At 71.1% G+C, this 57,086-nt stretch carries 46 protein-coding genes; 26 read left to right on the top strand and 20 right to left on the bottom strand.

Annotated elements, in window-relative coordinates; all coding sequences use genetic code 11:
• Positions 1 to 58: 58 nt before the first annotated feature.
• Positions 59 to 2,578, top strand: a complete 2,520-nt coding sequence (locus RISW2_RS02650; RefSeq protein ID WP_084615220.1) for a mechanosensitive ion channel domain-containing protein — start codon at positions 59 to 61, stop codon at positions 2,576 to 2,578.
• A gap of 42 nt (positions 2,579 to 2,620) precedes the next feature.
• On the opposite strand, the gene RISW2_RS02645 is transcribed toward RISW2_RS02650, so the two are convergent.
• Positions 2,621 to 2,962 carry a DMT family transporter gene (locus RISW2_RS02645; RefSeq protein ID WP_043766221.1) on the bottom strand — a complete coding sequence of 114 codons (342 nt, stop codon included), beginning with the start codon at positions 2,960 to 2,962 and terminating at the stop codon, positions 2,621 to 2,623.
• 112 nt (positions 2,963 to 3,074) lie between these two features.
• Complete coding sequence (locus RISW2_RS02640; RefSeq protein ID WP_043766220.1) at positions 3,075 to 5,582, bottom strand: GcvT family protein; 2,508 nt, start codon at positions 5,580 to 5,582, stop codon at positions 3,075 to 3,077.
• Positions 5,583 to 5,872: 290 nt separating this feature from the next.
• Between RISW2_RS02640 and RISW2_RS02635 the strand changes: the two genes are divergently transcribed.
• The 9 genes from RISW2_RS02635 (at position 5,873) to rpe (ending at position 14,495) form a co-directional block, all read left to right on the top strand.
• Complete coding sequence (locus RISW2_RS02635; RefSeq protein WP_043766218.1) at positions 5,873 to 6,286, top strand: hypothetical protein; 414 nt, start codon at positions 5,873 to 5,875, stop codon at positions 6,284 to 6,286.
• Positions 6,283 to 6,888 carry a hypothetical protein gene (locus tag RISW2_RS02630; RefSeq protein ID WP_043766215.1) on the top strand — a complete coding sequence of 202 codons (606 nt, stop codon included), beginning with the start codon at positions 6,283 to 6,285 and terminating at the stop codon, positions 6,886 to 6,888. Before RISW2_RS02635 ends, RISW2_RS02630 begins: the two co-directional genes overlap by 4 nt.
• Positions 6,889 to 7,083: 195 nt before the next feature.
• Entirely contained in the window at positions 7,084 to 8,130 is a 1,047-nt protein-coding gene (locus tag RISW2_RS02625) for a rod shape-determining protein (RefSeq protein WP_043766213.1), read from the top strand.
• A 29-nt stretch (positions 8,131 to 8,159) separates the two neighbouring features.
• On the top strand, positions 8,160 to 9,098 hold the full coding sequence (gene mreC / locus RISW2_RS02620) for a rod shape-determining protein MreC (RefSeq protein ID WP_043766210.1): 939 nt from the start codon (positions 8,160 to 8,162) through the stop codon (positions 9,096 to 9,098).
• Complete coding sequence (locus tag RISW2_RS02615; protein ID WP_043766207.1) at positions 9,091 to 9,642, top strand: hypothetical protein; 552 nt, start codon at positions 9,091 to 9,093, stop codon at positions 9,640 to 9,642. Before mreC ends, RISW2_RS02615 begins: the two co-directional genes overlap by 8 nt.
• Positions 9,643 to 9,659: 17 nt before the next feature.
• Positions 9,660 to 11,603: a penicillin-binding protein 2 gene (gene mrdA / locus RISW2_RS02610; RefSeq protein ID WP_043766205.1), complete on the top strand. Its 1,944-nt coding sequence runs from the start codon at positions 9,660 to 9,662 to the stop codon at positions 11,601 to 11,603.
• A gap of 67 nt (positions 11,604 to 11,670) precedes the next feature.
• Positions 11,671 to 12,810, top strand: a complete 1,140-nt coding sequence (gene rodA, locus RISW2_RS02605; RefSeq protein WP_043766202.1) for a rod shape-determining protein RodA — start codon at positions 11,671 to 11,673, stop codon at positions 12,808 to 12,810.
• A 7-nt stretch (positions 12,811 to 12,817) separates the two neighbouring features.
• Positions 12,818 to 13,753, top strand: coding sequence for a 2-hydroxyacid dehydrogenase (locus RISW2_RS02600; RefSeq protein ID WP_043766200.1), 936 nt, complete (start codon positions 12,818 to 12,820; stop codon positions 13,751 to 13,753).
• 58 nt (positions 13,754 to 13,811) lie between these two features.
• The gene (gene rpe / locus RISW2_RS02595; protein WP_043766197.1) at positions 13,812 to 14,495 is read left to right on the top strand and encodes a ribulose-phosphate 3-epimerase; all 684 of its coding nucleotides are present in this window, start codon (positions 13,812 to 13,814) and stop codon (positions 14,493 to 14,495) included.
• 16 nt (positions 14,496 to 14,511) lie between these two features.
• On the opposite strand, the gene RISW2_RS02590 is transcribed toward rpe, so the two are convergent.
• Entirely contained in the window at positions 14,512 to 15,528 is a 1,017-nt protein-coding gene (locus RISW2_RS02590; RefSeq protein WP_043766194.1) for an NADP-dependent oxidoreductase, read from the bottom strand.
• 124 nt (positions 15,529 to 15,652) lie between these two features.
• On the opposite strand from RISW2_RS02590, the gene RISW2_RS02585 reads away from it, so the two are divergent.
• From RISW2_RS02585 to RISW2_RS02575, 3 genes are read left to right on the top strand one after another with little or no spacing between them, the layout of a single operon-like run.
• Positions 15,653 to 17,287: a long-chain-fatty-acid--CoA ligase gene (locus RISW2_RS02585; protein ID WP_043766192.1), complete on the top strand. Its 1,635-nt coding sequence runs from the start codon at positions 15,653 to 15,655 to the stop codon at positions 17,285 to 17,287.
• Positions 17,288 to 17,315: 28 nt separating this feature from the next.
• Positions 17,316 to 18,551, top strand: coding sequence for an acyl-CoA dehydrogenase family protein (locus RISW2_RS02580; protein WP_043766190.1), 1,236 nt, complete (start codon positions 17,316 to 17,318; stop codon positions 18,549 to 18,551).
• Complete coding sequence (locus RISW2_RS02575; RefSeq protein WP_043766188.1) at positions 18,544 to 19,578, top strand: phosphotransferase family protein; 1,035 nt, start codon at positions 18,544 to 18,546, stop codon at positions 19,576 to 19,578. The genes RISW2_RS02580 and RISW2_RS02575 overlap by 8 nt, the downstream gene beginning before the upstream one ends.
• Here the strand turns inward: RISW2_RS02575 and fmt are convergent.
• From fmt to RISW2_RS02535, 8 genes are all read right to left on the bottom strand, one after another.
• A complete protein-coding gene (gene fmt, locus RISW2_RS02570; protein WP_043766186.1) occupies positions 19,575 to 20,486 on the bottom strand; it encodes a methionyl-tRNA formyltransferase in 912 nt (303 codons plus the stop codon). The genes RISW2_RS02575 and fmt overlap by 4 nt on opposite strands.
• A gap of 63 nt (positions 20,487 to 20,549) precedes the next feature.
• A complete protein-coding gene (gene queG / locus RISW2_RS02565) occupies positions 20,550 to 21,602 on the bottom strand; it encodes a tRNA epoxyqueuosine(34) reductase QueG (protein WP_043766184.1) in 1,053 nt (350 codons plus the stop codon).
• Positions 21,603 to 21,748: 146 nt separating this feature from the next.
• Positions 21,749 to 22,414: an FtsZ-binding protein FzlA gene (gene fzlA / locus RISW2_RS02560; protein ID WP_043766182.1), complete on the bottom strand. Its 666-nt coding sequence runs from the start codon at positions 22,412 to 22,414 to the stop codon at positions 21,749 to 21,751.
• A 93-nt stretch (positions 22,415 to 22,507) separates the two neighbouring features.
• Complete coding sequence (gene mtgA, locus RISW2_RS02555) at positions 22,508 to 23,254, bottom strand: monofunctional biosynthetic peptidoglycan transglycosylase (protein WP_084615219.1); 747 nt, start codon at positions 23,252 to 23,254, stop codon at positions 22,508 to 22,510.
• Positions 23,255 to 23,414: 160 nt separating this feature from the next.
• Positions 23,415 to 27,956 (bottom strand): glutamate synthase large subunit, encoded by a 4,542-nt coding sequence (gene gltB, locus RISW2_RS02550; RefSeq protein ID WP_043766178.1) that lies wholly within the window; start codon positions 27,954 to 27,956, stop codon positions 23,415 to 23,417.
• 2 nt (positions 27,957 to 27,958) lie between these two features.
• Positions 27,959 to 28,393 (bottom strand): GFA family protein, encoded by a 435-nt coding sequence (locus RISW2_RS02545; protein ID WP_043766176.1) that lies wholly within the window; start codon positions 28,391 to 28,393, stop codon positions 27,959 to 27,961.
• Positions 28,390 to 29,133, bottom strand: coding sequence for an alpha/beta hydrolase family protein (locus RISW2_RS02540; protein ID WP_043766173.1), 744 nt, complete (start codon positions 29,131 to 29,133; stop codon positions 28,390 to 28,392). Before RISW2_RS02540 ends, RISW2_RS02545 begins: the two co-directional genes overlap by 4 nt.
• 139 nt (positions 29,134 to 29,272) lie before the next feature.
• On the bottom strand, positions 29,273 to 30,709 hold the full coding sequence (locus tag RISW2_RS02535; RefSeq protein WP_043766171.1) for an NAD(P)-dependent oxidoreductase: 1,437 nt from the start codon (positions 30,707 to 30,709) through the stop codon (positions 29,273 to 29,275).
• A 226-nt stretch (positions 30,710 to 30,935) separates the two neighbouring features.
• Here RISW2_RS02535 and RISW2_RS02530 point away from each other — a divergent pair, with 226 nt between their 5' ends.
• Entirely contained in the window at positions 30,936 to 31,739 is an 804-nt protein-coding gene (locus tag RISW2_RS02530) for an undecaprenyl-diphosphate phosphatase (protein ID WP_043766169.1), read from the top strand.
• Here the strand turns inward: RISW2_RS02530 and RISW2_RS02525 are convergent.
• Both RISW2_RS02525 and RISW2_RS02520 read right to left on the bottom strand, forming a co-directional pair.
• Complete coding sequence (locus tag RISW2_RS02525; RefSeq protein ID WP_043766167.1) at positions 31,730 to 32,086, bottom strand: antibiotic biosynthesis monooxygenase family protein; 357 nt, start codon at positions 32,084 to 32,086, stop codon at positions 31,730 to 31,732. The genes RISW2_RS02530 and RISW2_RS02525 overlap by 10 nt on opposite strands.
• Before the next feature lie 196 nt (positions 32,087 to 32,282).
• Entirely contained in the window at positions 32,283 to 35,189 is a 2,907-nt protein-coding gene (locus RISW2_RS02520; protein WP_043766165.1) for an error-prone DNA polymerase, read from the bottom strand.
• Positions 35,190 to 35,376: 187 nt separating this feature from the next.
• On the opposite strand from RISW2_RS02520, the gene RISW2_RS02515 reads away from it, so the two are divergent.
• The 6 genes from RISW2_RS02515 (at position 35,377) to RISW2_RS02490 (ending at position 41,424) form a co-directional block, all read left to right on the top strand.
• On the top strand, positions 35,377 to 36,078 hold the full coding sequence (locus RISW2_RS02515) for a glycosyltransferase family protein (RefSeq protein ID WP_051491758.1): 702 nt from the start codon (positions 35,377 to 35,379) through the stop codon (positions 36,076 to 36,078).
• A 76-nt stretch (positions 36,079 to 36,154) separates the two neighbouring features.
• A complete protein-coding gene (deoC, locus tag RISW2_RS02510; RefSeq protein WP_043766161.1) occupies positions 36,155 to 37,135 on the top strand; it encodes a deoxyribose-phosphate aldolase in 981 nt (326 codons plus the stop codon).
• A gap of 53 nt (positions 37,136 to 37,188) precedes the next feature.
• Positions 37,189 to 39,534 carry an aldehyde dehydrogenase family protein gene (locus tag RISW2_RS02505; protein WP_043766158.1) on the top strand — a complete coding sequence of 782 codons (2,346 nt, stop codon included), beginning with the start codon at positions 37,189 to 37,191 and terminating at the stop codon, positions 39,532 to 39,534.
• 155 nt (positions 39,535 to 39,689) lie between these two features.
• Complete coding sequence (gene rsfS / locus RISW2_RS02500; RefSeq protein WP_043766155.1) at positions 39,690 to 40,064, top strand: ribosome silencing factor; 375 nt, start codon at positions 39,690 to 39,692, stop codon at positions 40,062 to 40,064.
• On the top strand, positions 40,065 to 40,532 hold the full coding sequence (gene rlmH / locus RISW2_RS02495) for a 23S rRNA (pseudouridine(1915)-N(3))-methyltransferase RlmH (RefSeq protein ID WP_043766152.1): 468 nt from the start codon (positions 40,065 to 40,067) through the stop codon (positions 40,530 to 40,532).
• Between the two features lie 100 nt (positions 40,533 to 40,632).
• The gene (locus tag RISW2_RS02490; RefSeq protein WP_043766149.1) at positions 40,633 to 41,424 is read left to right on the top strand and encodes a calcium-binding protein; all 792 of its coding nucleotides are present in this window, start codon (positions 40,633 to 40,635) and stop codon (positions 41,422 to 41,424) included.
• A gap of 48 nt (positions 41,425 to 41,472) precedes the next feature.
• Here RISW2_RS02490 and RISW2_RS02485 read toward each other — a convergent pair whose 3' ends face one another.
• Entirely contained in the window at positions 41,473 to 41,892 is a 420-nt protein-coding gene (locus RISW2_RS02485) for a universal stress protein (RefSeq protein WP_043766147.1), read from the bottom strand.
• Positions 41,893 to 42,190: 298 nt separating this feature from the next.
• Here RISW2_RS02485 and RISW2_RS23855 point away from each other — a divergent pair, with 298 nt between their 5' ends.
• Positions 42,191 to 42,598, top strand: a complete 408-nt coding sequence (locus RISW2_RS23855; protein WP_084615218.1) for a GFA family protein — start codon at positions 42,191 to 42,193, stop codon at positions 42,596 to 42,598.
• Positions 42,599 to 42,730: 132 nt separating this feature from the next.
• Here RISW2_RS23855 and RISW2_RS02480 read toward each other — a convergent pair whose 3' ends face one another.
• The 3 genes from RISW2_RS02480 to dapA all read right to left on the bottom strand — a co-directional run bounded on the left by RISW2_RS02480 (position 42,731) and on the right by dapA (position 45,755).
• The gene (locus RISW2_RS02480) at positions 42,731 to 43,915 is read right to left on the bottom strand and encodes an amino acid aminotransferase (protein ID WP_043766145.1); all 1,185 of its coding nucleotides are present in this window, start codon (positions 43,913 to 43,915) and stop codon (positions 42,731 to 42,733) included.
• A 4-nt stretch (positions 43,916 to 43,919) separates the two neighbouring features.
• Positions 43,920 to 44,774 carry a 3-mercaptopyruvate sulfurtransferase gene (gene sseA / locus RISW2_RS02475; protein ID WP_043766142.1) on the bottom strand — a complete coding sequence of 285 codons (855 nt, stop codon included), beginning with the start codon at positions 44,772 to 44,774 and terminating at the stop codon, positions 43,920 to 43,922.
• A 105-nt stretch (positions 44,775 to 44,879) separates the two neighbouring features.
• On the bottom strand, positions 44,880 to 45,755 hold the full coding sequence (gene dapA, locus RISW2_RS02470) for a 4-hydroxy-tetrahydrodipicolinate synthase (protein WP_043766140.1): 876 nt from the start codon (positions 45,753 to 45,755) through the stop codon (positions 44,880 to 44,882).
• A 160-nt stretch (positions 45,756 to 45,915) separates the two neighbouring features.
• On the opposite strand from dapA, the gene RISW2_RS02465 reads away from it, so the two are divergent.
• A complete protein-coding gene (locus RISW2_RS02465; RefSeq protein ID WP_043766138.1) occupies positions 45,916 to 47,877 on the top strand; it encodes a lytic transglycosylase domain-containing protein in 1,962 nt (653 codons plus the stop codon).
• Positions 47,878 to 47,881: 4 nt separating this feature from the next.
• Here RISW2_RS02465 and RISW2_RS02460 read toward each other — a convergent pair whose 3' ends face one another.
• Entirely contained in the window at positions 47,882 to 48,760 is an 879-nt protein-coding gene (locus RISW2_RS02460; RefSeq protein WP_043766136.1) for a DMT family transporter, read from the bottom strand.
• Positions 48,757 to 49,425 carry a tRNA (5-methylaminomethyl-2-thiouridine)(34)-methyltransferase MnmC2 gene (gene mnmC2, locus RISW2_RS02455; protein WP_043766133.1) on the bottom strand — a complete coding sequence of 223 codons (669 nt, stop codon included), beginning with the start codon at positions 49,423 to 49,425 and terminating at the stop codon, positions 48,757 to 48,759. Before mnmC2 ends, RISW2_RS02460 begins: the two co-directional genes overlap by 4 nt.
• Before the next feature lie 49 nt (positions 49,426 to 49,474).
• Between mnmC2 and RISW2_RS02450 the strand changes: the two genes are divergently transcribed.
• Entirely contained in the window at positions 49,475 to 50,518 is a 1,044-nt protein-coding gene (locus tag RISW2_RS02450) for an NAD(P)/FAD-dependent oxidoreductase (protein ID WP_043766132.1), read from the top strand.
• Positions 50,519 to 50,531: 13 nt separating this feature from the next.
• Here RISW2_RS02450 and RISW2_RS02445 read toward each other — a convergent pair whose 3' ends face one another.
• Complete coding sequence (locus tag RISW2_RS02445; RefSeq protein ID WP_043766130.1) at positions 50,532 to 53,036, bottom strand: cation:proton antiporter; 2,505 nt, start codon at positions 53,034 to 53,036, stop codon at positions 50,532 to 50,534.
• A 113-nt stretch (positions 53,037 to 53,149) separates the two neighbouring features.
• Between RISW2_RS02445 and RISW2_RS02440 the strand changes: the two genes are divergently transcribed.
• The 3 genes from RISW2_RS02440 to purH all read left to right on the top strand — a co-directional run bounded on the left by RISW2_RS02440 (position 53,150) and on the right by purH (position 57,080).
• Positions 53,150 to 53,620 carry a hypothetical protein gene (locus tag RISW2_RS02440; protein ID WP_051491757.1) on the top strand — a complete coding sequence of 157 codons (471 nt, stop codon included), beginning with the start codon at positions 53,150 to 53,152 and terminating at the stop codon, positions 53,618 to 53,620.
• Positions 53,621 to 53,728: 108 nt separating this feature from the next.
• Positions 53,729 to 55,480, top strand: a complete 1,752-nt coding sequence (locus RISW2_RS02435) for a heparinase II/III family protein (RefSeq protein ID WP_043766127.1) — start codon at positions 53,729 to 53,731, stop codon at positions 55,478 to 55,480.
• A gap of 19 nt (positions 55,481 to 55,499) precedes the next feature.
• A complete protein-coding gene (gene purH, locus RISW2_RS02430; RefSeq protein WP_043766124.1) occupies positions 55,500 to 57,080 on the top strand; it encodes a bifunctional phosphoribosylaminoimidazolecarboxamide formyltransferase/IMP cyclohydrolase in 1,581 nt (526 codons plus the stop codon).
• Positions 57,081 to 57,086 lie beyond the last annotated feature (6 nt).

Here is a 57,086-nt window from a genome sequence, read left to right as displayed (position 1 = left end):
CGTCCCCGCTAGGTTGCGCGCCAACGGAAGATCCAGAAGAACAACTTAAGAGGTGCACATGTTTCGGCCCTTGTTCCGCGCCGGGCGCGCGGCCCTGACGGCACTGGCGATCGCGCTCCTGCTGCTGGCGTCCCTTGTCGCCGGCCCAGCGCCCCTCTCGGCGCAACAGGAGGCGGCGGCGACCGAGGCCGCCGAGGCCGCGGCCGGGACGCCCGAGGGGACGAGCGCCCTGCAGAGCCTCCTCACCGTCCTGCAGGACGACGCGGCGCGCGCGGAACTGATCTCCCAGCTCGAATCGGTCCTGTCCGGACAATCGGGCGGCGGCGAGGGAGAGGGCGAAGGCGAGGGCTCCGGGTCCTCCGAGGGCGAGGGCTTCCTCGCCTCGGCGCAGGAGGAATCGCTCGGCAGCCGCGTCGCGGAATTCACGCAATCCATCGCCGAGACCGCGCTGACAGAGTTCGCCAACTTCTTCTCGGCGGTGACCGGCCCCGACAGCGTCCTGCGCGGCATCGGTCCCGAGGAGGTGTCGGTCCTGATCGACGCCTTCACCAACCTCTTCGTCATCATCGCGATCACCGTCGCGGTTTTCGTCGGGCTGCGGCTCGCCCTCATGCCGGTCTTCCACCGCATGGGCAGCCGCGCGAGCGAGGCGAGCCTCCTGCGCACGGTGCTGATCTACATCGGGTCGGCGGTGCTCGACATCCTCGTGGTGGTGATCGCCTGGGCCATCGGCTACGCGGTCACGCTGCTCGTGATGGGCGATTACGGGCAGATGGAGTTCCGCCAGGCGCTCTACCTCAACGCCTTCCTCATCGTCGAGCTGGTCAAGGTCGCGATCCGCATGATCGTCTCCCCGGCGGCGGGCGGGCTGCGGCTCATGAACGTGTCGGACCACGGCGCGCGGCGGCTCTACCGCATCTGCAACGCGGTGGTCAGCGTGCTGGGCTACGGCCAGCTGCTGATCGTGCCCATCGTCAACCGCAACGTGTCCTTCGGGGCAGGGCTCGGGGTCTCGGCGCTCCTGTCGCTGCTCGTGCTGATCTACCTCGTCTGGGCGGTGATCCGCTACCGCGCGCCGGTCGCCGACTGGCTGGCCCGCCGTCTCGCCAGCGGAGCCTTCACCGACGAGACCGAGGTCGAGCGCAGCGAGGATGCGGATGCCGAGACGCACGGCGCGCCCGACGGCACCTCCGGCGCGCTGCCCGCGACGCCCGTGCCCGACCGCAAGAAGCCCACGGGCGTGCTCGGGTCGTTCATCCGGCTCTGGCACTGGTTCATGCTGGCCTACCTCGCGGCGATGTTCGTGGTCATCATGACCCGTCCCGCCGATGTCGTGTTCGACACGCTCATCGCGTCGGGCAAGGTGGCGCTGGCGATCCTCCTCGGCTCGGTGATCGTCGGGTTCTTCGGCCGCGCCTCGCGCGACGGCCTGCCGCTGCCAGACGGCATCACCCAGCGCCTGCCGCTCCTGCAGGCGCGGGTGAACGAGGTGGTGCCGAAGATCCTGCTGATCCTGCGGCTCCTCGTGGCGCTCGCGGTCATCATCTACTCGGTGAACGTGATCGGCGTGTTCGGCATCGCCGACTGGCTGGCCTCCCAGCGCGGCCTCGCGTTCTCGGGCGCGGCGGTGTCGGTGTCGCTGATCCTGATCGTCGCCGCCGGCATCTGGCTCGCGCTCAACGCATGGGTCGACTACCGGCTCGATCCCGACCACGGCAAGCCGCCCACCTCGCGCGAGACGACGCTGCTCACGCTCTTCCGCAACGCCGCAACCATCGCGCTGATCCTGCTCACGCTGATGTTCGCCCTGTCCGAGCTCGGGGTGAACATCGGCCCGCTCCTCGCCTCTGCCGGTGTGCTGGGCCTCGCCATCGGTTTCGGCGCGCAGAAGATGGTGCAGGACATCATCACCGGCGTGTTCATCCAGTTCGAGAACGCGATGAACGTGGGGGACGTTGTGACCGTGGGCGGCACCACCGGCACGATCGAGAAGCTCACGATCCGCTCGGTCAGCCTGCGCGACCTGCAGGGCGTGTTCCACATCATCCCCTTCTCGTCGGTGGACATGGTGTCGAACTACATGCGCGACTTCTCGTTCTGCGTGACCGACATGGGCATCGCCTACCGCGAAAACGTGGACGAGGCGCGCGAGGCCATGCTCGACGCCTTCGAAGAGCTGCGCGCGGGCGAGCAGGGCATCTCGATCCTCGAGGACCTCGAATGGTTCGGCGTCAACGCGCTCGGCGACAGCGCGGTGGTGCTGAGGGCACGGATCAAGACGCTGCCGGGCAAGCAGTGGGGCGTCGGGCGCGCCTACAACGAGATCCTCAAGAAGATCTTCGACGCCCGCGGCATCGAGATCCCGTTCCCGCACCAGACGCTGTATTTCGGCGAGGACAAGTCGGGCCGGACGCAGACCCTGCGCCTGCGCGACGAGGGGCGCGACGAGGAACGCGCCGAGGCCCGCGAACGCGAGGCGCAGGATCCGGCCGAGGACGCGCGCCGGCGCGGTGCGAAGCCGACCGAGGACGCGCCGCCCGATGCCGAACTGGGCGGCGACGTGCAGGACGAGACGTGACCCGGGCGGGCGCCCCGGCAGAGGCCGGGGCGCCCGTGGCGCTCAGTGCGAGATGCTCTTCGAGAAGACGTTCAGCACCACGACCCCCGACACGATCAGCGCGAGCCCGATCATCGCGGGGACATCCAGCTTCTCCCCGGCCCAGAGCCACGCGACGGCGGTGATCAGCACGATCCCGAGGCCCGACCAGATCGCGTAGACGATGCCCGTGGGCAGCACCCGGATCGGGTAGGACAGGCAGTAGAAGGCCAGCGCGTAGCCCACGACGGTGATGATCGTCGGCCCGAGGCGGGTGAAGTTCTCGCTCCGGGCGAGTGCGGTCGTCGCGACGACCTCCGCCATGATGGCCACACAGAGGAAGGCATAGGTCGCAAAGGGGGGCATGGCTCTCTCCGCTGGGGAACGGCCCTGCCCTACCGCCGCCGGGCGGCACTGTCGATGCGGAGCGCGCGCGCGGCCGGCCCGTCGTCCGGGGCCGGCCGCGCGGGGCCTTGGCTCAGCCGTCGACGCGGATGGTCTCGTTCTTCGGATCGTAGGGCGAATCCTCGGTCACCTCGGCATCCCACAGCGCGTCCATCATCCGCACCTTCAGCCGCGTGCCGGGCTTGGCGAGGCCCGGGCGCACGTAGCCCATGCCGATGGAGCGTCCGAAAGCGACCGAGTAGCCGCCCGAGGTCAGCCGCCCGACGCGCGTGCCGTCCTCCGCATAGAGCGCCTCGCGCCCCCAGGGGTCGCAGTCCGCAGGCCCGTCGATCAGCAGCGTGCAGCATTTCGACCGGATGCCGGTTTCGAGCATCGCGGGCTTGCCCGCATAGGGCCGGGTGCAGTCGACGAAACGGTCGAGCCCGGCCTCGAGCGGGGTCGCGTCGCGCCCGAGCTCGTGTCCGAACGCGCGGTAGGACTTCTCCAGCCGCAGCCAGTTCTGCGCCCGCGCGCCCACGAGCCGGAGCCCGTGCGCCTCGCCCGCCTCCATCAGCCGGTCCCAGAGATGCGAGGACATCTCGATCGGGTGGTGCAGTTCCCAGCCGAGCTCGCCCGTATAGGCCACGCGCAGGGCCATCACCGGCACCATGCCGAGCTCGATGTTGCGCATGGACAGCCACGGGAACCGCTTGTTGGACAGCACGGTCGCGGGATCGGCGTCCTTGACCAGCGCGTTCAGCACCGCGCGCGATTTCGGACCCGCGATGGCGAAGACGCCCCATTGCGTGGTGATGTCCTGCACGCTGACATGGGCGCCGCCCGCGGCCATGAAATCCTCGGCCGCCTTGCGCAGGAAATCCCCGTCATAGGCCGCCCAGGCGCCCGCCGAGACTAGGTAGAAGTCCCGCTCGCCCCGCCGCACGATCGTGTACTCGGTGCGCACGGTGCCCTTTTCGGTCAGCGCGTAGGTCAGGTTGATGCGGCCCACATTGGGCAGCTTGTTGCAGGTGAAGCCCGACAGGAACTCGGCCGATCCGGGGCCCGTCACCGCGTGCTTGGCAAAGGCCGTGGCATCGATCAGGCCGACGCCCTCGCGAATCGCCTTCGCCTCGTCGACGGCGTGCTGCCACCAGCCGCCGCGTCGGAACGACCGCGCGTCGTGGTCGAAGCTCTCGGGCGCGTCCTTGGACCCGTAATAGTTCGGGCGCTCCCAGCCGTTCACGCAGCCGAACTGCGCGCCCATGGCCTTCTGCTTGAGGTAGTTGGGGGCGGTCCTGAGCGGCCGGCAGGCCGGGCGCTCCTCGTCCGGGTGGTGCAGGATGAAGACGTGCTCGTAGGCTTCCTCGTTCTTGCGCGCGGCATATTCGGTCGTCATCCAGTCCTGCGCGAAGCGCTTGGGATCGAGCGACGCCATGTCGATCTCGGCCTCGCCTTCGACCATCATCTGCGCGAGGTAGTGCCCCGCGCCGCCCGCAGCGGTGATGCCGAACGAGAACCCCTCGGCCAGCCACATGTTGCGCAGGCCCGGCGCCGGGCCGATCAGAGGGTTGCCGTCGGGCGTGTAGCAGATCGGGCCGTTGAAATCGTCCTTCAGCCCCACCGTCTCGGACGAGGGCAGGCGATGGATCATCGACATGTACTCCTCCTCGATCCGCTCGAGGTCGAGCGGGAAGAGGTCGGCGCGGAAGCTGTCGGGGACGCTGTATTCGAAGCGCGCCGGCGCGTTCCGCTCGTAGGGGCCGAGGATCCAGCCGCCGCGCTCCTCGCGCACGTACCACTTGGCGTCCGCGTCGCGGATGACCGGGTGCTGGTCGTTCGTCTTGCGCCACTCGACGAGCGCCGGATCGGGCTCGGTCACGATGTACTGGTGCTCGACCGGGATGGCCGGCATCTTGATCCCCAGGAGCCGCGCGGTGCGCTGCGAGTGGTTTCCGGTGGCGGTCACCACGTGCTCGGCCCGGATCACCTGGGTCTCGTCGGAGGGCACGAGGTTGCCGCCCTTCTCGACCATCTTCGTCACGGTCACGTCCCAGTGGTCGCCCGCCCAGGCGTAGCCGTCCACCTGCCAGCGGCGCTCGATCAGCACGCCGCGCTGGCGCGCGCCCTTGGCCATGGCCATCGTCACGTCGGCCGGGTTGATGTAGCCGTCGGTCGGATGGAAGATCGCGCCCTTCAGGTCGTCGGTGCGGATCAGCGGCCAGCGCGCCTTGATCTGGTCGGGCGTCATCCACTCGAAGGGCACGTCGCAGGTCTCGGCCGTCGCGGCGTAGAGGCGGTACTCGTCCATCCGCGCCTCGGTCTGCGCCATGCGCAGGTTGCCCACCACGAAGAAGCCCGCGTTCAGGCCCGTCTCCTCCTCGAGCGTCTTGTAGAACTTGATCGAGTAGTCGTGGATGTGGGTCGTGGCATACGACATGTTGAAGTAGGGCAGGAGACCCGCCGCGTGCCACGTCGACCCGGAGGTCAACTCGTCGCGCTCGAGCAGCATCACGTCCTGCCAACCCGCCCTGGCGAGGTGGTAGGCGATGGAGGTGCCGACGGCACCGCCGCCGACGACGAGGGCTTTGACTTCGGTCTTCATGGGGCGGCACTCACTGCGCTCGGGGTGGATGTTGCGGCCCCGAATACCGGCAAGCGGCGCCGCGCAGACCGACCCGCCCGACTTGTCATGGCGGGAAAGCGACATCGCGTCACGGACTGCATTCCGCGCGGGCGGAAACCGTGCGCCGCGCCGGCCGGACGGCCCGCGCGACACATCGATCTTTGCGGCGAAAACCGCGTCTGGTAGGATTTTGCCATGGACGCACGGGACAGGCTTGCAGCGACCGGGGGCTTTGGATCCGCGCCGCCGCGGCGCTGCGGGTGCGCCCGGTGAACTGGACGGCCGTGACCGCGCTGGCCGCCGTCGCGGCGGTCGCCGTGGCCCTGCTCGACTGGGCGCTCCCGAACCCGTCCATCGGCCTTGTGCGACAGGACCAGCCGATCCGCGCCGATCCGCCGCTGCCCCCGGCACCGGACTTGCCGGAGCCCGTCCGCTACACCGAGTGGCGGCCGAAGGAGTCCGCGTTCGCCGCCACGCCCGCGCGCGTGCCCACCTGCTCCGACACGCCGGGGATCCGCGTGGAGAACGATCCGCAGACCCGCCGGGTGCGCATCGACGGCGAGGTCCGCATGCTGCCCTACGACCTCTCGGACACCTGCCGGCTGCAGGACGTCAGGCTCACGGCGCCGCTCGTCTGGAACAGCGGCGGGCGCCTCCACCTCGAATACAGGAGCGAGAAATGAAGCACCTCGTCGCCGCCCTCGCCCTGGCGCTCGCGCCGGGCACGGCGCTCGCCTGCAATCCCGAACGCGCGGCCCCCCTCATGGTGACGGACACGGAGTTCCAGGAGGCCGCGGCGCGCTTCGGGGACGCGGCCACCGACAGGTACGGCCGCCTCGCCGCCTACGAAACCATGCTGCGGGTCGAGGGCGCGGCCTTCGGCACCATCCTGCGCGACGGCTACCGCAGCGGCGACGACGACCTGATCGCCGCGGCGACCTATTGCGAGGTCATGCGCTCGAACGGCGCCACCGCCCGGGTGGCGGGCCCGCCGGACGATGCGGGCGACATGTCCCCGCAGCAGGAGGCACAGATCCTGACGCGCGCCTTCCCGTTGCGAAAATCGGGCGCGGACTGGGACCAGGGGTGCCTGTCGACGTCCGAACATCCCTCGGAAGGGTGCAATCCAAGCTATTTCATCAGCGTCCGCGACGGCACGGTCGCGTTCCGCGAGGACAATCACACCGGGACGTTTCGCTGGGTGGACGGGGAATTCGTCGGCCGCATCGACCTCTATTACGGCGGTCCGACCTACAGCGTGCCGGCCACGCTGTCGCTGTTCTGACCGGGTCCGGTCGAACGGGACCCGCCCCCGGGCGCGCCTGCGGCAAGGCATGGCGGACGCGTGATCGCCGTACAGCAGAATAACGCCTATTTGCGGCCCCCCTCCCCTTTCACCGCATGCGGTCCGGGCCTATAAGGGCCACCGGCCCGCCGCTCTGTCCAGAGTCGCGGGCCCTATTCCATCGGGGGAAGCGCAATGTTCGGCTTGGACAGACTCATGGGCATGTTTTCGGCAGACATGGCCATCGACCTCGGGACGGCGAACACGCTCGTCTACGTCAAGGGGCGCGGCGTGATCCTGTCCGAACCGTCCGTGGTCGCCTACCACGTCAAGGATGGCGTGAGAAAGGTCCTGGCCGTGGGCGAGGACGCCAAGCTCATGCTCGGCCGCACGCCCGGCTCCATCGAGGCGATCCGCCCGATGCGCGAGGGCGTCATCGCCGATTTCGACACCGCCGAGGCGATGATCAAGCATTTCATCCGCAAGGTTCACCGCCGCTCGACCTTCTACAAGCCCAAGATCATCGTCTGCGTGCCGCACGGCGCGACGCCGGTGGAAAAGCGCGCGATCCGCTCCTCGGTCCTGTCCGCGGGCGCCCGCAAGGCCGGGCTCATCGCCGAACCGATCGCCGCGGCCATCGGCGCCGGCATGCCGATCACCGACCCGACCGGGTCCATGGTCGTCGACATCGGCGGCGGCACCACCGAGGTGGCGGTCCTGTCGCTCGGCGACATCGTCTATGCCCGCTCGGTCCGCGTCGGCGGCGACCGCATGGACGAGGCGATCGTCAACTACCTGCGCCGCCAGCAGAACCTGCTGATCGGCGAATCGACCGCCGAGCGCATCAAGACCTCGATCGGCACCGCGCGCATGCCCGATGACGGGCGCGGCTCGTCCATGCAGATCCGCGGCCGCGACCTGCTGAACGGCGTGCCGAAGGAGACCGAGATCAGCCAGGCCCAGGTGGCCGAGGCGCTGTCGGAACCGGTCCAGACCATCTGCGAGGCGGTGATGACCGCGCTCGAGGCGACGCCCCCGGACCTCGCCGCCGACATCGTGGACCGCGGCGTGATGCTCACGGGCGGCGGCGCGCTGCTCGGTGATCTCGACCTCGCGCTGCGCGAGCAGACCGGTCTCGCCGTCTCCATCGCCGACGAGTCGCTCAATTGCGTCGCGCTCGGCACCGGGAAGGCGCTGGAATACGAGAAACAGCTGCGTCACGCCATCGACTACGACAGCTGACGCGGTATCCTCGGACACGAGGACGACGAGTGGCACGCGACCGTTCAGCCGAAGACTATTCCGGCCCGCTGAAGCGACTGCTTCTGGCGGTCCTGGTCGTGTGCCTGACCGGCCTCTTCCTGATCTGGCGAATCGACAGCCCGCGGGTGGAACGCTTCCGCGCGCAGGTGGTCGACGTGGTCGTGCCGCGGATGGACTGGGCGATGGCGCCCGTCACCGCGGCGGTCCGGATCTTCCGGGACTTCGAGAGCTACCGCAACATCTACGACCAGAACCGCGAACTGCGCCGCGAGCTGCGCCAGATGACCGCGTGGAAGGAAGCCGCGCTGCAGCTCGAACAGGAGAACGCGCGCCTGCGCGACCTCAACAACGTGCGGCTCGACCCCAAGCTCACCTACATCACCGGGGTGGTGCTGGCCGATTCGGGCTCGCCCTTCCGGCAGTCGGTGCTGATCAACGTGGGGTCGCGGGACGGCATCGTGGACGGCTGGGCCACCATGGACGGGATCGGCCTCGTGGGCCGCATCTCGGGCGTGGGCGCCAACACGAGCCGGGTGATCCTGCTGACCGACGCGACGAGCCGCATCCCCGCGCTGATCCAGCCCTCGGGGCAGCGCGCGCTCGTGACCGGGGACAATTCCTCGGCCCCGCCCATCGACTTCCTCGAGAATCCCGACCTCGTCCGCCCGGGCGACCGCATCGTGACCTCGGGCGACGGCGACGTGTTCCCGCCGGGCCTGCTGATCGGGCAGGTCGCGCAGGACCCCGGCGGCAGGCTGCGCGTGCGCCTCGCCGCCGACTACGAGCGGCTCGAATTCCTGCGCGTGCTGCGCGACCACGGCTCGCGCCGCGTCTCGACCCCCTCGGGGCTCATCCTGCCCGAGGAGCCGCCCTCGGCCCCGCAGGCCGAGGCCGCGCCCGAGAACGCCCCCTCCGACCAGCCCGTGCCCGAGGCCGTGGATGGCTGAGGCGGGTCCGGTCCGGCTGTGGTGGATGCGCGGGGTCTACCTCGCGCTCTGCCTCGCGGTCATGTTCTTCCACCTGCTGCCGCTCGACTTCACGCCGCGCGCGCTGGCCGGCCCGGACGTCATCCTCGCCTTCACCTTCGCGTGGGCGGTCCGGCGGCCCGATTACGTGCCCGCGCTGTCGGTGGCGCTCGCCATGCTGCTCGCGGACCTCGTGTTCCAGCGGCCGCCGGGGCTCTGGGCGGCGCTCGCGCTCGTGGTCGTCGAACGGTTCAAGACGCGCGAGCGGCGGAGCCGCGACACCGCCTTCGCGGTGGAATGGGCCTCGGTCGCGGCTGCGCTCATCGTGATGGCGCTCATCTATCAAATCGTCCTGTTGGTGCTTATAGTGCCGACAGCGAACGGGACGCTCCTGCTGTCTCAGACCGCCGCGACCATCCTCGTCTACCCGGTGGTCGCCGCGGTGACCCGCGTCGTCTTCGGACTGCGCCGCACCGGCCGGCCCGAGGGCGACCGGCTGGGGCTCGGGACCGGACGGGCAGGCTAGGGACAGGCATTTCGCAGATGAGACGCACACCGAAGGACAGCGCCGAAAGCTTCCGCAGGGTCTCGCGCCGGGCGATGATCCTCGGCGGCGGCCAGCTCGCGTTCGCGGGGCTGCTGGCGCTGCGCATGCGACACATGCAGGTGGACCAGGCCGACGAGTTCCGCCTCCTGGCCGAGGAGAACCGCATCAACATCCGGCTGATCCCGCCGGCGCGCGGCCAGATCTTCGACCGCAACGGCGTGGTGATCGCGGCCAACGAACCGGCCTACCGCATCACCGTGGTGCGCGAGGACGCCGGCGACCTCGAGGAGACGATCGCGCGGCTCGCCACGCTGGTCGAACTCGACCCCGCCGAGATCGAGCGTGCCATGGCCGAGATGAAGCGGTCTGCGCCCTTCCTGCCGGTGACCGTCGCCGACCGCGTGAGCTGGGAAGCGGTGAGCCGCGTCGCCGCGAACGCCCCCGCCCTGCCGGGCGTGAACCCCGAGGTCGGCCTGTCGCGGCATTACCCGCACGACCAGATTTTCGCGCACGTCGTGGGCTACGTGCAGCCCGTGTCCGAACGCGACCTCGCGCGCTACGAGGACCCCGACCCGGTGCTGCGCATCCCGCGCTTCCAGTTCGGCAAGATCGGGGTCGAGACCAAGTACGAGGACATGCTGCGCGGCCGCGCCGGGTCGAAGCGGGTCGAGGTGAACGCCGCCGGCCGCGTGATGCGCGAGCTCGACCGCCGCGAGGGCGAGGCCGGCGCCGACCTGCAGCTGACCGTGGACACGCGCCTGCAGGACTACATCCATGCCCGGCTCGGCGACGAGAGCGCATCGGTCGTGGTCATGGACCTCGAGAAGGGGGACCTTCTCGCCATCGCCTCAACGCCGGGCTTCGATCCGAACAAGTTCGTGCGCGGCATCTCCTACGCGGATTACGGCGCGCTGCAGGCCGACGAGCGCCATCCGCTCGTCTCGAAGACGGTGCAGGGCTTCTACCCGCCGGGCTCGACCTTCAAGATGATCACCGCGCTCGCGGCGCTCGAATCGGGGATCGTCGGACCCTCGAACACCGTCTGGTGCCCGGGTCACCTCAAGGTCGGCGCCCGCCGCTTCCACTGCTGGAAACGGGCGGGCCACGGCCACATGAACCTCGAGCAGGCGCTGATGCAGTCCTGCGACGTCTACTTCTACGAGCTCGCGCTCCGCGTCGGGATCGAGCGCATCGCCGAGATGGGCCGCAGGCTCGGCCTCGGCGTCGCCCACGACGTGCCGATGTCGGCCGTCGGCGAGGGCATCATGCCCGACAAGGAATGGAAACGCGCGCGCTGGGGCCAGGAATGGCGGATCGGCGACACCGTGAACTGCTCGATCGGCCAGGGCGACGTGCTGACCTCGCCGCTGCAGCTGGCGGTGATGACCGCGCGCCTCGCCACCGGCCGCGCGGTCGAGCCGCGGCTCGTCAAGTCGATCGACGGGGTCGAGACGCCGTCGCGCGGCGGCGGTCCGATCACCATGAACGAGAACCACCTGCGCTGGATCCGAAAGGCGATGTTCGAGGTCTCGAACAACCGCCGCGGCACCGCCTACCGCTCGCGCATCATCGCCGACACCATGCGCATGGCCGGCAAGACCGGCACGAGCCAGGTGCGCAACATCACCGCGGCCGAACGCGCCCGCGGCGTCGTGCGGAACGAGGACCTGCCGTGGAACCGCCGGGACCACGGGCTTTTCGTGAACTTCGCGCCCTACGAGGCGCCGCGCATCGCCGTGGCGGTGGTGGTGGAACATGGCGGCGGTGGCTCGACCGCGGCCGCGCCCATCGCGCGCGACGTGACCCTGCAGGCCCTCTACAACGGCGACCCGCCGCTCGACGCCTACCCGACCGCCGACCGCGGCGACATCGAGGCGCTGCAGGAACGCCTGAAGCAGCAGCGCCGCATGGCCACCGACCAGGACACGAGCCGCGCATGACGTCCCGGCCGTCCCATCCTGTCGCGCCGTCCGGCGCGCGCGCCGCGCATCCAAGCGGGGCCGGCGCATGAGCTACCTCGAGTACACGGTCAAGACCGTCCCCGCCGGCTGGCGCAAGGCGCTCTACCTCAACTGGCCGCTGATCCTGCTCCTGTCGGCGGTGGCGAGCGTCGGCTTCCTGATGCTCTACTCGGTCGCCGGCGGGTCCTTCGAACCCTGGGCCGAGCCGCAGATCAAGCGCTACGCGCTCGGGCTCGCGGCGATGTTCGTCGTGGCCATGGTGCCGATCTGGTTCTGGCGCAACATGTCCGTGCTGGCCTATCTCGTGTCGGTCGGCCTGCTCGTGATGGTCGAGTTCTTCGGTACCGTCGGCATGGGCGCCCAGCGCTGGATCGACCTGGGCTTCATGCGCCTCCAGCCGTCCGAGCTGATGAAGATCACGCTCGTGATGATCCTCGCCGCCTATTACGACTGGCTGCCCATGAAGAAGGCCTCGCGCCCGCTCTGGGTGCTCCTGCCGGTGGTGCTGATCCTCATCCCCACCGGGCTCGTCCTGACGCAGCCCGACCTCGGCACGGCGATCCTGCTGCTGACCGGCGGCGGGCTGATGATGTTCCTCGCGGGCGTGCACTGGGCCTATTTCGGCGCCGTCATCGCGGCCGGGTGCGGCTTCGTCGTCACCGTGTTCAAGAGCCGCGGCACCGACTGGCAGCTGCTCGAGGACTACCAGTTCCGCCGCATCGACACCTTCATCGACCCGTCCTCGGACCCGCTCGGCGCCGGCTACCACATCACGCAGGCCAAGATCGCCATGGGCTCGGGCGGCTGGACCGGCCGCGGCTTCATGCAGGGCACCCAGTCGCGGCTGAACTTCCTGCCGGAAAAGCACACCGACTTCGTCTTCAACACGCTGGCCGAGGAATTCGGCTTCCTCGGCGGCATCTCGCTGCTGATCCTCTATGTGCTCATCCTCGTCTTCTGCGTGGTGGCGGCGCTGCAGAACCGCGACCGGTTCTCCTCGCTCCTGACGCTCGGGATCGGGCTCACCTTCTTTCTCTACTTCGCCGTGAACATGTCGATGGTGATGGGCCTCGCGCCGGTGGTCGGCGTGCCGCTGCCGCTCGTCAGCTACGGCGGCTCGGCGATGCTCGTGCTCATGGTGGCGTTCGGCCTCGTGCAGAGCGCGCATATCCACAGGCCGAGATGAGGCATCCATGACCGTGAACATCCTTTTCGCCGCCTCCGGCGACAGCTGGGCCGCGTACCGCGAGCCCCTGACCCGCGCGCTGGCCGAGGCCGGCATCGACGCCCGCCTCGCCCCCGAGATGGCGCCGGACGAGGTCGACTACATCGTCTACTCGCCGAATGACGGCCCGGACGATTTCGGGCCGTTCACCCGGGCCAAGGCCGTGCTCAGCCTCTGGGCCGGGGTCGAGCGCATCGTCGGCAACAGCACCCTGACCCAGCCCCTCGTCCGCATGGTCGACGAGGAAGGGCTGACCCGCGGCATGACCGAGTGGGTCACCGGCCACGTGCTGCGCCACCATCTCGGAATGGACGCGCACATCGTCAATCCCGACCGCGTCTGGAACCACGCGCCGCCGCCGCTTGCGCAGGACCGCACCGTCGCGGTGCTGGGCCTCGGCGCGCTCGGCGCGGCCTGTGCCACGGCGCTCGCGCGCATCGGCTTCGACGTGCGGGGGTGGAGCAATTCGCCCAAGGACCTGCCCGACATCACCTGCCGCCACGGCGCCGAAGGGCTCGGCCCGACGCTCGACGGCGCCGAGATCGTCGTCCTGCTCCTGCCCGGCACGCCCGCGACCGAGAACGTGATCGACGCCGCGGCGCTCGACCGCATGGCCCCCGGCGCCTGCCTCCTCAATCCCGGCCGCGGCACGCTGATCGACGACGACGCGCTGCTCGCCGCGCTCGACGACGGCCGCGCGGGACACGCGACGCTCGACGTCTTCCGCACCGAACCGCTGCCCGCGGACCACCCCTACTGGGCGCATCCCCGCGTCACCGTCACGCCGCATGTCGCGGCCGAGACGCGACCCGCCACCGCCGCCCGCGTGATCGCCGAGAACGTCCGGCGCGGCGAGGCGGGCGAGCCGCTGTTGCACCTCGTGGACCGCGCCGCCGGCTATTGACGCCCGCGCCCCCGCGGCCTACCGCCTGCGGCCGAGAGCCCGTTGCCGAGGATCCGCCATGACCGCCTCCGTCAAGATCGCCCCCTCCATCCTCGCCGCCGACTTCGCGGCCTTCGGCGCCGAGATCGAGGCGGTCGAGGCGCAGGGGGCGGACTGGATCCACGTCGACGTGATGGACGGCCATTTCGTGCCGAACATCACCTTCGGCCCCGACACCTGCCGCGCGATCCGGCCGCACGTGCGCACGGTGATGGACGTGCACCTGATGATCGCGCCGGTCGATCCCTACATCGAGGCCTTCGCCAAGGCCGGCGCCGACATCCTGACCGCGCATGTCGAAGCCGGGCCGCACATCCACCGCACGCTGCAGGCGATCCGCGCCGCGGGCTGCCGGCCGGGCGTCGCGCTCAATCCCGGCACCCCGGTCGAGGCGGTGCGCCCGGTGCTGGACCTCGTTGACCTCGTCTGCGTGATGACGGTGAACCCGGGCTTCGGCGGGCAGAGCTTCCTGCCCGACACCCTGTCCAAGGTGCGCCAGCTGCGCGCCTGGGCGGGCTCCGGCCTGCACATCGAGATCGACGGCGGCGTCGCGCCCGCAACCGCCCGCGCCTGCGTCGAGGCGGGCGCGGACGTGCTTGTCGCCGGGTCGGCGGTGTTCAAGGGCGGCTCGGTCTCCGACCCCGCCCCCTACGGCGAGAACATCCGCGCGATCCGCACCGCCGCGACCAGCGTCACCGCCTGATCGCGCGCGGCGGGTCTCAGACCCGCACCACCTGCTTGCCGGTGTTGCCGCCCTTCAGCATGGCGATGAAGGCCTCGGGCGCGCGCTCGATCCCCTCGGCCACGTCCTCGCGCCAGGCGATCTCGCCCTTGGCCACCCGCGGGCCCACGTCGGACAGGAAATCCGGCATGCGGTCCCAGTGGTCCATGATGATGAAGCCCTGCACCTTCAGCCGCTTGACCAGAACCGACCGCCACGCGGCCGGCAGCCGGTCGCCGGTATCCTCGGCGCCGCCGTACCACGCGACCATGCCGCAGACCGGCATCCGTCCGTGGGTGTTCATGAGCGGCAGCACCGCCTCCAGCACCTTGCCGCCCACGTTCTCGAAATAGATGTCGACGCCGTCGGGCGCCGCCTCGGCCAGCGCCCCGCGGAGGGACTTCGCGTCGTCGTGCGCGCGGTGGTCGATCGCCGCGTCGAAGCCGTAGACGTCGCGCGCCATGGCGCATTTCTCGGCGCCGCCCGCCACCGCGACCGTGCGCAGGCCCGCGGCCTTGGCGAGCTGCCCGACCATCGAGCCGACCGGGCCCGTGGCCGCCGCCACGACCAGCGTCTCGCCCCGTTGCGGCTGGCCGATCTCGTGCAGCCCGTACCAGCCGGTCAGGCCCGGCATGCCGAGGACGCCCAGCACCGCGGTCGGTTCCACCCCGTCGGGAACCGGCGTGAGGTCGGTGGCGGGCAGCACCGCGTGGCTCGCCCAGCCGGTCATGCCGGTCACCAGCGTGCCCTCGGTCAGACCCTCCGCGCGCGAGGCCAGCACGCGGCCCACGCCCTGCGCGGTCATGGTGGCGCCGATCGCCACCGGTTCGGCATAGCTCTTCGCGTCGTCCATCCGGCCGCGCATGTAGGGATCGAGCGAGAAATGCGTGACCTCGACCAGCGCCTCGCCGTCCCCCGGCTCGGGCAGCGCTCCGGTCTCGAACGAGAAGTCCTCGGCCACCGGTGCGCCCTTCGGGCGGCGGGCCAGCGCGATGCGGCGCAGCGTGTCGGACATCGGATGTTCCTTCCGTAACGTGAGGTTTTCCCTTGCGTCACCGGGATTTGTCGTTGCCAGCAGAGGCCCCCGGGCACCACACTCCATCTGGAGTCGCGCACGTCGGACGGCAAGGGAGGGCCGGATGAAAGGCATGATGATGAACGAGCCGCTGTCGATCCTCGAGATCCTGCGGTACGCGGCCAGTGCCCATCCCGGGGCCGAGGTCGTGTCGTCGCGGGTCGAGGGCGACATGCACCGCGAGACCTACGCCACCGCCTATGTCCGCGCGGCCCGGCTGGCCCACGGGCTCGGCCGGCTGGGCGTCGCCCCGGGCGACCGCGTGGCGACCCTCGCCTGGAACGGCTACCGGCATTTCGAGCTCTACTATGCCGTCTCGGGCATGGGGGCGGTCTGCCATACCATCAATCCGCGCCTCTCGGCCGAGCAGATGCTCTACATCATCGGCCATGCCGAGGACCGGGTGCTGTGCTTCGACACGACCTTCCTGCCGCTGGTCGAGGCGCTCGCCGACCGCCTGCCCAGGGGCATGACGCTCGTCGCCCTCTGCGAGCGCAAGGCGCTGCCCGACAGCCGGCTCGATCTCGTCGCCTACGAGGACCTGTTCGAGGGCCAGCCCGACACCTACGACTGGCCCCGCCTGCCCGAGGACAGCGCCGCCGCGCTCTGCTACACCTCCGGGACCACCGGCCATCCCAAGGGCGCGCTCTACACGCACCGCTCGACGGTGCTGCACGCCATGAGCCTCGCCATCGCGCTCTCGGCCTCGCTGCAGGAGGGCGGGCGCATCCTGCCGGTCGTGCCGCTCTTCCACGTGAACGCCTGGGGCCTGCCCTATGCCGCGCCGCTCGTCGGTGCCTCGCTGGTGATGCCCGGGCCGAAGCTCGACGGTGCCTCGCTGTTCGACCTGATCGAGGCGCAGGGCGTCACCTCCGCCTGGGGCGTGCCGACCGTCTGGCTGGGCCTGCGGTCCGAGATCGAGGCGCGCGGCCGCGTGCCCGAGGGCTTCCGCCAGGTGGTGATCGGCGGTTCGGCCGCGCCGCGCCCCATGATCGAGGGCTTCGAGCGCGCCGGGATCGAGGTCATCCATGCCTGGGGCATGACCGAGATGAGCCCCGTCGGCACCCACGGCCTGCTCTCCGAACCCATGCGCGAGCTGCCGGTCGAGGAGCGCATGCGCCTCAAGTCCAAGCAGGGCCGCAGGATCTTCGGCGTCGAGCTCAAGATCGCCGACGAGGACGGCACCCGCCTGCCCGAGGACGGCCGCGCGTCTGGCGAGCTCTTCGTGCGCGGCAACACGGTGATCTCGGGCTACTTCGCCAATGCCGAGGCCAGTGCCAACGCCTTCGACGGCGAGGGCTGGTTCGGCACCGGCGACGTGGCCACCATCGACGCCCAGGGCTTCGTCACGATCCAGGACCGCACCAAGGACCTGATCAAGTCGGGCGGCGAATGGATCAGCTCCATCGACCTCGAGAACCTCGCCATGGCCCACCCCAAGGTGGCGAGCTGCGCGGTGATCGCGGTGCCGCACCCGAAATGGGACGAACGTCCGCTGCTCGTCGTGGTGCCCCGCGACGCCGCGAACCCGCCGACGCTCGCCGACCTGCACGACGCGATGCGCGACCACGTGGCGCGCTGGCAGCTGCCCGACGATCTCGTGCTTCTCGAGGAACTGCCGTTGACGGCGACCGGCAAGGTGTCGAAGCTGACCCTGCGCGACCGCTTCCGCGACCACGTCCTGCCCGACCCGGGATAACCCCCGCGCCAGACGCGAAGGAAACGCCATGGACCTGGGCCTCAGCGCCCGCGCCGCGCCGCTGCGTGCCGCCGTGCGCGACATGATCGAGACCGAGATCGCCCCGGCCGACCGCGTCTTCCACGACGAGGTGGGACGGCACCCCTCGGGCGACCGCTTCCGCCTGACCGACCGCCAGCGCGCGATCCTCGACGACCTCAAGGCCGCCGCCCGCGCGCGCGGGCTGTGGAACCTGTGGCTGACCGGCAGCGACCGCGGCCCCGGCCTCTCGACGGTCGACTACGCCTACCTCGCCGAGGAGATGGGCAAGGTCCCCCTCGCTGCCGAGGTGTTCAACTGCAGCGCCCCGGACACCGGCAACATGGAGGTGCTCGAACGCCACGGCGCCCCGTGGATGAAGGAACGCTGGCTCGAGCCGCTGCTCGCGGGCGAGATCCGCTCGGCCTACGTCATGTCCGAACCCGGCATCGCCTCCTCGGACGCCGCCCAGCTGGCCTTCGCCGCCCGGCGCGAGGGCGACACCTATGTCCTCGACGGCGAGAAATGGTGGATCTCGGGCGCCGGCGACCCGCGCTGCGCCGTCTACATCCTGATGGCCTGCACCGACGCCTCGGCGCCGAAACATGCCCGCCACACCATGTTCGTGCTCGACGCCGCGACCCCGGGCATCGAGATCCTGCGCCCGATGACGGTCTTCGGCGCCGACGACGCGCCGCACGGCCACATGCACCTGCGCTTCACCGGCGTGCGCGTGCCGGCCGCGAACGTGATCCTCGGCGAGGGGCGCGGCTTCGAGGTGGCGCAGGGCCGGCTCGGCCCCGGACGCATCCACCATTGCATGCGCGCGATCGGGCAGGCGGAAAAGGCGCTGGCCCTCATGTGCCGGCGCGCGGTGTCGCGCAGCGCCTTCGGCCGGACGCTGTCCGAGCTCGGCGCCAACCACGACATCATCGCCGAGGCACGGATGGAGATCGAGATGGCGCGCCTGCTCTGCCTCAAGGCCGCGTGGATGATGGACACGGGCGGCGTGCGCGCCGCCCAGCCCTGGATCAGCCAGGTCAAGGTCGTGGCCCCCCGCATGGCCGCCCGCGTCATCGACGAGGCGATGCAGATGCATGGCGGCGCCGGCATCAGCCAGGACTTCGACCTCGCGCGGATGTGGACCCATGTGCGCACGCTGCGCTTCGCCGACGGTCCCGACGCGGTGCACCGCCGGCAGGTCGCGCGCGCCGAGCTCAGGGCGCAGGCAGGCCCCGATGGCTAGCCTCTACCAGCCCGAACTCGACCGCCTCTCGGCCTGGCTGCGCTACGCGATCCCGGGCTTCAGCGGCCCGCTGCGCGCCACCCGCTTCGCAGCCGGCCAGTCGAACCCCACCTACCGGCTGAACGCGGCCTCGGGCGCCTACGTGCTGCGCCGCAAGCCGCCCGGCAAGCTGCTGGCCTCCGCCCACGCGGTCGACCGCGAGTACCGCGTGCAGCGCGCGCTGCACGGCAGCGCCGTGCCGGTGCCGCGCGTCCTCGCCCTCTGCACCGACGAGCGGGTGATCGGCAGCATGTTCTACGTGATGGAACATGTCTCGGGGCGCAACGTCGAGGCGCCCACCATGCCGAACTCGGTCCCCGGCGAACGGGCCGAGGTGATGGACGAGATGGCCCGCGTGCTCGCCGCCATCCACGAGATCGATGTCGACGCGCTGGGCCTCGCGGATTTCGGCGCGCCCGGCGCCTATTACGCGCGCCAGCTCTCGCGCTGGACCCGCCAGTACCGCGCGAGCGAGACCGAACCCGTGGCCGACATGGACCGCCTGATCGCGCTCCTGGGCGAGCGGCTGCCCGACGAGACCGGCCAGCGCCGGCTGGTGCACGGCGATTACCGCATCGACAACCTGCTCTTCGCCGGCGAGGGCACGGAATGCCGCGCCGTGCTCGACTGGGAACTCTCGACCCTGGGCCACCCGATGGCCGACCTCGCCGCGGTCATCATGCAGTGGCGCCTGCCGCCCGGACCCGACGGCCGCGGGCTCGCCGGCGTCGACCGGGCGGATCTCGGCCTGCCCTCCGACGCCGAGTTCATCGCCATGTACTGCGCCCGCCGCGGCATCGCGATGCCCGACGATTTCGGCTTCCACCTGGCCTTCGCCTTCTTCCGGATGGGCGCGATCCTGCAGGGGGTCAAGCGGCGCGCGCTCGACGGCAACGCCGCGAACCCAGACCAGGGCCTGCGCCTCGGCGCCTACGTGCCGCGCTTCGCCGAGCTGGGCCTCGCGGCGGCGGAGGACCGGACGCCCTAGCCCGCGCCCAGCACCGTTCCGGGACCGAAGCCCGCGCCGCGCAGGAAGGCGTCCGCGTCCTGTGCCCCGCGCCCCTCGCGCTGGACCCGCGTCACCTCGACCGCGCCCGTCCCGCAGGCCACGCGGAACCCGTCGAGCAGCGTGCCGGGCGCGCCCGTCCCGGCCGCGACCCGCGCGCCGAGGAGCTTGATCCGCCCCGCGGGCGAGGCCGTCCAAGCCCCCGGAAAGGGCGCGAGCCCGCGGATCTGCCGGTCGATCTCGACCGCGGGCCGGCTCCAGTCGATGCGCGCCTCCGCCTTGTCGATCTTCGCGGCATAGCTCACGCCCGCCTCGGGCTGCGGCACGGCCTCGAGCCGGTCGAGCGCCCCGAGCGCCTCGACCACCGCGTCCGCGCCGAGCACGGCCAGCCGGTCGTGCAGCGCGCCCGCGGTGTCCTCCGCGCCGATCGGCAGCGTCCGGCGCAACAGCACGGGCCCGGTGTCGAGCCCCGCCTCCATCGCCATGATGCAGATGCCGGTCTCGGCATCGCCTGCCATGAGCGCCCGCTGGATCGGCGCCGCCCCCCGCCAGCGCGGCAGGAGCGAGGCGTGGATGTTGAGGCAGCCCCGCGCCGGCGCGTCGAGCACGGCCTGCGGCAGGATCAGCCCGTAGGCCACCACCACCGCCACGTCCGCCCCGAGCGCCGCGAACGCCGCCTGCGCCTCGGGATCCTTCAGCGACACCGGGTGGCGGACCGGGATCCCCAGCTCCCCGGCGCGGGCGGCCACGGGGGCGGGCCGCGGCTTCCTGCCCCGCCCCGCGGGCCGCGGCGGCTGGGTGTAGACGCAGGCGATCTCGTGCCCGGCCCCGGCCAGCGCGTCCAGCGCCGGCACCGAGAAACCGGGCGTCCCCATGAACACGATGCGCATGCCGCTCTCCTTGCCGGGCCGTCCCGGCCCTCCCCTACCCCGCCCGGGGCGCCGACAAAAGGCTCAGGCCGCGCCGAGCCGCGCCACCGCCCAGCGCGCCGCGTCGCGCACCGCCGGATCGGCATCCTCGCAGAGCGTCCGCGCCACGGCGGCGAGCCGCGCCGAGCCGGAATTCCCGATCGCGTAGAGCACGTTCCGCACGAAGCGGTCGCGCCCGATCCGCTTGATCGGCGATCCCGAGAACCGCGCGCGGAACCCCGCGTCGTCGAGCCGGGCGAGCTCCGCGAGATCCGGCGCCAGGAGGTCCTCGCGTGCGTGGTACTTCGCCTCGCGCGCCTCGGCGGCGAACTTGTTCCACGGGCAGACCGCGAGGCAGTCGTCGCAGCCGTAGATTCGGTTGCCGAGCGCCGGGCGCAGCGCCTCGTCGACCGGCCCGCGATGCTCGATGGTCAGGTACGAGATGCAGCGCCGCGCATCGAGCCGGTAGGGCTCCGGGAAGGCGTCGGTCGGACAGATGTCGAGACAGGCCCGGCACGACCCGCAATGGTCGGTCTCGGCCGCGTCCGCCGGCAGGTCCAGCGTGGTGAACACCGAGCCCAGGAAGAACCACGATCCCATCTGCCGGCTCACGAGGTTCGTGTGCTTGCCCTGCCAGCCGAGCCCCGCCGCCTGCCCGAGCGGCTTCTCCGGCACCGGCGCGGTGTCGACGAAGACCTTGACCGCGCCGCCGCCCTCCGCGACGAGCCACCGCGCGAGGCGCTTCAGCTTCTTCTTCAGCACGTCGTGGTAGTCGCGGTGCTGCGCGTAGACCGACACCGCTCCGGCCTCGCGCCGCGCCAGCACCGCGCGCGGATCGTGCCCGGGCGTGTAGCTCTCGCCCAGCATCAGCACCGACCGCGCCTCGGGCCACAGGACCTGCGGCGCCTCGCGCCACGCCACCCGATCGGCGAGCCAGTCCATCTGCCCGTGATACCCCGCGGCGAGAAAGGCGCGCAGCCGCTCCGGCACCTCCGGCACGTCCCAGGGCCGGCAGATGCGCGCGCGCGCGAACCCCTCCGCCTCCGCCTGCGCGACGAGCCGCTCCTTCAGCCGCGCCGCCTCATCCCCTGCGTCCATCGTCCCTGCCGGGGCACGTCCCCCCGGCCCTTCTTCTTGGTGCAAATATCCCGGGAGCGCGAGGGCAGCGCCCTCGCACGGGGGTGCGGGGGCGGCGCCCCCGCGCGGGGATGCGCGCGCCGCAGGCGCGCACCGCGCGCGCCGGATCAGAAATCGAGGTCGGCATAATGCGCGGGCGGCGGGAAGCCCGGCACCTGGTCGGCCAGGATCGACCGGAAGGCCGGGCGCGACTTGATCTTGGCATACCAGTCCTTGACCGCCTCCTGGCGGTTCCAGTCCACGTCCGAGATGTAGTCGAGCGCCGAGAGATGCGCGGCCGCCGCGAAATCCGCGAGCGTCATGGCGTCGCCGGCCAGCCACCGGCGGTGGTCGAGCAACCACGCCATGTAGTCGAGGTGGTACTTGATGGCCCGCGCGCCCGACTTCACGTTCACCGAATCCGGGTATCCGGTCTTCATGATCTTCTTGTTCACCCGCTCGTAGAGCAGCTTCGAGGTGACCTCGGCGTGGAACTTGTCGTCGAACCAGCCGACGATGCGGCGCACCTCGTAGCGCGCCTCGGGGCTCCGCGGCATCAGCGTGGGCTCGGGCACCGTCTCCTCGAGATATTCGCAGATCGCCGCGGATTCCGACAGGATGCGCCCGTCGATCTTCAGCACCGGCACCTTGGCCGCGGGGTTGCGCCGCAGGAAATCGGGGTCCTTCTCCCAGTAGCGCTCCTCGATCAGTTCGACCTCGATCTTCTTCTCGGCGAGGCTCAGGCGAACCTTGCGGCAGAAGGGCGACAGCGGCACGTGGTAGAGCTTGGCCATGGAACAAGGGACCGGAGCGGTTGGGGAAAGGGCTGACACGTTCCTACAGGGCAAGGCACGGAGAGTTCAACCGCGCCGAGAGCGCGGCCGCCCTCAGCCCTCGAAGCAGGCGGCGCGGCCGTCCCGCGCGATGGTGGCCGCGCCGTCGCGGATCTGCGCGGCCCGCCGCTCGACGAAGCCCGAGGGCCGCGAGGCCGATCGCCCCTTGGGATCGGGCAGGATCGCGGCGAGCCGGGCGGCCTGCAGCGCGCTCAGGTCCGCGGCCGCGACGCCGAAATAGTGCCGCGCCGCCGCCTCGACCCCGAACACGCCGGCATCGAACTCCGCCACGTTGAGATAGACCTCGAGGATGCGCCGCTTGGGCCAGACCGCCTCGATCGCGGGCGTCAGCAGCGCCTCGAGCGCCTTCCGCGCCCAGTTCCGCCCGTGCCAGAGATAGACGTTCTTCACCACCTGCTGGCTGATGGTCGAGGCGCCCCGCCGCCCGCCATCCTCGATGGCGTCGCGGATCGCGTCCATGTCGAAGCCCCAGTGCCGGCAGAAATTCGCGTCCTCCGCCGCGACCGCCGCGCGCAGCATCACCGGGGCCATGGCGTCGGCCGGCACCCAGTCGCGCTCGATCCCGCCGAGCCGGCGGCTTTCCTGCAGCATGTAGAGCGTCACCGGCGGGTCCACCACGCGGTAGAGCCCGACCGCCAGCGCCGCCAGCAGCACCGCCGCGAGGACGAGCCGCCAGAAGGTCCGCACGAGCCAGGCCAGCGGGCGCGGCCGCGCCCGTGCGCTCCCCTCGCCCTTCGCCGCCGCCCTGGCGGAGGTCGCCTTCCTGCGCGTTCCGGCCATCCTGTCTCGCTATCCGCCTTCCGCTCCGCATCCCGCCGGATGCGGCGCCCACCCTACACGGTCGGGCCGCCCGGTGCGACCGGGCGGCCCGTGCCGCGTCGAAAAGCCGGGGAACGTCTCGGGACGGCCACAGCCGGCCGCCCCGTCCCGCGGGGGGCCCCTACTCGGCCGGCACCGCGCGGTCGCCCTCGATGCCCAGGGGATGCGCGATCTTGTCGAGCATCTCCTTCGGGCAGACCTGCCGGAAGCGGCCGCGCTCCTCCTCCCAGTGCTGCAGGATGTCCTGCGCGCGCCGGCTGCCGGTCTCGGCCACGTGCCGTTCGATCAGGCCCTTCAGCTCGGCCTCCCATTCCGGCGTCGTCACCGGGCAGGTCACGAGCGATTCGGGGTTGATGAGACCCTCGGCCATGCCCTCGGGATCGTAGAGGTAGGCCATGCCGCCGGTCATGCCCGCGCCGAAGTTCGGACCGATCGGCCCGAGGATCACCGCGACGCCGCCGGTCATGTACTCGCAGCCGTTCGACCCGCAGCCCTCGACCACGACCTGCGCGCCCGAGTTCCGGACCGCGAAGCGCTCGCCCGCCCGGCCGGCGGCGAAGAGGTAGCCCGCGGTCGCGCCGTAAAGCACGGTGTTGCCGATGATCGTGTTCTCGGCCGCCACGAGCGGCGACTGCATGGGCGGGCGCACCACGACGATGCCGCCGGACAGGCCCTTGCCGACATAGTCGTTGGCGTCGCCCGACACCTCGATCTTGAGCCCCGGCGCCGCGAAGGCCCCGAGCGACTGGCCGGCCGATCCCGACAGCTTCACCGTCAGGTGGTTGGGCTGCAGCGTGTTGCGCATGCCGAACTTGCGCACGATGTGGCTCGAGGTGCGCGTGCCCACGGTGCGGTGGGTGTTCTGCACCGCGTAGGAGAGCTGCATCTTCTCGCCCTCCTCGAGGAAGCGCGCGGCGTCCTTCACGATCTCGGCGTCGAGCGTGTCGTCCACCTCGTTGCGCGGGCCGGTGCGGTCGTAGACCGTGTCGTCCGACCCGTCCACGCGGATCAGCAGCGGGTTCAGGTCGAGATCGTCGAGATGGTCCGCCCCGCGGCTCACCTGGCTCAGCAGGTCCGCACGGCCGATCACCTCGTCGAGGCTCCGCGCACCGATCGAGGCGAGGATCTCCCGCACCTCCTGCGCGTAGAAGGTGATGAGGTTCACCACCTTGTCGGCGTTGCCGGTGAACTTCTCCCGCAGCGCGTCGTCCTGCGTGCAGACGCCCACCGGGCAGGTGTTCGACTGGCACTGCCGCACCATGATGCAGCCCATGGCGATGAGCGCCGCGGTCCCGATGCCGTATTCCTCGGCCCCGAGCATCGCCGCCATGACGATGTCGCGCCCGGTCCGCAGGCCGCCATCCGTGCGCAGCGTCACGCGCGAGCGCAGGTTGTTCAGAGACAGCACCTGGTGCGCCTCGGTCAGGCCCATCTCCCACGGCAGGCCCGCGTACTTGATCGAGGTCGCGGGGCTCGCGCCCGTGCCGCCGTTGTGCCCCGAGATCAGGATCACGTCGGCCTTGGCCTTGGCGACGCCCGCCGCGATCGTGCCGACGCCCGACTGCGCCACCAGCTTGACCGTCACCTTGGCGCGCGGGTTGATCTGCTTCAGGTCGTAGATCAGCTGCGCGAGGTCCTCGATCGAGTAGATGTCGTGGTGCGGCGGCGGCGAGATCAGCGTCACGCCGGGCGTCGAGTGGCGCAGCTTGGCGATCAGCTTCGTGACCTTCATGCCGGGCAGCTGGCCGCCCTCGCCGGGCTTGGCGCCCTGCGCGATCTTGATCTCGAGCTCCTCGCAATGCAGCAGGTATTCCGCCGTCACGCCGAACCGGCCCGACGCCACCTGCTTGATCTTCGCGCTCGCGTTGTCGCCGTTCGGCTCGGGGGTGAAGTCCTTCGGATCCTCCCCGCCCTCGCCCGAATCGGACTTCGCGCCGATGCGGTTCATGGCGATGGACAGCGTCCGGTGCGCCTCGGGCGACAGCGCGCCCAGCGACATGCCCGGGGTCACGAACCGCTTGCGGATCGAGGTGATGCTCTCCACCTCCTCGAGCGGCACGGCCTCGCGCAGCGGCTTGATCGCGAGGAGGTCGCGCAGGTGGATCGGCGGGTTGGCCTGCATCGCCTTCGAGTAGCTCTTCCACATCTCGTAGGACGACCGGCCCACCGCCGCCTGCAGCAGGTGCATGTTCTGCGCGCCCCAGGCGTGGCTCTCGCCCGACTTGCGCGCCTTGTAGAATCCGCCGATCGGCAGCACGTCCTGCCCGCCGCGGAAGCCCAGAGCGTGGATCTCCTCGGCCTTCTTCTGGATGCCGGACACGCCGATCCCCGAGATGCGGCTGACGAGGCCCGGGAAGAACTCCGCGCACATGGCGCGGCTCAGGCCCACCGCCTCGAAGTTCAGCCCGCCGCGATAGGACGAGATGACCGAGATGCCCATCTTCGACATGATCTTCAGCAGGCCGAAATCGACCGCCTCGCGGTAGCGCGCCATGGCCTCGGTCAGCGATCCCTCGATCAGGCCGCGGCGGATGCGGTCGGCGATCGAATCCTCGGCGAGGTAGGGGTTCACCACGGTGGCCCCGGCGCCGATCAGTACCGCGAAGTAATGCGGGTCGATGCATTCCGCCGACCGCACGTTGAGCGAGCAGAAGGTCCGCAGCCCCTTGCGCGTCAGGTGCGAATGCACCGCGCTCGTGGCAAGGATCATCGGCATCGCCACCTTGTCCGCGTCCTGGTGGTGGTCGGTCAGCACGATGTGCCCCGCGCCCGAACGCACCGCGTCCTCGGCCTCGGACCGGATCCGCTCGAGCCCGCGGCGCAGCGTGTCGCGCCCCTGCCCGGCGGCGAAGGTGCAGTCGATCTCGACCATGTCCGCGTTGAAGCTGCGGATCACCTCGTCGAACTGCCGGTTGCCCACGAACGGGCTGTCGAGCACCAGGATCTCGGTCTGCGCCGAGCTCTCGTCGAGCACGTTCTTGAGGTTCCCGAACCGCGTCTTGAGGCTCATCACTCGGAATTCGCGCAGGCTGTCGATCGGCGGGTTCGTCACCTGGCTGAAGTTCTGGCGGAAGAAGTGCGACAGCGGCCGGTAGCGCTTGGACAGGACCGCCGACGGCGTGTCGTCGCCCATGGACGCGACCGTCTCCTTGCCGTCCTCGGCCATCGGCGCGAGGATCTGCTCCAGTTCCTCGACGGTGTAGCCCGCCGCCACCTGCCGGCGGCGCAGCTCGCCGCCCTCGAACATCGCGGCCTCGGTCACGCGCGCCAGCGCGTCGTCAAGCTCGGTGATCTTGCCGACCCATTCCCCGAAGGGCTGCGCCGCGGCCAGTTTGTCCTTGATCTCGACGTCGTGGTAGAGCCGCCCCTCGCGCATGTCGACGGCGATCATCTGCCCGGGACCAAGCGCGCCCTTCTCGCGCACCGTGCCCTCGTCGACCGGCACCATGCCCGCCTCGGAGCCCGCGATCAGCAGCCCGTCGCCCGTCACCACGTAGCGCATCGGGCGCAGGCCGTTGCGGTCGAGCCCGCCGCACACCCAGCGCCCGTCGGTCATGGCCAGCGCCGCCGGGCCGTCCCACGGCTCCATCACCGCGTTGCAGTAGGAATACATGTCGCGCCATGCCTGCGGCAGCTCGTCCGCCTGCTTGGACCAGCTCTCGGGCACCAGCATGGTCTTGGCCATGGGCGCGTTGCGGCCCGCGCGCACCAGCACCTCGAACACCGCGTCGAGCGCGGCCGAATCCGACGCCCCGCTCGCGATGATCGGCTTGATGTCCGCCGCCCAGTCGCCGAACGTGTTCGACGCCATGCGGATCTCGTGGCTCTTCATCCAGTTGACGTTGCCCTTCAGCGTGTTGATCTCGCCGTTGTGGGCAAGCATCCGGAAGGGCTGCGCCAGCCACCATTGCGGAAAGGTGTTGGTGGAATAGCGCTGGTGGTAGATCGCGAAGGCGCTCTCGAACCGCGGATCCTTGAGGTCGGGATAGAACTCGGCCACGTCCTGCGCCAGCATCATCCCCTTGTAGATGATCGACCGGCAGGACAGCGACGCGATGTAGAGCTGCGCGATGCCGGCGGCCAGCGCCGCCTTCTCGATCCGCCGCCGGATGACGTAGAGCTCGCGCTCGAAGGTCTCCTCGTCCACGCCCTTCTGGTTCGAGATCAGGATCTGCTCGATCTCGGGACGCGTCGCGTTGGCCTTCTCGCCCAGGCAGTCGACGTTCACCGGCACGTGGCGCCAGCCGTAGATGTAGTAGCCCATGCGCAGGACCTCGGTCTCCACGATGGTCCGGCAGGTCTCCTGCGCGCCGAAATCCGTGCGCGGCAGGAACACCTGCCCCACGGCGATCAGCTTGTCCTTGTGCGGTGCGTGGCCGGTGCGGTCGATCTGGTCGTAGAAGAACGCGGGCGGGATCTGCACGTGGATGCCGGCGCCGTCGCCGGTCTTGCCGTCGGCGTCGACCGCGCCCCGGTGCCAGATGGCCTTGAGCGCGGTGATCCCCGCGTCGACCACCTTGCGCGAGGGCTTGCCGTCGAGCGACACCACGAGGCCCACCCCGCAGGAGGCGTGTTCCTCCGCCTCGGCATAGAGGCCGTTCTCCTCAAGCCAGCGGCGTTTCGCGGTCTCGGCCCGGACCCAGGTCTCGTCGTAGGTGGTCATGGTCAGGCTCCTTCCACATGCGGCCCGTACAGGGCGTGGGTTTCGGCTTCGCTCAGCCGCTGGTGGTCCCCGGAGAGGGTCCAGCAGTCCGGCTTGCGGTCCGTGAATATCTCGCGCTCGAGCACCAGCCCGTTCGCGTCGTCGAGCAGCCCCACGGGCAGCTCGTAGTCCCCGGCGCCGTCGACGCCCCGGTCGTAGCGGTACCAGAGCGGCGCGCCGCACCCGGCGCAGTTCGAGCGGCTCGCCCAGTCGGACGTGCGCCGCGTGCGCACCGCGTCGCCGCCCTCGATGCGCAGGGCGTGTTCGGGAACCGTCACGGCGAACAGGGCCGATCCGGTCCACTTCTGGCACTGCGAGCAGTGGCAGACGCCGAAACTGCCGAGCTCGGCCGCGGCGAAGCGCACCGCACCGCAGAGGCAGGATCCCGTCCGCGTCATGCCGCGCCCTCCGGTTCCGCCAGCCCGACCCCGGCATAGAGCGCGCGGACCCGGTCCACCTCGCCCGCCAGCATCGCCGCGACGACCTCGCGGATCACCCCGCGCTCCTTGAGGAACGACGCGGTGTTGTGGCCGCAGCCCCGCAGCAGGAACCGGTGCACATGCGCCGCCTCGGGCAAGAGCGCCATGTGCCGCCGGTCGAGCGCGTCCTGCGCCCCCATGGTCACGAAGACCGTGCCGCGCGCCGCCGCGACCGGCCCCGCCACCGAGGCCGGCAGGTCGGGACCGAAGCCCGCGCGGAACTCGGGCCAGCGCGGCTCGGCCACCACGGTCGCATCCATGCTGACCTGCGGCGCGAAGGCCGCGACCACCGACAGCGGCAGCCGGTCGGAAAGGAGGAGCGCGCCGTAGCCGCCCATGGAATTGCCGATCGCCGCCATGTCGGCGATGCCGTGCTCGGCGGCATAGTGCGTCACGATGTCGACGATCCGCTCCTGCAGCCCCGCGCGGGTGAACCAGGTGCGGGCCAGGTCGCTCACGAACAGCACGTGGTTGCGCCCCGCCCCCGCCGCCGATCCGATGAACTCGTCCGCCGGGATCTGGCCCATGCCGTGCTGCACGCCGGTGAAGGACAGCACGAGCCGGGCATTGGTGCCGGGCAGCGCCCGCACCATGAGGTCGGCATCGGCGACCAGCGTCCGCACCTCCCCTGCCTGCCCTGACATGGCCATCGCGTCCATGCGTGCCGTCGCTCCCTGCATCTCCCGCCGTGCCGGCGGATGCGTCACCCGTGCTGACCTGCCCCGCCGCAACCCCTCGCGGCGGAGCCAGACGCGTGCCATACGGATGCCATCCGCATGCCGGCCCGCCTGCCTGCGCTCATTCCGCCGCCACCGCGCCGGCCGCGTTCAGCTGCGCCAGCACCGCACCGGCGCAGTCGCGCCCGTCCCGGATCGCCCAGACGACGAGGCTCGCGCCCCGCACGATGTCGCCCACCGCGTAGACGCCCGGCAGCGCCGTGGCGCCGGTGGTGAACTCGGCCTTGACCGTGCCCCAGCGCGTGACCTCGAGCCCCTCGACACCCCAGAGCTTCGGCAGCTCCTCGGGCTCGAAGCCCAGTGCCTTGATGACCAGGTCGGCAGGCTCCTCGTAATCCGAGCCGTCGATGATCTCGGGGCTGCGGCGTCCGGTGGCGTCGGGCTGGCCGAGGCGCATCTTGTGCACCACGACGCCCGTCACCGGATCGCCGAGGAAGCCCTTGGGCGCGGTCAGCCACTCGAACGTCACGCCCTCCTCCTCGGCATTGGCGACCTCGCGCTGGCTGCCCGGCATGTTCTCGCGGTCCCGGCGGTAGAGGCACTTCACGCTCGCCGCGCCCTGCCGGATCGCGGTGCGCACGCAGTCCATGGCGGTGTCGCCGCCGCCGATGACCACCACGCGCTTGCCCTCGGCGTTCAGCTCCCCGCTCTCGAACTCGGGGACGCTGTCGCCGAAGTTCACCGCCCGGTTCGACGCCGTCAGGTAGTCGATCGCGCGCACGATCCCCGCCGCGCCCGAGCCCGGGCCGGCCAGGTCGCGGCTCTTGTAGACGCCGGTGGCGATGATGATCGCGTCGTGCTCCTCCTGCAGCTGGGCAAAGGTCACGTCGCGGCCGATGTCGCAGTTCAGCCGGAAGGTCACGCCGCCCGCCTCGAGCTGCTCGTTGCGGCGCATGACCACCGGCTTCTCCAGCTTGAAGCCCGGGATGCCGTAGGTCAGAAGCCCGCCGGCACGGTCGTGCCGGTCGTAGACCGTCACCTGCACGCCCGCGCGGCGCAGCACGTCCGCGGCCGCCAGCCCGCCCGGCCCCGCGCCGATGATGCCGACGCTCTCGGGGCGCTCCCGGTGCGGCGCGATGGGCTGCACCCAGCCCTCGTCCCAGGCGGTGTCGGTGATGTACTTCTCGACCGCGCCGATCGTCACCGTGCCGTGGCCCGACTGCTCGATCACGCAGTTGCCCTCGCACAGGCGGTCCTGCGGGCAGATGCGGCCGCAGATCTCCGGGAAGGTGTTGGTCGCCTGGCTGACCTCGTAGGCCTCCTGCAGGCGTCCTTCCGCGGTCAGCTTCAGCCAGTCGGGGATGTTGTTGTGAAGCGGACAATGCGACTGGCAGTAGGGCACGCCGCACTGGCTGCACCGCCCGGCCTGCTCCTCCGCCTTGCGCGACGCGAACTCCGCGTAAATCTCGCCGAAATCCCGGGCGCGCAGGGTCGCATCCCGTTTTTCGGGCATGTCGCGTCCGACCTTCACGAATTTGAGCATGGGTTGCTTCGCCATACGGCCGTTCTCCGCTACCGTCCCGTTTCGCAGCGACGCTCTTACCCAAGGTCGCGCGGCAATAAAAGTCATACGTACTGACCTATTGTCACGTTTTCCACCTTTCCGGAGCAAAAATTTACATCACCCGGCGCATTTTTAAGTATCGATCCGGACCTATTTTCGTCCTTTTGTTTTGATTGCAGGAACTTATACAGGGTCTCGCACAGCAGCCCGGATCCTCCCCATGCCGCTCCTCCAGCTCGTCCTGCTCGCCCTCATCCAGGGCATCACGGAATTCCTGCCGATCTCCTCGTCCGGCCACCTGATTCTCCTGCCGGGCCTCACCGGCATGCAGGACCAGGGCCAGGCCATCGACGTGGCGGTTCACGTGGGCACGCTCGCGGCCGTGGTGCTCTACTTCCGCGCCGACGTGGCGGTGGCGGCGGCGGGCACGCTCAGGCTCCTGCGCGGCCGGGTCGACACGCCGGGCGCGTTCCTCGCGCTCTGCCTCGCCGTGGCCACGGTGCCCGTCGTCCTCGCGGGCCTCGTGCTCAACGTCACCGGCCTCGACGCGGCGCTGCGCTCGGTCGCGGTCATCGGCTGGGCCATGCTGGTCTTCGGCATCGTGCTCTGGTGGTTCGACACCCGCAGCCCGCAGGTGCGCGGCGCCGGCGAATGGACGCTGCGCCACGCCCTCGTCATGGGCCTCTGGCAGGCGGTCGCCCTTGTTCCCGGCACCTCGCGCTCGGGCATCACCATCACCGGCGCGCGCGCGCTCGGCTACGACCGCCACGGCGCGGCGAAGCTCTCGATGCTCATGTCGATCCCGACCATCCTCGCCTCGGGCGTGCTGCTCGGGCTCGAGGTCGCCGCCGACGCGGACGCCGCCGCCGCGCGCGACGGCGCCATCGCGGCCGCCCTCGCCTTCGTCTCCGCGCTGGCCGCGCTCGCGGTGATGATGCGCCTCCTGCGCTCGGTCAGCTTCACGCCCTACGTGATCTACCGCGTGGTCCTCGGGGTCGTGCTGCTCGCCTGGGCCTATTCCTGACCGGCCTCGTGCGCGGCGCGGCTGTCCGCCGGCGCCTCGGCGCGGTCGAACATGCCGTAGTCGCGCAGCACGTGGCAGACCTTGAGCCGGTAGTCCGAGAACACCCCGCCGCGCCCCTGCGCCTGGGCCCCGCGATGCGCCGCGAGCGTCCGCCAGCGCGCGACCGCCGCCTCGTCCTCGAAGAAGCTGATGGACAGGAGCTTGCCCGGGTTGGTCAGGCTCTCGAACCGTTCGACCGACAGGAAGCCCTCGACCTCCTCGACCATGGGCCGCATCTCGGCCGCGATGTCGAGGTAGTGCTGCCGCCGTCCCTCCGCCGGGATGACCTCGAAGATGATGGCGATCATGTCTCGTCCTCCCCGCGAACGCCCCTCCGGGCGGCCCGCCACACATACCGCCCCGCGGCGCCCGCGTCGATCCGGCCCGGCCCCCGTCCCGGCACTGCCCCGTCCCCTCTTCTTCTTGGCGGAAATATCCCGGGAGCGCGAGGGCAGCGCCCTCGCATCCCCGCGCGGGGCCGGGCGCCGCGCCCGGCAGGCCGCGTCACGCCGCCCCCGGCGTCAGGAGGTGCCGCAGCAGCGCGACCGGGTGCCGGCGCAGCGTGAGCCGCAGGGCGACGTAGTCCTCGACGATCTCCTCGCCCTCGGTCATGGCGGGCAGCGCCGCCGCGGGCTCCACGATGCCCTCGCCGTCCATGTCGCCGGCGAAGAGCGGCAGCGGGCGGTCGGCGGCGAGCGCCTTCGCCTCCCACAGCGCCTCCCGGCGCGTCAGGCCCAGCCCGGCGAAGACGTCCGCCTCCGCGAGCCGCGCCAGCACCGGCGCGCCGAGCCCGGCGCGGCGCCAGACGTCGCGCACGCTGCGGTAGCCGTTGCCGCGCGCCGCCGCGATCCAGCGCGCGTCCTCCTCGCGCAGGCCCTTGATCTGGCGGAAGCCCAGCCGCAGCGCGAGCCCGCCGCGCCCGTCGGGCTCCATCGTGTTGTCCCAGTAGCTCGCGTGGATGCAGATCGGCCGCACCTCGACCCCGTGCTCGCGCGCGTCGCGCACGATCTGCGCCGGCGCGTAGAACCCCATGGGCTGCGCGTTCAGGAGCGCGCAGGCGAAGATGCCGGGATGGTGGCACTTGATCCAGGCGCTCGCGTAGACCAGCAGCGCGAAGGACGCCGCGTGGCTCTCGGGAAAACCGTAGGAGCCGAAGCCCTCGATCTGGCTGAAGCAGCGCTCGGCGAACTCCGCCTCGTAGCCGTTCGCGCGCATGCCGCGCAGGAACCGGCTGCGGAACTCGCTGACATTGCCGTGCTTCTTGAAGGTGGCGAGCGAGCGGCGCAGCCGGTCGGCCTCGGTGGGGGTGAAGCCCGCACCGATGATGGCGATCTGCATCGCCTGCTCCTGGAAGAGCGGCACGCCCAGCGTCTTGCCCAGCACCTGCCCCAGCGCGTCCGAGGGAAAGCTGACCTGCTCCTCGCCGTTGCGGCGGCGGATGTAGGGATGGACCATGTCGCCCTGGATCGGCCCCGGGCGGATGATCGCCACCTCGATCACGAGGTCGTAGAAGTTCCGCGGCCGCATCCTCGGCAGGAAGTTCATCTGCGCCCGGCTCTCGACCTGGAACACCCCCACCGAATCGGCGCGGCACAGCATGTCGTAGACCTGCGGGTCCTCGGGCGGCAGGGTGGTCAGGTCGAAGCGGTCGCCGCGGTGCTGGTCGAGCAGGTCGAAGGCCTTGCGGAGGCAGGTCAGCATGCCGAGCGACAGCACGTCCACCTTGAGGATGCCCAGCGCCTCGATGTCGTCCTTGTCCCAGCAGATGACGGTGCGGTCCTCCATGCTGGCATTCTCCACCGGCACCAGTTCGTCGAGCCGCCCCTCGGTGACGACGAAGCCGCCCACGTGCTGCGACAGGTGGCGCGGGAAGCCGATGATCTCGAAGATCAGCTCCATGGTCAGGCGCAATCTGCGGTCGGCGGGGTCGAGACCGATCTCGCGCATGCGGTGCTCCTCGAGCCCGTTGGTCGAGAAGAAGCCCCAGAGCTGCGAACTGAGCGCGCCGATCGTGTCCTGGCTCAGGCCCATCGCCGCGCCGACCTCGCGCACCGCGCGCTTGCCGCGGTAGTGGATCACCGTGGCGCACAGGCCTGCGCGGTGGCGCCCGTAGCGGTCGTAGATGTGCTGGATCACCTCCTCGCGGCGCTCGTGCTCGAAATCCACGTCGATGTCGGGCGGCTCGTCGCGCGCCTCGGACACGAAGCGCTCGAACACCATGGTGCCGATCTCGGGGCTGACCGAGGTCACGCCGAGGCAGTAGCACACGACCGAGTTGGCGGCGCTGCCGCGCCCCTGGCAGAGGATCCCGCGCGCGCGGGCAAAGGCCACGATGTCGCGCACGGTCAGGAAATAGGGCTCGTAGGACAGCTTGCCGATCAGCTCGAGCTCGTGGTCGAGCATCCGGCGCACCTTGTCCGGCGCGCCCGCGGGATAGCGCCAGGCGAGCCCCTCGCGGGCGAGCCGCGCCAGCCGGCCGCGCGGCGTCTCGCCGTCGGCGATCTCCGAGGGGTACTCGTAGCGCAGCGTCCCGAGGTCGAAGCCGCAGCGCGCCGCGAGTGCCTCGGCCCGGTCGAGCGCGCCCGCATGCCGGCCGAGCAGGCGGCGCATCTCGGCGGGGCTGCGCAGGCGCTGCTCGCCGTTGGCGAGCGCCGCGCGGCCGAGCGCGTCCACCCGGCAGCCGAGCCGGATCGCCGTCAGCACGTCCGCGAGCCGCCGCCGCCGCCCGTGATGCATGATCGGCCGCGCGGTCGCCACGGTGGGCAGGTCGAGCTCCGCCGCCCGCGCCGCCAGCCGGTCGAGCCGCACGGTGTCCGACCCGTCGTAGAGCGGCGCGAGCGCGAGGTGCACCTGCCCCGGAAAGCGCCGGGCGAGGCGCCGCGCCTGCGCCCGCCAGGCCGCCTCGTCGAGCGGCGCGCGGCCGGCGCCGCCCTCGGGGCCGTGCAGGACCAGTTCGAGCCCCTCGGCCCCCTCCAGAAGGTCGCCGAGCCGCAGGTCGCACGCCCCCTTCGCCGCCCGGCGCCGCCCGAGCGTGATGAGCCGGCAGAGCCGCGCCCAGCCCGCCCGGGTGGCGGCGAGCGCGGTGATCTCGGCGCCCTCGGCGAAGACGAGCCGCGCCGCCGGGATGAGCCGCGGAACGTTGCGCACGGGCAGCCCGGGCGGCGCCCCGAGCCCCGGCGGCGCCGGGGGGCCGACGGGGCCGTCCCGCGCCTCGATCTCGTCGCGCTCGGCGATCTGGCGGGCGATCTCGCGGATGCGGGCATGGGCGCGCACGATTCCCGCAACCGAGTTCTCGTCTGCGATCGCGATGGCCCCGATCCCGAGGAGCGCCGCACGTTCCACGTACTCCTCGGGATGCGAAGCCCCGGTGAGGAAGGTGAAGTTCGAGGTGATGCTCAGTTCGACGGTCATGGGTCGACGGGCTCGGGCGGGATGGATGGCGGACGGGACGAGTCGCAGTGTGTTCCATTTTTGTTCCGGTTTTGAGTCCCCCCGCGCGTCCTGCGACCCGCCGTCACGCGGCCGGCGCGCATTCCCCCCGCCCCGACCCTGCGCTAGAGAGGCCGCGATGCCCGCAGGGCCCCGCACGGAGAGGCGCATGCACCACCACGACGACGACGGCAGGACATCCCGGCGCGGGGTGGTCTACGTGGCCTGGGGCCGCGAGCACGTGGCGGTGGCCCGACGCTCCGCCGACAGCGTGAAGCGCCACAACCCCGACCTCTCCACCGCGCTCTGGTGCCGGGCGGGCGACGACACCTCGGGCTTCGACATGGCGTTCACGATCCCCGAGGGGCTGCGGCGCCCCAAGGTGAACCTGCTCGGCCAGACGCCCTTCGACGAGACGCTGTTCCTCGACAACGACACGCTGGTGCGCTCGGCGCTCGGCAGCCTCTTCCGCCTGCTCGAGGGCTACGACATGGCCGGGGCGCAGGTGCAGCTGTGGCACCGCGAGCGGCACCAGAAGCCGATCCAGCTCGACCTGCCTGACGCGTTTCCCGAGATCAACACCGGCGTCCTGCTTTACCGGCGCAGCCCCCCGGTGCTCGACCTCCTGAACCGCTGGGCGCTGCTCTACGCCGAAGGGCCCTACGGGATCGACCAGCCGAGCTTCCGCGAGGTGCTGTGGGACTCGCCCGACCTGCGCTTCCACGTACTGCCCCCGCAATACAACAAGCGCCTCTTCGAGGCGTCCGAGCTGATCTGGTCGGAACAGCCGCGGACGCGGATCCTGCACCTCGAGCTCCTGCGCCCGCAGCGCAACCCGGTCCTGCGCTGGCTGTCGAACCGGGTGCGCTGAGCGCGGCCGCACGCAGCGGCATGGCTTGCCAGCGCCGGGCCCCCGTGACACGCTTTCCGCAGCAGGAGAGTCCCCCATGCATCACAGTCCCGCCCACGGCCTTTCGCAGGAAGTGTCCCCGCGCAATCCCGGCACGGCGCTCGATCTCGACTGGGTGGCGCGGACACGCGTGAACCGCTCGGCCGCGGAACGGCGCGCCGCGACCCTGCCCGGCCGGCGCTCGGTCAAGAAGTCCCACCAGGCGGCATGGCTCGCCCGCGCGGTGTCCTGCATCGACCTCACGACGCTCTCGGGCGACGACACGCCCGGCCGTGTCGCGCGGCTCTGCGCGAAGGCGCGGACACCGATGCGCGCGGACCTCCTCGAGACGCTGGGACTGCCCGACCTGACGGTGGGCGCGGTCTGCGTCTACCACGACATGATCGCCCCCGCCGTCGACGCGCTCGCCGGCAGCGGCATCCCGGTGGCCGCGGTCTCGACCGGATTTCCCGCGGGCCTGTCGCCGTTCCGTCTGCGGGTCGCCGAGATCGGCGAGAGCGTCGCGGCCGGCGCGGCCGAGATCGACATCGTGATCTCTCGCCGGCACGTGCTGACCGGCGACTGGCAGGCGCTCTACGACGAGATGCGCGCGTTCCGCGAGGCCTGCCGCGAGGCGCACGTGAAGGCGATCCTCGCCACCGGCGAGCTCGGCACGCTCACGAACGTGGCGCGCGCGAGCCTCGTCTGCATGATGGCCGGCGCCGACTTCATCAAGACCTCGACCGGCAAGGAGGCGGTGAACGCCACCCTGCCCGTGAGCCTCGTGATGATGCGCGCGATCCGCGACTACCACGCCGCCACCGGGGTCCGCGTCGGCTACAAGCCCGCGGGCGGCATCTCCAAGGCCAAGGACGCGCTGACCTACCTCGCGCTCGTGAAGGAGGAGCTGGGCGACCGCTGGCTGCGCCCCGACCTCTTCCGCTTCGGAGCCTCGTCGCTGCTTGGAGACATCGAGCGGCAGGTGGAGCATTTCGCGACCGGCGCATACTCGGCCTCGTGGCGCCACGCCTCGAGCTGAGGCGCGCGCCAGGGCCGCACTGAATCGAAGAGAACAAGCCTGAGGAAAGCGACATGACGGTGCGCGAGATCTTCGAGACCATGGACTACGGCACCGCCCCCGAGGCCTCGACCGAGGCGCTGGACTGGATCGCACGCGAGGGCGGCGCGTTCGGGCATTTCATCGGCGGCGCCTTCACCGGGCCCGGCGCGACCTTCGCGACGGAGAACCCCGCGACCGGCGCGGAGCTTGCGCAGGTCACGCAGGCCGCGCAGGACGACGTGACCGCGGCGGTCGCGGCCGCGCGCAAGGCGCAGCCCGGCTGGGAACGCCTCGGTGGCAAGGGCCGGGCACGGGTGCTCTACGCGCTCGCCCGCGCCCTGCAGAAACATTCCCGCCTTTTCGCCGTGCTCGAGACGCTCGACACCGGCAAGCCCATCCGCGAAAGCCGCGACATCGACATCCCGCTCGCGGCGCGGCACTTCTACTACCACGCAGGCCTCGCGCAGATCCTCGACGCAGAGCGGCCGGGCGCGCGGGCGATGGGCGTCTGCGGCCAGATCGTGCCGTGGAACTTCCCGCTCCTGATGCTCGCCTGGAAGGTCGCGCCGGCACTCGCCGCCGGCAACAGCGTGGTGCTGAAGCCCGCCGAGTGGACCCCGCTCACCGCGCTCCTCTTCGCCCGCATCTGCGGCGAGGCGGGCGTGCCGAAAGGCGTCGTGAACATCGTGACCGGCGACGGCGCGGTGGGCGAGATGCTGGTCGCGGCGGAAGTGGACAAGATCGCCTTTACCGGGTCGACCGCCGTCGGGCGACGCATCCGCGAGGCGACGGCCGGTCGCGGCATCGCGCTGACGCTCGAGCTCGGCGGCAAGTCGCCCTACATCGTCTTCGAGGACGCGGATCTCGACGCGGCCGTCGAGGGGCTCGTCGACGCCATCTGGTTCAACGGCGGGCAGGTCTGCTGCGCGGGCTCGCGGCTCCTGGTGCAGGAGGGGATCGCGCCGGACTTCCACGCGCGGCTCCGCGCGCGGATGGACCGGCTCCGCGTCGGCGACCCACTCGACAAGTGCATCGACGTGGGCGCCATCGTGCATCCCGAGCACCTCGCGCGCATCCGCGCCCTGGTCGACGCAAACCACGCCGGCGAAGTGTACAGCGCCGACGCGGGCCTGCCCGACGGCTGCTTCTACCCGCCGACGCTGATCACGGGGCTCTCGCCTGCGGCGCCCCTGATGCAGGAGGAGATCTTCGGGCCCGTCCTCGTGTCGACCACGTTCCGCACGCCGGCCGAGGCGGTCGCGCTCGCCAATGACAGCCGCTACGGCCTCGCGGCGTCGGTCTGGTCGGAAAGCGTGTCGACCGCGCTCGACATCGCGCCGCGCCTCGCCTCGGGTGTCGTCTGGGTCAACGGAACCAACATGTTCGACGCGGCGGCCCCCTTCGGCGGCGTGCGCGAATCGGGCTTCGGACGCGAGGGCGGCTGGGAGGGCCTGTCGGCCTACCTGCGCACCGAGGCGCCCGGCAAACCGCTGAAGCGCGTCGCGGCGTTCGGCAGCGGCGGCGCTGCCGCCGAACCCGACCCGGTGGACCGCACCGCCAAGCTCTACGTGGGCGGCCGGCAGGCGCGGCCCGATGGCGGCCATTCCCGCACGGTCTACGACCGGGCCGGAAGGCCCGTGGGCCAGGCGCCCGTCGCCAACCGCAAGGACGTGCGCAACGCCGTCGAGGCGGCCCGCGCCGCCGCCGGCTGGGCCGCGATGCCCGCCCACGGCCGCGCGCAGGTGATCTACTACCTGGCAGAGAACCTGTCGGCGCGCGCCGACGACTTCGCGGCGCGGCTCGACCGGCTGACCGGCGGTCGGTCGGGCGCGAAGGAGGTCGAGGCCTCGGTCGACCGCCTCTTCACCTGGGCGGCCTGGGCCGACAAGTTCGCGGGCGACAGCCGCGCGGTGCCCCTGCGCGGACTGGCCCTCGCGCTCCGCGAACCGGTGGGCGTGATCGGCGCGCTCTGCCCGGACGAGGCGCCGCTTCTCGGGCTCGTGTCGGTCATGGCGCCCGCCATCGCCTTCGGCAACCGCGTGGTGCTCGTGGCCTCGGAACCCTACCCGCTCGCTGCCACGGACTTCTACCAGGTGCTCGACACCTCGGACGTGCCGGGGGGTGTCGTGAACCTGCTGACCGGTCCCCATGCCGACCTCGCGCCCACGCTCGCGGCCCATGCGGACGTGGACGCGGTCTGGTCGTTCTCGTCCTCCGACCTGTCGGCTGAGGTGGAACGGCTCTCCGCCGGGAACCTCAAGCGGACATGGGTCAACGACGGCCGGGCGCGCGACTGGAGCGGCGCCGCGGGCGAGGGGCGCGCCTTCCTCGAAGCCGCCACCGAGGTCAAGACCGTGTGGGTTCCCTACGGCGCGTGAACACCGGCCGGGTGACATTGAGATTTCACGTGCCCGATGATATATTGCGGCTACGCCCGGCGCCGGGGTGATCGAGTGCGGCGCGCCTGGACAAGGAGGACGATGTCCTGTCACTACATGCCGACGCGGCTTCGGCCGCCGAAGGGACGGCCCGCATGACGGGCGTCACACACGAGGAAGCGGCCGGTGATACGCTGCTCGCCTCGATCCTCGAAATCCTCGATGACAACAAGGCCGAAGACATCGTGCAGATCGACCTGCGCGGGAAGACGTCGATCGGCGACTGGATGGTGGTCTGTTCCGGCCGCTCCTCGCGCCAGGTCGCGTCGATCTCGGACAGGCTTGTGGAGGATCTCAAGGCCCGCCACGGCATCCTGTCCAAGACCGAGGGCAAGGAGACCGGCGACTGGGTGCTGATCGACACCGGCGACGTGATCGTGCACATCTTCCGGCCCGAAGTGCGCGAGTTCTACCAGATCGAGAAGATGTGGATGCCCGTCGCGCCTGCACGGCACGTGCAGCGGCAGTAGATGCGGCTTCACCTCTGCGCGGTCGGCCGGCTGCGCGCCGGCCCCGAGCGCGCGCTGGTGGATGACTATCTCGCCCGGTTCGACCGCACCGGGCGGACACTCGGCCTCGGTCCGGTGACGGTGACCGAGGTCGAGGACCGCAAGGGCGGCGGCATGGCGGGCGAGGCAGGCCTCCTGCGCCGCGCCCTGCCCCGCGGGCCGGTCTGCACCCTAGACGAACGCGGCCGCACGCTCAGTTCCCCCGACCTGGCCGACACGCTCGCCCGCTGGCGCGACGACGGCGCGCAGGACGCGGCCTTCGTGATCGGCGGCGCCGACGGCATCGATCCGGCGCTCCGCGACGAGGCGGACCTGTCGCTCAGCCTCGGTCCCATGGTCTGGCCGCACATGCTGGTCCGGGTGATGCTGTCCGAACAGCTCTACCGCGCGGCATCCATCCTGGCCGGAGCGCCCTATCACCGCGCCTGAACGTGCGCCCGGAATAAGTCCGCACCTGCTCCGTAGTCCTGTCGGGTCGTCCGGCGGGGCCACGGCGATCCGGTTCCAGGAGGGCCCCGGGAGACGTGACATGGCGAACATCCTTGGAACCGACGAAGCAGACATCCTCAACGGCACGGCCTTCGGCGACGTGATCCGCGGCTTCGATGGCGAAGACCTTCTGCGCGGCCGCGACGGGAACGACCGGCTCGAGGGCGGCGACGACGACGACACGCTCGACGGCGGCAACGGCGCCGACATCCTGCGTGGCGGCAAGGGCGAGGACACGATCCTCGGCGGCGGCGGCAACGACACCATCACCGACGAGAGCGGCGCGGAATTCGTGAATGCCGGCGACGGCCACGATTTCGTCAACGTGGGCGAAAACGACGACCGCGTGGTGGCGGGCACGGGCAACGACACCGTCATCGCCGGCAGCGGCAACGACACGGTGGACGGCGGCTCGGGCAACGACGTCATCGACGGCGGCGAGGGCAACGACATGATGACCGGCGGTGCCGGCAACGACCGCATGACCGGCGGCGAAGGCGACGACCGCATGATCGCCGGCAACGGGCGCGATCTCCTGTCGGGCGGCGAGGGCAACGACACGCTGCATGGCGGCGCCGGCGACGACACCATGACCGGCGGCGAAGGCGCGGACCGCTTCGTCTTCACGAGCGGGCGCGATGTGATCCGCGACTTCGAGCCGGGCGACGACCAGATCGACCTGTCCGGGGTGCCCGGCATCAACGGGTTCGGCCAGGTCTTCGCCGCGGCCCGGCAGGTCGGAGACGACATCGTCTTCACCTTCGCGAGCGGCGTGCTGATCGTCGAGGACACGTTGCGGAGGGACCTCGACAGCGACGATTTCCTCTACTGACACGCGGCCGGGGCGCGGCATGACCCGCGCCCCGGCCCCCGACGCGGTTCAGTCACCGCGCACCAGCATGACGGAGGCGTCGGAGTGCCGCGCCACCGCCCCGCCGTTAGACGACCAGAAATGGTCGACGATCCCGGGATCGTGCGAGGCCATGATGACCAGATCCGCGCCCACCTCGCGCGCCGTCTCGACCAGTGCGCCGTCGAGATCGGACCGCGCGTCGGGCAGGATCAGCGCGTGGCCCTCCGCCTCGATCCCGTGCTCCTGCGCCTGCCCCGCCGCGAAGGTGCCAAGCTTCCGGCGGAACTCGTCCGGCGCGTCGGCCACCTCGGTCGGGGCCGTGTTCGATGCCGAGACGTAGGTGACCCGGGCGTGGTAGTGGCGCGCCGCGTCCGCGGTGACCTCGAGCGCGCGCGCAAGCCGGTCGGTGTTGGCCAGGTCGACCGGAACCATGATGTGCCTGAACATGACGTGTCCTCGCTTGCTTGCGGTCCGGGACGGACGACAGGCCGGCGATGGCCGTTCTGGGCGGGATGTCCGCCGGGGCGGTGCCGTCCGCCCTTCCACGTGACCAACGCACGGGAAGGGCGCAGGGTCCATTCCCGGGCCGCGGAACGGGATCGCTGGAGACGGCCGTGACTCGAGACCGGATCATGGAGAGGAAGGGCCTCCGCTTCGGGCCCTGCCTTGACCTTGCACAAGGGACACGAACCGAGCAGCCTGTGCCCGGCGATCGGCCGGATGGTCGCATCTTGAGAGACTTGGAATGCACGATCTCACGACCGGACAGTGCCTGTGTGGAACCGTGAGGTTCCGCATATCAGGAACATTCGAGGGCTTTTTCCTGTGTCATTGCAGTCGCTGCCGCAAGGACAGCGGGTCAGCCCATTCGGCCAACATCTTTTCGTCCACCGCGACGATCACCTGGGTGTCGGGCGAGGAAACTATCAGGGAGTTTCGGCTTTCCGGGTCCCGGCACGTGAAGTGCTTTTGCACGGACTGCGGTTCGGCGCTGCCATTCTCCCAAGCGAGCGATGGTGTGCTTGTCGTGCCGGCCGGATCGCTGAATGGCCCGACCGGCATACGGCCCACCGCGCATATCTGCTTTTCCAGTCGCGCCGACTGGTACGATGACCTCGCCTCCGTCGACAGGATCAACGGGCTGCCCGGATGACCGGTCGACCGGGCGGCGCACCCTGGGGCACCGCCGAGACGGCGCGGCAGCGACCGTTTCCGCTTGCCCGCCGAGCAGGCCCGACGGCCACGCAGATGCCCCCGCAGGACCCTGCGGGGGCATCCGGGACCGTCAGATGCCGACGTCGATGATCGCCTTGGCGAGCCGCGGGACAGTGTCGCGGTTGAGCCCGGCGATGTTCATGCGGCTGTCGCCCACCATGTAGATGCCGTGCTCGGCCCGGAGCTTCTCGACCTTCTCGGGCGAGCAGCCGAGGCGCGAGAACATGCCGCGATGCTGGCCAAGGAAGGCGAAGCGATCCGATCCCGAAAGCGTCCGCAGCTCGTCCGCGAGCATCTGGCGCAGCTCCAGCATGCCGGTGCGGACCTCCTCGAGCTCCGCTTCCCAGTCCGCGCGCAGGCCCTCGTCGCCGAGGACCATCAGCACCAGCCGCGCGCCATGGTCGGGCGGGAAGGAATAGTTCTGCCGGTTCAGGTAGGCGAGCGTGCCCTGCGTCACCGTGCGGGTGCCTGAATCCTGCGCGACGGTCATGAGGATGCCCGTGCGCTCGCGGTAGATGCCGAAGTTCTTGGAGCACGAGGCGGCGATGATCGTCTCGGGGCAGGATTTCGCCACCTGCCGCGTCGGGCCCGCATCGGCCTCGAGCCCGTCGCCGAAGCCCTGGTAGGCCAGGTCGATCATCGGCACGGCGCCCACGGAATTGATCGTCTCGATCACCTGGGTCCACTGGCCCTGCGTCAGGTTCGCGCCGGTCGGGTTGTGGCAGCAGCCGTGCAGGAGCACGATGTCCCCGGGCTTCGACTGCGCGATGTCGGCGATCATGCCGGTGAAGTCCACGCCGCCCGTCTCGCTGTCGAAGTAGCGGTAGGGCACGACCGGCAGGCCCATGTGCTTGAGGATCGACAGGTGGTTCGGCCAGGTCGGGTCCGACACGTGCACGACCGCGTCGGGATTGGCCATCTTCACGAGGTCGAAGCCCTGCCGCACCGCGCCCGTTCCGCCCGGCGTCGCCACCGCGGACACCGTCTCGCGCGACACCGCGTCGCCGAGGACAAGCGAGATCATGCGCTCCGAGAACAGCGGGTCACCCGCGAGCCCGGTATAGGCCTTGGTGGTCTCTTCCTCCCACAGGCGCTTCTCGGCCGCCTTCACGGCCCGCATGATCGGCGTGTTGCCATGCGCGTCCTTGTAGACGCCGACGCCGAGGTCGATCTTGTCCTCGCGCGGATCGTCCTTGAAGGCCTGCATGAGCGCGAGGATCTTGTCGGCCGGCTGGGCCTTGAGCGTGTCGAACATGTATTCAATCTCCGGTGGCGACAGGCAGGGTCGGGAAGGCTCCCCATTCCGACCAGGACCCGTCGTAAAGCGAATGGTCCACCTTGCCGAAGCGTTCCATGGCAAGGCTCAGGATCGCGGCGGTGACGCCGGACCCGCAGCTGGTGATGACCGGGCGCGCGAGGTCGACGCCTGCGGCCTCGAACGCCGCGCGCAGGTCCTCGGGCGCCTTCATGGTGCCGTCGGCATTGAGAAGCGTGGCATAGTGCACGTTCTTCGAGCCCGGGATGTGGCCCGCGCGCATGCCCGGCCGCGGCTCGGGCGCCTCGCCGCGGAAGCGTTCGGGCGAACGGGCGTCCACGATCTCGATGTCGGCGAGCTTCGATGCGGCGGCCACCTGCGTGACGTCGCGCACCAGATGCGCCTGGCGGCGCACTGTCATGTGACGGTCGCGGACCACGGGCGGCAGATCCTCGATCGGACGCCCCTCGGCCTGCCATTTCGGGAACCCGCCGTCGAGCACGGCCACGTCGGTGTGGCCCATGAGCCGGAAGAGCCACCAGATGCGCGCGGCCGAGAAGAGCCCCGCACCATCGTAGACCACGACCTGATGGCCGTCGCCCACGCCCATGGCGCGCATGCGCGACATGAATTTCTCGACCGGCGGCGCCATGTGCGGCAGGTCCGAGCGCTGGTCGCTCAGTTCGTCGATATCGACGAAGCGGGCGCCGGGAATGTGGGCGGCCGCGTATTCCGCCCGTGCGTCCCTCCCCGCATCGGGCAGGTACCAGCTCGCATCGAGGACGCGCAGGTCCGGGTCCTTCAGATGTTCGGCAAGCCAGCCGGTCGACACCAGCGTCCTGGGATCGTCGTCGGACATCGCTTTCCCCGTCCCCGTGGCATATCGCCCTAGGCTTAGTGCCCGCGCCGGGGAAGGGCAAGCCGGGCGTGGCAAGGGCGCCTGTCGGGCGCCCGTGCCCGGGGCTCAGTTCAGGAGCCCCGCGTGCCGCAGCCCGAGATCCACCTTGGCGCGCGTCTCGTCGGTCAGCGGCAGCAGCGGCGGGCGCACGTCCTCGGCGCAGAGGCCGAGCCGCGCCATCGCGTATTTCGCGCCGCAGAGGCCCGGCTCGGTGAAGATCGCGTGGTGGAGCGGCATCAGCCGGTCCTGGATCTCGAGCGCCCGGCCGTAGTTCCCGGCAAGGCAGGCCTCCTGCAGCTGGGCGCAGAGCCGCGGCGCGGCATTCGCCGTCACCGAGATGCAGCCGACGCCGCCCTGTGCGTTGAACCCGTGCGCGGTCGCGTCCTCGCCCGAAATCTGCACGAAGTCCGGCCCGCAGGTGATGCGCTGCGCGCAGACCCGCGCGAGGTCGCCGGTCGCGTCCTTCACGCCGACGATGCGCGGCAGCTTGGCAAGCTCGCCCATGGTCACCGGCGTCATGTCCACGGCGGACCGGCCCGGGATGTTGTAGATGATGATGGGCAGCGTGCAGCTGTCATGCAGCATCTTGAAATGCGCGTAGAGCCCCGCCTGCGTCGGCTTGTTGTAGTAGGGCGTCACGACCAGCGCGCCGCTCGCGCCCACGCGCTCGGCATGCATGAGGAAACGCATCGCCTCGGTGGTGTTGTTCGACCCCGCGCCGGCGATGACGGGAATGCGCCCGTCGGCCTGCCGCACGACGGTCTCGACCACCGCCTCGTGTTCCTCGTGGCTGAGCGTCGGGCTCTCGCCGGTGGTGCCGACCGGCACCAGACCGTGGCTGCCCTGTTCCACATGCCAGTCCACGAGCCGTTTGAGCGTCTCGAAATCCACCGCGCCGTCCTTGAACGGCGTCACCAGGGCAGGCATCGACCCCTTGAACATGACACGCTCCTCTTTTGACCGTCTGCGCGGTGCGACCGGGCAGCCACGTTCACGTCCCGCGGGTAAATCCCGCCTGTCACAGAAGTGAGTTGTGGCCGCCGACATGGCCGGTATTCTCCGCCGCGTGTCTATCCCTTCTCGCAGTGGAAATTGCAAGCTGATGTCGCGTCTCACGGCCTGGCTCACGGCGCTCGTGCTCATGTTCGCCCCCGCCCTCTCCTTTGCGCAGGAAGGGAGGCCACTCGCGCGCGCCATGGACGCCGTGCGCAGCGGCAACTGGTCCGCGGCGATGATCGAGGCGCGGGGAGACGGGCAGCCCGCGCTCGACGTCATCCTGTGGCTCTACCTGCGCGAAGGCCTGGGCGACGCGCGGCAGGTGCAGGACTTCGTCGCGCGCAACGCCGACTGGCCCGGCATGGATTACCTGCGCGAGAAGAGCGAGGAGGCCATCGTCGAGGCGAGCCACGCGGACGTGCGCGCCTTCTTCGACACGACGCCGCCGCAGACCGGGACGGGCGTCCTGTCCTATGCCCGCGCGCTCGAGAACGCGGGCGAGATCGGTGCCGCCGAGGCGACCGTGGTGCTGGCGTGGCGCACGCTCGCGCTGTCCTCGGAGGAGGTGTCGTCCTTCCTGTCGCAGCACGGCGACCTGCTCGCGGATCACCACGTGGCCCGGCTCGACATGGCGCTCTGGAAGGGCTGGACTGCCAATGCGCAGCGGATGCTGTCGCTCGTCGACGAGGGTCACCGCCGGCTGGCCGAGGCGCGCATCGCGCTCCAGGACATGTCGCCGGGCGTCGACGTCAAGATCGCCGCGGTGCCCGAGGGGCTTGCGGACGATCCGGGCCTCGCCCGCGACCGCTTCGAATGGCGGGTGCGCAAGGGTCGCGACGCCGACGCGATCGCACTCCTCCTCGACCGTTCGAGCGGCGCCGCGAGCCTGGGCGAGCCGTGGGCCTGGGCCGAGCGGCGGCGCACGCTCGCCCGCGAACGCATGCGCGCCGGCGACATCGACACCGCCTACCGGATCGCGGCGACGCATCACATGGCGCCGAACGGCGAATACGCCTATGCCGACCTCGAATGGCTGGCGGGCTACCTCGCGCTGCGCTTCCAGAACGCTCCCGGCCGGGCCGTGGAGCATTTCCGCCGCATGCAGGCGGCGGTGGCGACGCCGATCTCGCTCGGGCGGGCGGGCTACTGGATCGGCCGCGCCGAGGAGGCGATGGGCAACGCCGAGGCGGCCCGCGCCGCCTACGCCGAGGGCGGCCGCTTCCAGACCACGTTCTACGGCCTCCTCGCCGCGGAGAAGGCCGGTCTGGCACCCGATCCCGCGCTCGCGGGCGACGAGACCTATCCGCCCTGGCAGGACGCGGCATTCACCGAGAGCTCGGTCTTCAAGGCGGGCATCCTGCTCATGGCGGCGGGCGAGGCGGACCTCGCCGAACGCTTCCTGACGCATCTGTCCGAATCGCTCGACGCGACCGCGATCGGCCAGCTCGGCGCGATGCTCGAGGAAATGGACAAGCCGCACATCCAGGTGATGCTGGGCAAGCGCGCCGCGCAGGCGGGGCTCGAGGTGCACCGCCCCTATTACGCGCTGCCGGGCTTCGCGGCAGGCGGTCACCCGGTGCCGACCGAACTGGTGCTGGCCATCGCCCGGCGCGAATCCGAGTTCGACCCGGGCGTGATCTCGCCGGTGGGCGCGCGCGGCCTCATGCAGGTCATGCCGGGCACCGCGCAGGACGTGTCGGGGTGGATCGGCGAGAGCTACGCGCTGTCGCGGCTGACCTCGGACCCGGCCTACAACCTGCGACTCGGCGCGGCCTACCTCGAACATCTGGCGCGCCGCTTCGACGGCAACGTGGTGATGATGTCGGCGGGCTACAACGCGGGACCCGGCCGCCCGATCCAGTGGATGGAACGGTTCGGCGATCCGCGGCAGGGCGAGATCGACGTGGTCGATTTCATCGAGTTCATCCCGTTCCGCGAGACGCAGAACTACGTGATGCGCGTGGCCGAGAGCCTGCCCGTCTACCGCGCGCGGCTGGGCCTCGACCCCCACCCCGTCCCGTTCAGCGAGGAACTGGTGGGCTCGACCCTGCTGCCGCTCGGCGAATAGGCGGTCAGGCGGGCCGCCGCGCGGTCCGCCGCTCGCGCCAGAAGGTGAAGAGGCCGGCCGCGACGATGATGGCCGCGCCGATCACGACGTTGGGGCGCAGCGTCTCTCCGAACACCACGAGCCCCAGGGCGGACGCGAAGACCAGCTGGAGGTAGGCGAAGGGCTGGACCGCGCCCGCCTCGGCCACCTCGTAGACCTTGATGAGCAGCCAGTGCCCGCTGGCCCCGGTCACGCAGAGCGTCGCCATCAGCGCCCAGTCGGGGCCGCTCATCGGCTCCCAGAACCAGATCCCGATTGCGGTCGACACCACCGCGCCGACAGTGCCGGTCCAGAAGAACGACGTGGCGGCGGTGTCGCGACGGGCGACGTAGCGGTTGAGCAGCCCGTAGAGCGCGAACATGAACGCCGCGAGGAGCGGGATCGCCGCATAGGGCGAGAAGACGCCGCCCGAGGGCCGGAGCACGATCAGCACGCCCAGGAAGCCCACCGCGGTCGCCGTCCAGCGCCGCCAGCCCATGCGCTCGCCGAGGACGGGGCCCGACAGCGCCCCGATTAGCAGCGGGTAGCAGGCAAAGACCGCGTGGCTCTCGACCAGGCCGAGGAACACGAAGCCCAGCACCATCACCATGATCTCGAGCGCCAGCAGCGCGCCGCGGAACGCCTGCAGGAACGGCTGCTCTGTCGCCGCGGCGGCCCGGATGCTGCCCGCCTGCCGGCGCGCGATGGCGATGACGAAGGCCGCGAAGAACCAGTAGCGGATCATCACCACCATCCAGACGTTGTACGTCTCGGCCAGGTGGCGCGACAGGCCGTCCTGCGCGGCGAAAACGAACGTTGTGGCCACCATCAGCCAGATGCCGAGGCGCGTGTCGTTGCGGGTCATGGGGATTTCCGGGCGACGGTCATGTGACGCTTGCGGCCGTATCCCGGCACGCGCGACGCCACAAGGCCCGTCGCCGCGAGCGAGCGCCGCACGTGCCCGGCGGCGGAATAGGTGGCGATCGTGCCGCCCGGGACCGTGTGCCGCGCCACCTCGGCCATCAGGTCCGCATCCCAGAGCTCGGGGTTCTTCGCCGGCGAGAAGCCGTCGAGGAACCAGGCATCGGCGGCACCCGTCCAGGCGGGCAGGGTCGCGCGGGCATCGCCGGGCACGAGGGTGAAGTCGAGATCGGGCAGTTCGACGCGCTCCCGGCCCCAGTGCGGCGCGAGGTCGGCCGCGACCGCGGCGAGTTCCGGAAAGGATGCATGGGCGCGCACCATGTCGGCAGGGGGCAGCGGGAACGCCTCGAACGTGGTGAAGCGGAGCCGCCCCGGCACTCCCGCCCGGCGCCAGGCATCGAGCGCGGCGAGCAGGTTCAGCCCGGTACCGAAGCCCAGTTCGGCCACGTGGAAGCCGTCGCGGAACCGTCCGGGCAGGTCGTTGCCCGCAAGAAAGACGTGCCGCGTCTCGGCCAGCCCGTTCTCGAGCGAGTAGTAGGGATCGTCGAAGCGGCGCGACACCGGCACGCCGCCCTCCCGCCAGTCGAGACCGCTCTGGTCGTCCATCATCCGTGGCCTTAGGTGGATCCGGAGGCGAAACTGGCGAAGGCCCGGGAGAATGGCAAGCATCGACATCACCGTGCGCGGCGCGGGCATTTTCGGCCTGTCGGTGGCGTGGGCCTGCCTGCAGGCGGGCGCGCGGCTGCGCGTGGTCGATCCGCGTGGCCCGGGCGGCGGCGCGTCGGGCGGCGTCGTCGGCGCGCTGGCCCCGCACGTTCCCGAGACGTGGAACGCCAAGAAGGCGTTCCAGCGCGATTCGCTCCTGATGGCCGAGGCGTTCTGGCGCACGGTCGAGGACACCGGCGGCGTCGGGTCGGGCTACGGGCGGACGGGCCGCCTGCAGCCGGTCGAGGACGACGCGGCGCTCGAGCGCGCGCACGCGCGCCGCGTCGGCGCGGCCGAGCATTGGGGAACGGCGGCGGAGTGGCGGGTGATCGCGGCCCGCGATGCCGGCCCGTGGGCCCCGATCAGCTCTTCGGGCTGGCTGGTCGAGGACACGCTGTCCGCGCGCATCCATCCCGCCCGCGCCTGCGCCGCTCTGGCCGCGGCGCTCGCGGTGCGGGGCGTGCCGGTGGTGCGGGAGGCCGCGGACGCGGGCGCCGTCGTCTGGGCCACGGGCTGGCGCGGACTGCTCGATGTGTCCGGGGCGACCGGCCGCCCGGCGGGGACCGGGGTCAAGGGCCAGGCTCTGCTTCTCCACCACGAGGCGGGCGCGCATGCGCCGCAGATCTTCGCGGACGGGCTGCACGTGGTCCCGCACGACGACGGCACCGTGGCCGTCGGCTCGACCACCGAACGCGACTTCGACCACGAGACCGGGACCGACGCGCGGTGCGACGCGCTCGCCGAACGCGCCGCGCTGGTCCTGCCGGTGCTCGCGGGCGCGCGCATCGTGCGCCGCTGGGCCGGGGTGCGGCCGCGCGCGCGCAGCCGTGCGCCCATGCTCGGGCCATGGCCCGGCCGGCCTGGCCACTTCGTGGCGAATGGCGGCTTCAAGATCGGCTTCGGCATGGCGCCGAAGGTGGCCGAGGTGATGACGGCGCTTCTCCTCGAGGGGCGCGACGCGATCCCGGAGCCGTTCCGCGTCGAGGCGTCGCTCTGACGGCGAGGCGCGCTCAGTCGCCCATCGCGTCGAGGTCGGGCAGCGTGATGCCGCGCCGCTCCGCGCTTTCGCGCACAGCCCGCTGCACCGCCTTCGAGCGGCGCAGAAGCCGCCGGAACCGCTCCTCGTCGAGCGCGAGGAGCGTCGAGGGCGCGATGGCGCGGACCTCGGCGCGGCGGACCGTGCGGGTCAGGAGCGCCAGCTGGCCGAAGAGCTCGCCGCGCCCAAGCCGCCAGGATTGCCCCGCCGCCCGCATCTCGACCGCGCCCGAGGCGATGAAGTAGACGGTGTTGCGCGATCCCGAGCGGTCGAGGATCAGCTCGCCCTCGTCCACGTAGCGGGTGACCAGCGCCCGCGACAGCCGCCGCAGCGCCGCGTCGTCGAGTTCGGAGAACAGCGGGAACTGCTTTGCCACCTCGGCCTTCTGCAGCGCGATGTCGAGCTTCGGCCGGCTGTTCTGTTCCTGGAAGCGGCGGTCGAGCATCTGCAGAAGGTCGGTATGCAGCTCGATCCCGATCAGGCCCTCCTCGCGCAGCTGGTCGTATTCGCGCCGCTCGAGCCGAAGCGCGGTGCGCCGGATGAAGCGCCGCTCGAGTTCCTCCGCGTATCCCGGATATTGCAGCCGCAGGCCGTCCAGCGCCTGCGACACCATCTCGGCCCGCTTGTCGAGCAGCTCGTGCAGGATTTCGGCCACGCGCCGGCCGTGGATGCGCCGGATGCGGCTGTCGATGAACCGGTCGAGATCGCGCAGCACGAGCCCCTCGAGCAGGAGGATCTCGAACCTGTCCGCGGTCAGCCGCGCCAGCGGATAGGAAATCTTGAGCCGGTTGTAGAGCCGGACCGCCAGCCGGAACGAGCGGTCGATGCCGATCGACTGCCGCGCGGCCCGCCGGTAGCCGACCCGCCCCGACTGGCGCGCCGCCTCGATCAGGCGGTCCGAATCCGACAGGATGCGGTCGGTCAGCCGCGGCGAGACGGCGTTCTCGCGGAAGCGCTCGATGAGGATGTCGCGCTCGGCGCCGGCGAGCGCGATCAGTCCCAGCGTGATGCGGTCGCGGTCGAGGATCTCGGCGCTGGTCTCGGCCGCCTTGACGGCCCCTTCCAGCCGCTCGCCGAACCGCTTGGCCTCGGACCGGACGATGTCATGCGAGAGGCCGTATTCCTCGGTGGTCTGGGCCACGTCCTCGCGCACGCTCTGCAGCGCGACGGCGATGACCTGCTTGGACAGCGCCGAATCGATGGGCGAGAGCTTGTCGAGACCCAGCCACGAGATGACGGTGCGCAGCGACGTGCCCTGCACCACCAGCGTGAACAGCGTGAAGCCGGTGGCGAGGATGCCGATCATGCGCCGCGTCTCGGGCGGCACGCGCAGGCTTTCGGTGACGGCGAGCGCCAGCGCCAGCGTGACGGCGCCGCGCAGCCCGCCCCAGAGGATCGCCGCCCGGTATCGCGGCTCGACCGGCGGCGAGAGCCGCACCAGCGACAGCGCGGGCAGCAACACGAAGAGGATGCCGGCCCGTGCGGCGAGCGCCGAGACCACGACCACGCCGATCAGCCCGATGTCTCCCCAGCCGATATCCTCGAGAAGCCGCGGGATGAGCAGCGCCGCGAGCACGAAGATCAGCGCGCCGGCCCAGTGCGCCAGAAGGTCCCAGACCTCGCGCATCTTGGTCCAGGTGGCGGGAGCGAGCGATCCCGGGGCGTTCGCGTTCATGGTCAGGCCCGCGGCGACCACAGCGATCACGCCGGAGGCGCCCAGCACCTGTTCGGCGGCGATGTAGGACAGGTAGGGCAGCGCCACCGACACCGACATCTGCGCCAGGTCGTGGCGGCGGAAGAGCGTCATCACCATGACCGACAGCTGCGCCAGAAGGACGCCCACCCCCGCGCCCCCGAGGATCAGCAGCGGGAACTGCCGGAACGCCTGGCCCAGGGCCGGGTCGGGCACGCCGCGCATGACGAAGCCCATGAGCAGGCCGAAGAGCGCGATCGCGGCCGCGTCGTTCATCAGGCTCTCGCCCTCGACGATCCGCGCGAGCCGCCGCGGCGTCGCAAGCGAGCGGAAGATCGACACCACCGCCGAGGGGTCGGTGGTCGACACGATGGCGCCCACGAGCAGGCAGGCCGCGAGCGACACGCCCGACACCCACGACAGCGCGTAACCCACGACGAGCGTCGAGAAGATCACCGCGACCACCGCGAGGACGAGGATCGGCACCCAGTCGTCGGCCATGCGCCTGAGGTTCATGCCGAGCGTCACCTGGAAGATCAGCGTGGGCAGGAAGACATAGAGGAAGACGTTCGAGCGGATCGGGAAGTTCAGGATCGCCTCGGCGAGCGGATTGAGCGCGTCCGTGATCTCGGTCCGCAGGAAGAAGCTCGCGCCGGCGCCGAGGATGATCCCCACCCCGGCGAGCATGACCGAATACGGCAGCCTCAGCCGCGCGGCGAGCGGTTCGGCCAAGCCGATCAACAGGAAAAGCCCGGCAACGATGCCGGTAACCACGATCACGTCCATGATTTCTAGCTACTCCACGCACGCGGCTTTCGGAATAGTCGATCATGCCGCAAGGGCGCCCATGGCGGCGCGCTTGACATGTCTGATTGTTTTAATCAGGTATTCGGGAAGGCATGGAGCAGACCCGCATGATCCCCGACACCGGCCCCGTCCCGCCTCGCGAGGTTGCATCGCTCTGCGGTGCCGAGCAGCGCTTCGTCGCCATCCTGCGCCTGTGGCAGACCGGCGAGGGCGGCCGCGCGGCGCTCTGGTCCCGGATGTCGGACGAGATGGGCGCGGCGCGCGCCGGATCCTGCCTGTCCGCGTTCCAGGACGTGGCCGAGCACCTCGCGGTGCGGGGCTGGCGCGCGCCCACCATCAACCCGCCCGACGCGCCGCGGCTGACGCGGGACGAGGACGACCTTTGCCGGCTCGTGACCGCCGCCGCCGAGGGTGCACGGGAGGAGGCGCTGGAGCTCGCGCTGTTCCTCGTGCGGCCCGAGGCGCTGCTGCCGCTCGTGCACGCGGCCTCGCGGGTCGGCTTGCCGCTTCTCTGCGCGGAATGCCGCGCGCGGCTGTTCGCGCGGCCCGGCACGCTGCACTAACGCAGGGCCTGCCGGGCATTCCGAGGTGACTTCGGCGGCCCCGGGCGGTATCCTTCCACCCGAACACGCGCCGGAAGATGCGCGGTGGCAGGGCAGGACGCGACGGGCATGTCCAGACGGGACCGCTGGCAGGCCGCGGCGACGCGGTATGCGAACAGATACCACGCATGGCGGGCCGTGCGCGCCCGGCCGGCGACCGCGTTCCGGTACAGTCCGGAGCCCCGCGCGGTCGGGTCGCTGGCGCGCGGCCGGCAACTCTGCGCGGGAAACCTGCTGTTCGCGGGCCACCTCGTGGAAGCGCCCGGCGTTCCCATATGGGACGTCTCCCCGCCCGACGCGGCCTTCGAGGAGGAACTGCACGGCTTCGGCTGGCTCGACGATCTCGCCGCCGCGAGCGACCCCGTGGCACGGGCGACCGCGCAGGCCTGGGTCTGGGGCTGGATCGACCGCTTCGGCGACGGGCGGGGTGCCGGTTGGCTGCCCGATCTCGCGGGACGGCGGATCCTGCGCATGACGCACCACACGATCTTCCTGCTGCACGGGCAGGATTGCAAGCGGAGCCGTGCGTTCCACCGCGCGATGGGCGCACAGACGCTGTTCCTCGCGCGGCGATGGCCCTCGACGCGGCCGGGATTGCCGCGTTTCGAGGCACTCGCGGGCCTCGTCTACGCAGCCCTGTCGCTCGAGGGGATGGAGCCGCACCTGCCCCCCGCGCTGAAGGGGCTCGAGGCGGAATGCGGACGGCAGATCGACGAGGGTGGCGGCATCCCGACCCGCAATCCCGAGGAACTGCTCGAGATCTTCACGCTGCTCGCCTGGGTGGCGCACGCGCTCGACGAGGCGGGACAGGCGGCCGGCGCGGCCCACCGGGCGGCCCTGCGGCGGATCGCGCCGACGCTGCGGGCGCTGCGCCATTCCGATGGCGGCCTCGCCCGCTTCCACGGCGGCGGGCGCGGGGCGGAGGGCTGGCTCGACATGGCGCTCGCCACGTCCGGGGTGAAACCCCGCCCGGCCTCGGGCCTCGCCATGGGCTTCGCACGGCTCTCGGGCGGCCGAACCAGCGTCATCGTCGACGCCGCGGCGCCGCCGGCGGGTGCGGCGTCGCTCAACGCGCATGCCTCGACTCTCGCGTTCGAGTTGACCTCGGGGCGCCGGCCGCTGATCGTCAGTTGCGGCGCCGGCGCGGTCTTCGGCAGCGACTGGCGGCGCGCGGGGCGCGCGACGCCCTCCCACAGCGCGCTCTGCCTCGACGGCTATTCGAGCGCCCGGCTGGGCGGGCCCGGCCATGTGGGCGCCGCGCTGCGCGAGACGCTCGAGGATGGACCGACCCGCGTGCCGGTCGAGCTGCGCGCGACCGAGACCGGGCAGCGGATCGAGGCCGGCCACGACGGCTACGCCGCCTATCACGGGCTCACCCATGCGCGGCAGATGGAGCTGACGCGGGACGGGCGCGGACTGGTCGGCGAGGACATGCTGGTCGCGCTGACCGATGCCGACAAGCGCCGCTTCGGCACGCGGCTCGCGGCCGGTCGGGACGGCATCCCCTTCCAGATCCGGTTCCACCTGCACCCCGAGGTCGACGCGGAACTCGACATGGCCGGGGGCGCCGTGTCGCTGGCCCTGCCCTCGGGCGAGGTCTGGGTGCTGCGCCACGACCACAAGGCGATCCTCGACCTCGAGGCGTCGGTCTACCTTGAAAAGGGGCGTCTCAGGCCCCGCGCGTCGAAACAGGTCGTTTTATCCGGCAGGGCGATGCAGTATGCGACCCGCGTCCGCTGGAGCATCGCCAAGGCGCGGGAGACCGCGATCGCCCTTCGCGACGTCGGCGAGGTGCACGCGGACGCCGAAGAAGAGTCCTGATCCGGAAGGCCCCTGCCCCATGACCGACCTCGCCCCCCTCACCCGCGCGCTCCTTTCGGTGTCCGACAAGACCGGGCTCGTGGAGCTTGCCCGCGCGCTTGCGGCGCGGGGCGTGGCGCTCCTGTCCACCGGCGGCACCGCCCGCACGCTCCGGCAGGCGGGCCTCGACGTCACCGACGTGTCCGAGGTCACGCAGTTCCCCGAGATGATGGACGGACGGGTCAAGACGCTGCACCCGAAAGTGCACGGGGGCCTTCTGGCGTTGCGCGACGATGCCGCGCACCGCGCCGCGATGGAGGAGCACGGCATCGGGCCGATCGACCTCCTCGTGGTCAACCTCTACCCGTTCGAATCCGCGGTCGCGGGCGGCGCCGACTACGACACCGCGATCGAGAACATCGACATCGGCGGCCCCGCGATGATCCGCGCCGCGGCCAAGAACCACCGCTTCGTCAGCGTCGTGACAGACGTGGAGGACTACGACGCCCTGCTGGCGGAGCTCGACGCGAATGACGGGCAGACGAGCCATGCCTTCCGCCAGCGGCTGGCCCTGACCGCCTATGCCCGGACCGGCGCCTACGACGCGGCGGTATCCTCGTGGATGGCGGGCGCGCTCGGCGAGGCCGCCCCGCGGCGGCGCGTCTTCGCCGGCACGCTCGCGCAGACGCTGCGCTACGGCGAGAACCCGCACCAGTCCGCGGCCTTCTACGTGGACGGCACCGCGCGCCCGGGCATCGCCGCCGCGACGCAGCTCCAGGGCAAGGAGCTGAGCTACAACAACATCAACGACACCGATGCCGCCTTCGAGCTCGTGTCGGAATTCGCGCCCGACACAGCCGCCTGCGCGATCATCAAGCATGCCAATCCCTGCGGCGTCGCGACCGGCCCGTCGCTGGCCGAGGCCTATGCCCGCGCCTTCGATTGCGACCGGACCTCGGCCTTCGGCGGCATCGTCGCGCTGAACCGGCCGCTTGACGCGGACACGGCGCGCGCGATCACCGAGATCTTCACCGAGGTGGTGATCGCACCCGGCGCCGACGAGGCCGCGCGCGAGATCTTCGCCGCCAAGAAGAACCTGCGGCTTCTGCTGACCGCGGGGCTCGCCGACCCGCGCACCGCGGCACTGGCCGTGCGGCAGGTGGCCGGCGGCTTCCTCGTGCAGGACCGCGACACGGGCGTGCCGTCCGAGCTGCGCGTCGTGACCAAGCGTGCGCCGTCCGAGCGCGAGATGGCGGACCTGCGCATGGCGTGGACCGTGGCCAAGCACGTGAAGTCGAACGCAATCGTCTACGTGCGCGACGGCGCGACCGTGGGCGTGGGCGCGGGCCAGATGAGCCGGGTCGACAGCACCCGCATCGCCGCCCGCAAGTCCGAGGACATGGCCGAGGCGCTGCACCTGCCGGGCCCGCTGACCAAGGGGTCGGTGGTGGCCTCCGACGCGTTCTTTCCCTTCCCCGACGGTCTTCTGGCCGCGGCGGAGGCGGGCGCGACGGCCGTCATCCAGCCCGGCGGCGCCATGCGCGACGCCGAGGTGATCGCCGCCGCGGACGAGGCCGGGCTCGCCATGGTCTTCACCGGCATGCGCCACTTCCGGCACTGACCAGAA

This window comes from Roseivivax isoporae LMG 25204, assembly GCF_000521865.1.
Taxonomy (GTDB): Bacteria; Pseudomonadota; Alphaproteobacteria; order Rhodobacterales; family Rhodobacteraceae; genus Roseivivax; species Roseivivax isoporae.
The sequence above is the reverse complement of the archived record's forward strand: the minus strand, read 5'-3'. Positions and strand labels throughout refer to the sequence as shown.

Excerpts from the sequence above, each read along its gene's own strand:
- RISW2_RS02650 (WP_084615220.1), top strand. The coding sequence starts at position 59 with ATGTTTCGGCCCTTGTTCCGCGCCGGGCGCGCGGCCCTGACGGCACTG.
- RISW2_RS02645 (WP_043766221.1), bottom strand. The coding sequence starts at position 2,962 with ATGCCCCCCTTTGCGACCTATGCCTTCCTCTGTGTGGCCATCATGGCG.
- RISW2_RS02640 (WP_043766220.1), bottom strand. The coding sequence starts at position 5,582 with ATGAAGACCGAAGTCAAAGCCCTCGTCGTCGGCGGCGGTGCCGTCGGC.
- RISW2_RS02630 (WP_043766215.1), top strand. The coding sequence starts at position 6,283 with ATGAAGCACCTCGTCGCCGCCCTCGCCCTGGCGCTCGCGCCGGGCACG.
- RISW2_RS02625 (WP_043766213.1), top strand. The coding sequence starts at position 7,084 with ATGTTCGGCTTGGACAGACTCATGGGCATGTTTTCGGCAGACATGGCC.
- RISW2_RS02615 (WP_043766207.1), top strand. The coding sequence starts at position 9,091 with ATGGCTGAGGCGGGTCCGGTCCGGCTGTGGTGGATGCGCGGGGTCTAC.
- mrdA (WP_043766205.1), top strand. The coding sequence starts at position 9,660 with ATGAGACGCACACCGAAGGACAGCGCCGAAAGCTTCCGCAGGGTCTCG.
- rodA (WP_043766202.1), top strand. The coding sequence starts at position 11,671 with ATGAGCTACCTCGAGTACACGGTCAAGACCGTCCCCGCCGGCTGGCGC.
- RISW2_RS02600 (WP_043766200.1), top strand. The coding sequence starts at position 12,818 with ATGACCGTGAACATCCTTTTCGCCGCCTCCGGCGACAGCTGGGCCGCG.
- rpe (WP_043766197.1), top strand. The coding sequence starts at position 13,812 with ATGACCGCCTCCGTCAAGATCGCCCCCTCCATCCTCGCCGCCGACTTC.
- RISW2_RS02590 (WP_043766194.1), bottom strand. The coding sequence starts at position 15,528 with ATGTCCGACACGCTGCGCCGCATCGCGCTGGCCCGCCGCCCGAAGGGC.
- RISW2_RS02585 (WP_043766192.1), top strand. The coding sequence starts at position 15,653 with ATGAAAGGCATGATGATGAACGAGCCGCTGTCGATCCTCGAGATCCTG.
- RISW2_RS02580 (WP_043766190.1), top strand. The coding sequence starts at position 17,316 with ATGGACCTGGGCCTCAGCGCCCGCGCCGCGCCGCTGCGTGCCGCCGTG.
- RISW2_RS02575 (WP_043766188.1), top strand. The coding sequence starts at position 18,544 with ATGGCTAGCCTCTACCAGCCCGAACTCGACCGCCTCTCGGCCTGGCTG.
- fmt (WP_043766186.1), bottom strand. The coding sequence starts at position 20,486 with ATGCGCATCGTGTTCATGGGGACGCCCGGTTTCTCGGTGCCGGCGCTG.
- queG (WP_043766184.1), bottom strand. The coding sequence starts at position 21,602 with ATGGACGCAGGGGATGAGGCGGCGCGGCTGAAGGAGCGGCTCGTCGCG.
- fzlA (WP_043766182.1), bottom strand. The coding sequence starts at position 22,414 with ATGGCCAAGCTCTACCACGTGCCGCTGTCGCCCTTCTGCCGCAAGGTT.
- mtgA (WP_084615219.1), bottom strand. The coding sequence starts at position 23,254 with ATGGCCGGAACGCGCAGGAAGGCGACCTCCGCCAGGGCGGCGGCGAAG.
- gltB (WP_043766178.1), bottom strand. The coding sequence starts at position 27,956 with ATGACCACCTACGACGAGACCTGGGTCCGGGCCGAGACCGCGAAACGC.
- RISW2_RS02545 (WP_043766176.1), bottom strand. The coding sequence starts at position 28,393 with ATGACGCGGACGGGATCCTGCCTCTGCGGTGCGGTGCGCTTCGCCGCG.
- RISW2_RS02540 (WP_043766173.1), bottom strand. The coding sequence starts at position 29,133 with ATGGACGCGATGGCCATGTCAGGGCAGGCAGGGGAGGTGCGGACGCTG.
- RISW2_RS02535 (WP_043766171.1), bottom strand. The coding sequence starts at position 30,709 with ATGGCGAAGCAACCCATGCTCAAATTCGTGAAGGTCGGACGCGACATG.
- RISW2_RS02530 (WP_043766169.1), top strand. The coding sequence starts at position 30,936 with ATGCCGCTCCTCCAGCTCGTCCTGCTCGCCCTCATCCAGGGCATCACG.
- RISW2_RS02525 (WP_043766167.1), bottom strand. The coding sequence starts at position 32,086 with ATGATCGCCATCATCTTCGAGGTCATCCCGGCGGAGGGACGGCGGCAG.
- RISW2_RS02520 (WP_043766165.1), bottom strand. The coding sequence starts at position 35,189 with ATGACCGTCGAACTGAGCATCACCTCGAACTTCACCTTCCTCACCGGG.
- RISW2_RS02515 (WP_051491758.1), top strand. The coding sequence starts at position 35,377 with ATGCACCACCACGACGACGACGGCAGGACATCCCGGCGCGGGGTGGTC.
- deoC (WP_043766161.1), top strand. The coding sequence starts at position 36,155 with ATGCATCACAGTCCCGCCCACGGCCTTTCGCAGGAAGTGTCCCCGCGC.
- RISW2_RS02505 (WP_043766158.1), top strand. The coding sequence starts at position 37,189 with ATGACGGTGCGCGAGATCTTCGAGACCATGGACTACGGCACCGCCCCC.
- rsfS (WP_043766155.1), top strand. The coding sequence starts at position 39,690 with ATGACGGGCGTCACACACGAGGAAGCGGCCGGTGATACGCTGCTCGCC.
- rlmH (WP_043766152.1), top strand. The coding sequence starts at position 40,065 with ATGCGGCTTCACCTCTGCGCGGTCGGCCGGCTGCGCGCCGGCCCCGAG.
- RISW2_RS02490 (WP_043766149.1), top strand. The coding sequence starts at position 40,633 with ATGGCGAACATCCTTGGAACCGACGAAGCAGACATCCTCAACGGCACG.
- RISW2_RS02485 (WP_043766147.1), bottom strand. The coding sequence starts at position 41,892 with ATGTTCAGGCACATCATGGTTCCGGTCGACCTGGCCAACACCGACCGG.
- RISW2_RS23855 (WP_084615218.1), top strand. The coding sequence starts at position 42,191 with ATGCACGATCTCACGACCGGACAGTGCCTGTGTGGAACCGTGAGGTTC.
- RISW2_RS02480 (WP_043766145.1), bottom strand. The coding sequence starts at position 43,915 with ATGTTCGACACGCTCAAGGCCCAGCCGGCCGACAAGATCCTCGCGCTC.
- sseA (WP_043766142.1), bottom strand. The coding sequence starts at position 44,774 with ATGTCCGACGACGATCCCAGGACGCTGGTGTCGACCGGCTGGCTTGCC.
- dapA (WP_043766140.1), bottom strand. The coding sequence starts at position 45,755 with ATGTTCAAGGGGTCGATGCCTGCCCTGGTGACGCCGTTCAAGGACGGC.
- RISW2_RS02465 (WP_043766138.1), top strand. The coding sequence starts at position 45,916 with ATGTCGCGTCTCACGGCCTGGCTCACGGCGCTCGTGCTCATGTTCGCC.
- RISW2_RS02460 (WP_043766136.1), bottom strand. The coding sequence starts at position 48,760 with ATGACCCGCAACGACACGCGCCTCGGCATCTGGCTGATGGTGGCCACA.
- mnmC2 (WP_043766133.1), bottom strand. The coding sequence starts at position 49,425 with ATGATGGACGACCAGAGCGGTCTCGACTGGCGGGAGGGCGGCGTGCCG.
- RISW2_RS02450 (WP_043766132.1), top strand. The coding sequence starts at position 49,475 with ATGGCAAGCATCGACATCACCGTGCGCGGCGCGGGCATTTTCGGCCTG.
- RISW2_RS02445 (WP_043766130.1), bottom strand. The coding sequence starts at position 53,036 with ATGGACGTGATCGTGGTTACCGGCATCGTTGCCGGGCTTTTCCTGTTG.
- RISW2_RS02440 (WP_051491757.1), top strand. The coding sequence starts at position 53,150 with ATGGAGCAGACCCGCATGATCCCCGACACCGGCCCCGTCCCGCCTCGC.
- RISW2_RS02435 (WP_043766127.1), top strand. The coding sequence starts at position 53,729 with ATGTCCAGACGGGACCGCTGGCAGGCCGCGGCGACGCGGTATGCGAAC.
- purH (WP_043766124.1), top strand. The coding sequence starts at position 55,500 with ATGACCGACCTCGCCCCCCTCACCCGCGCGCTCCTTTCGGTGTCCGAC.